Source organism: Novosphingobium rosa NBRC 15208 (genome assembly GCF_001598555.1).
Classification (GTDB): Bacteria; Pseudomonadota; Alphaproteobacteria; order Sphingomonadales; family Sphingomonadaceae; genus Novosphingobium; species Novosphingobium rosa.
The window spans coordinates 1-54,624 of the sequence record NZ_BCZE01000057.1 but is presented as its reverse complement, the minus strand read 5'-3'; the positions used below and the strand labels follow the sequence as shown (position 1 = coordinate 54,624).

Below are 54,624 nucleotides of genomic sequence, written 5' to 3'. Positions count from 1 at the left end.
GGCGGGCCGCCTGCCGCTGGCCGCTGCCCGGATGCCTCGGAAACCCTTGGTCCCCGCCATGCCGCGCCGCGCCTTCATGCGCGCCGCCGCCGTGGCTGGCGCGGTGGCGCTGGCCGGGGCCGGGGGCTTCGCCTCGCGCGCCTATGCCTGGAGCAGCGCCTCCACCGCGCTGGGCGAAAGCCGCAAAATCGCCCTGCCCGATGGCAGCACGGCGGCGCTCAACACCTTTTCGCGCCTGTCCTGGCGCTTTTCCGCCAGCGAACGCACCCTGTGGGTGGAGCAGGGCGAGGTGGCGCTCGATCTGGTGCCCGGCCCTGCCGCCGGGCTGCATGGCGAGGACCGGCTGGCGGATCTTTCCGCTGGCAGGTTCAACGCAAGGCTGCGCGGCGACACGCTGGATCTGATGGTGCTGCGCGGCAGCGCCCGGGCGCAAAGCGTTGGCGCTCAAGCGGTTGATGCTCGCAGTGGCCACAGCCTGCTGCTGTCGCGGCGCGATGCGGTGGTGCGCCCGGTCAGCGCCTTGCAGATGTCCACCGCCATGGCGTGGCAGCAGGGCGAGATCCTGTTTCAGGACGCCACGCTGGGCACGGCGGTGGAGGAATACAACCGCTATCTGGCGCGCAAGATCGTGATCGTGGATCCCGAACTGGCGGCCATTCCGGTGGGTGGGCGCTTCACCTCCTCTGACCCGAGCGCCTTTTTGCGCGCGGTCTCCATGGGGCTGGGGGTGCATGTCTCCACCTCGGATGGAGGTTATTTCCTCACGCATTAAAATTTTTTCGCGCAACTTGGCGGTGGGCCGGGGCGCAATCGTCTTGGAAAGCAAGGGCCGCTCGGTCGCCTGTCAACACCGCCTTAAAAAACTGGGGTCTCCTTCATGTCTGCGCGTTATGTCCAGAAGTCGCTTTGTGCGGCTCTCCTCGTTACGTCCGCTCTCCATGCCTTGCCCGCCTGCGCCGCCACGGCGCAGAGCTTCGACATTCCCGCCCAGTCGCTGTCCAAGGCGCTGACGCTTTATGGCCGTCAGGCCGGGGTGCAGATCTTCTTCCCCAGCGCGCGCATCGCCGGGATCACCTCGGTCGCGCTCAAGGGCAGCATGCCGCGTGAGGCCGCCCTGCGCCGCCTGATCGAGGGCAGCGGGCTGGAAATCAAGAGCGACGATGGCAAGACCGTGATCCTGGGCGCGCGCGATGGCGCTCCCGAAACCCCGGTGGCCGCCGCGGGGGACGACATCATCGTCACCGGCACGCGTGAGCAGGCGCAGACCACCTTCACCGCCCTGTCGCCCATCGACACCTTTTCGGCCAAGACGATCAATTCCACCGTCACCAGCCAGCTGCATGAAACGCTGGCGCAGCTGGTGCCGGGCTTTCAGGTCAAGAAGCAGCCTGCTTCCGACGGGCCCGAATTCATCCGTCCGGCTTCGCTCGACGGGCTTTCGGCGGATATGACGCTGGTGATGGTCAACGGCAAGCGCTTCCACCGTTCGGCCTTTCTCAACAATGGCACGGGCGCGCAGGCCGCCGATCTGGCGCAGATCCCCACCTTCGCCATCGACCGGCTGGAGGTGCTGCGCGATGGCGCTTCGGCGCAGTATGGCACCGATGCCATCGCGGGCGTCATCAACATCATCATGGACACCAAGCCGGGCTTTTCGGCCTATGCGCAAGCTTCGCAATATTACCATGGCGATGGCGCGGCGGCCCAGTTCGGCGGCCGCGCGGGCTTTGCGCTGAAGGGCGGCGGCCATGTGGTGGTGACGGCGGAATATGCCCATAATGACGCCACATCGCGCACCAACCAGCGCCCCGACGCCATCGCCTTTGCCGCCGCCAACCCGCAGCTGACCATTCCCAACCCGGTGCAGCGCTGGGGCAACCCCAGCCTGACCACGCTGAAAGTCGCGCTGGACGCCGCCAAGCCCATCACCGACAGCATCGAGGCTTATGCCTTCGGCACCTATGGCAACGGCCATGGCTGGTCGGACATCAACTGGCGCAATCCGTCGAGCAACAGCAATCTCTACAACACCAGCGCGGCCTATCCCGGCTTCAACCTCAACACCGTCTATCCCGCCGGTTTCACCCCCAGCGAGGGCGTGCGCTACACCGATCTGCAAACCGCGGGCGGCATCCGCAGCACCGGCAAGGGCAATTTCACCTGGGATCTGAGCGGCTCTTACGGCGTCAACAACACCAATTTCTATCTCAACAATTCGATCAACGCCTCGCTGGGAGCGGACAGCCCGCATAATTTCTATCTGGGCCGCCAGCTGCAGCAGGAGTTCAACCTGAACGCCGATGGCGTTTACCGCCTCAGCACGCCGCTCTTCGCCAAGCCGATCAACATTGCCTTTGGCGCCGAGCGCCGGGTGGAAACCTACAGCATCCGTCAGGGCGATTATGCCTCTTATGCGGTGGGTCCGGCGGCCTCCTACGGGCTGGCGGCGGGGGCCAGCGGCTTCCCCGGCTTCACACCCGGCCAGAGCGGCTCGTGGAGCCAGGAAAGCTATGCCGGCTATGTCGATGTGCAGGTGCCGCTGACCCGCAAATGGACCGCCGAAGTGGCGCTGCGCGATGAAAGCTATGCCAGCTTCGGCAACACCTTCAACTACAAGCTGGCCACGCGCTACGAGCTGACCCCCGCCATCGCCGTGCGCGGATCGTGGTCGACCGGCTTCAAGGCGCCGACCCCGGCCCAGCTCAATTCCACCAGCACCACGCAGGGCCTCGATACCACCACGCTGCTGCTTTACACCACCGGGCGCCTCTCGCCGACCAATGGCGTGGCGCAGTTCTTTGGTGGCAAGGCGCTGAAGCCCGAAACCTCCAAGACCGCCTCCTTCGGCACGATCTGGAAGACGCCTTTCGGTCTCTCCGGTTCGCTCGATGCCTATCAGATCGAGGTGGACAACCGTTTCAGCGTTTCGCCCACCTACACGATCACCTCGGCGATCCGCCAGCAGCTGCTGGCCAGCGGGGTGTCTCAGGCGGGGGATTACACCTCGATCACCTTCTTCACCAATGATTACAACACCCGCACGCGGGGCATCGATATGGTGCTGTCCTACAAGCATCGCGTCGGGCCCGGGCAGCTGGATGCCACCGCCGCCTACAGCTATACCCAGACCAAGGTGACGCGCGGCACGCTGGCCAGCAATGCCACGCAAAAGATCCTGTTCGAGCAGGGCCTGCCGCAGCACAACGCCACCGGATCGATCTCCTATACGCTGGGCAAGGTCTCGGTGATGGGCCGGGGCCGCTATTACGGCGCATGGACCGATTCCAGCGGCAATGCCACGGGCGACATCTTCCAGCGCTTTGGCGGGATCGCCCTGTTCGACGCCTCGGTGACCTATGCCTTCACCCCGAAGATCTCGCTGCGCGTCGGCGCGGAGAACATCTTCAACACCTATCCCGACAAGGCCGTCTTCCAGGCCAGCCGTGGTCTGGTCTATTCGCGCAACGCGCCTTATGACACCAATGGTGGCAACTTCTATGGCCGGGTGAATGTGAAATTCTGATGCAAGTCTCGCGTCGCAACAGCCTGTCCCTGATGGCCGGGAGCCTGCTGGCGCCCGGTCTGGCGGGGCCCGCGCTTTCCGCCCCTCAGCCTGAACACAGCGGCGCGGCCAAGGCCCGCCTCGGCGTCACCGAAAACCCTTTCGGGCCCAGCCCGGCGGCGCGGCGCGCCATCGTGGAATCGGTGGCCGAGGCGGCCTATTACCCGCATAGCGAGGCGCCGCTGCGCGACATCATCGCAAGGCAGGAAGGGCTGGCGCGCGACCATCTCACCCTGTCGAGCGGCTCGCTCGATGCGCTGACCCTGCTGACGGTGGCGATTGCCGCAGGAGGCCGGGTGGTGGCGCCTCAGCCGACCTATGCCACCCATCTCATTTATGCCGCGCGGCAGGGGATCGAGACCGATTGGGTGCCCCTGCGCGCCGATCATCATATCGATCTGGACGGCATGCTGGCGGCCATCGGGCCCCGGACCAAACTGGTCTATATCTGCAACCCCAACAACCCCACCGGCCTGCGCCCCGATCCTGACGCCTTGCGCGCCTTCTGCATCGCCGCCGCGGCCAAGGTGCCGGTGCTGGTGGACGAGGCCTATTTCGAACTCGCGCCCGATCCGCATCGTCAGTCGATGGCGGCGCTGGTGCGGGAAGGGCATGATGTGATCGTCACCCGCACCTTTTCCAAGGTTTACGGGCTGGCGGGGTTCCGCGTGGCCTATACGCTGGCGCGGCCCGAGCGGATTGCGCTGCTCAACAGCCGCATCACCACCTCACGCAATCAGGCGGGGCTGGCGGCGGCCACGGCATGTCTGGGTGACAGCGCCTATCTGGCGGGGGCCATCGCCTATCTGAAAGGCTGCCGCGAGCAGATTTACCGCATCTGTCAGGCCAATGGCCTGCGTTATCTGCCGTCTGACGGCACCTTCGTTTATGTCGATTGCGGCATGCCTGCGGCGGAGATGCAGAAGCGGCTGGCCGCGCTCAGCGTGGAGGTGCGGCTGTTCGAGGGCGAAGCCTATCGCAACTGGATGCGCGTGGGCACGGCGACGCCTGAAGAACTGGCCTATTTCGGCAAGGTGCTGCCCGCTGCGCTGAAGGGGTGATCCGTCAGGGCGCGGCCTCGTCGGGCAGGGCGAAGCCCACCGTGGCCTGCGCGACCAGACCGACGCGCTCCTGCGAGAGGCGCACCTCCGCGCTGGCCAGCCTGCGGCCCAGCTTGAGCAGATGGGCGTCGGCGATCAGCGGCGCGTGCCCATGGGCGGCACGCAGGAAGTTGATCGTCAGCGTGGTGGTCAGCGCCATGGTCACGGGCCCCAGATGGGCGGCGATCACCGCGAAGGCGCCCACATCGGCCAGCCCCATCAGCGTGGGGCCCGAGACGATGGCGCCCGGGCGCAGGCAGTCCTCCGGCGGCGTCAGGCTGAGGCGGACATGGCCGGGCTCCACCGAGACCACCGATCCGTAGCGCGCCCGCGCGCCGGGGTGGAACATGGTGTCGATCAGGGCGGAGAGGCTGGCCGGATCATAATGCAAAGGCAGGTCGGGCACGGTCAATGGCTCTCCTGAAGCGCGGATTCCATGATCTTGCGCATTTCGAACTTCTGGGCCTTGCCGGTCACCGTCATGGGGAAAGCCTCGACGATGCGGACATAGCGCGGCACCTTGTAGTGCGCGATGCTGCCCTTGCAGTGGGTGATGACCTCATCCTCGCGCAGGGCGTCCCCGCTCCGCACGATGACCCAGGCGCAGACCTCCTCCCCGAATTTTTCGTCGCTGACGCCGAAGACCTGCGCGTCGACAATCGCGGGATGCGAGAGCAGGAATTCCTCGATTTCCTTGGGATAGATGTTCTCGCCCCCACGGATGATCATGTCCTTGATGCGCCCGGTGATGCGCACGAAGCCGCGTTCATCCATCACCGCCAGATCGCCGGAATGCATCCAGCCTTCGGCGTCGATGGCCTCGGCGGTCTTGGCCGGATCGCCCCAATAGCCCTGCATGACGGCATAGCCGCGTGAGCAATATTCACCCTGCTGGCCGGCCTGCAGCGTCTGCCCATCCGGGCCGATCACCTTGGCCTGAGCATGGGCGTGCACGCGGCCCACCGTCGCCACGCGTTCCTCGATCCCTTCATCGGCCAGCGTCTGGGTGGTCAGGGGGCTGGTCTCGGTCATGCCGTAGCCGATGGTCACCTCGCGCATGTTGAGGCGGGTGATGATCCGCTCCATCATCGCGCGGGGGCACAGCGCGCCCGCCATGATCCCGGTGCGCAGGCTGGAGACATCGCTGCGGTCGAGATCGGGATGGTTGAGGATGGTGATCAGCATCGTGGGCACGCCATGCAGCGCGGTGCAGCGCTCCGCCGTCACGGCTTGCAGCACCAGCGCGGGATCATAGGCGGGGCCGGGATAGATCATCGCCGCCCCGCTGGTCAGCGCCGCAAGATTGCCCAGCACCATGCCGAAGCAATGATAGAGCGGCACGGGAATGCAGATCCGGTCCTGCGGGGTGAGCCGCATGTTGCGACCGGCGAAATAGCCGTTGTTGAGGATGTTGCGATGGGTGAGCGTCGCCCCCTTGGGGAAGCCGGTGGTGCCGCTGGTGAACTGGATGTTGATGGCATCGTGCCGGTCAAGCGTGGCGGCGATGTGCGCCAGCGCTTCGGCATCCACATCGGCGGCCAATTCGCCCCAAGGCAGAAAGCCATCATGCCTCTCCTCGCCCAGTGACACCAGCAGGCGCAGATCGGGCAGGGTGGCGCGGTCGATCTCGCGCAGCATGGCGATATAGTCGCTGGATTTGAAGGAGGGCGCGGTGACCAGCGCGCTGCAGCCCACCTTGCCCAGCGCATAGTGCGCCTCCCCGGTGCGATAGGCCGGATTGATGTTGACCAGAATGGCGCCGATCTTCGCGGTGGCGAACTGGATCACCGTCCATTCGGCGCAATTGGGCGACCAGATTCCCACCCGGTCGCCCTTGCCAATGCCTTGCGCCAGCAGCCCGCAAGCCACACGCTCGGCCTCATGGTTCAGCTCGGCCCAGCTCCAGCGGATGGCCTGATGGCGGGAGACGAGCGCCAGCCCGTCCCCCCACCGCTCCGCCGCCAGAGACAGCGCCTCGCCAATGGTGGTTTCCAGCAGCGGCACATCGGTTGGCCCTTGCGTGATCGACAGCATGTTCACCGCTTTACGTTGATGACCTGAAGTTGGGTGTATTCGGCAAGCCCCTCGCTCGCCTGCTCGACGCCGAGGCCGGAATTCTTGAAGCCAGCCATGGGGATATGCGGCCCGATGGCGATATGCTGGTTGACCCAGACCTGCCCGCTCTCGATCCGCGCGGCGATGCCCGAGGCTTTCTCCACATCAGCGGACCACACCGATCCGCCCAGCCCGTAATCGCTGGCATTGGCGCGGGCGATCACATCCTCCACATCGGAAAAGGGGATCACCGGCAGCACCGGACCGAACTGTTCCTCATCGACGATCTGATGCCCGTCGCGCACATCGCGCACGATGGTGGGGCGGATGAAATAGCCCGCGCGCTCCATCGCCGCGCCACCGGCGATGACCTTGCCATCGCGCCTGGCCGCTTCGAGGAAGCCTTGCACCTTCTCGAACTGCGCCTTGTTCTGGATGGGGCCGATCTGCGTACCCTGCTTGAGCCCATCGTCAACGATGGCCTCCTCGGCCAGACGCGCCAGTTCTGCGCACATGGCATCATAGATCGCCTCATGCACATAGGCGCGCTTGATGGCGAGGCAGACCTGCCCGGCGTTGAGAAAGGCCCCGTTGAAGATCGCCTGCGCCGTCTGCCGAATGTCGACATCCTCCAGCACGATGGCCGGATCGTTGCCGCCCAGCTCCAGCGTCACGCGTTTCAGCGTGTCCGCGCTGGTGGCGGCGATACGCTTGCCGGTGGCGGTCGAGCCGGTGAAGCCGATCTTGGCGACATCGGGATGGGCGGTGAGATGCGGCCCCAGATCATTGGCATCGGTGATGATGTTGACCACGCCTGCCGGGAAGATATCGCGGCACAAGGCCCCCAGCGCCAGAGCGGAGACAGGCGTGGTCGGCGCGGGTTTCAGCACGATGGCATTGCCCGCCAGCACCGCCGGGCCGATCTTCCAGCAGGCGACCAGCAGCGGGAAGTTCCAGGCGATGATGCCCACCACCACGCCCAGCGGCCTGTGTTTCACCGCGATATAGGCGCTGGCATCGTCCTGAATGACGCGGTCGGGCAGGTCCAGCGTGGCGTAATGGCGCAGATAGCCCTCGGCCCAGGCGACTTCGCCCTGCGCTTCGGCCAGCGGCTTGCCCTGTTCCTGCGTGAGGATGCGGGCGAGGCGGTCGGCATCCTGGGCGATGGCGTCGGCCAGACGCAGCAGATGCGCGCGGCGCGCCTCCAGCGGCGTGGCGGACCAGCCGGGGAAAGCCGCCTTGGCCGCGGCGATGGCGGCATCGGCCTGACGCTGCGAGGCGCGTGGCACGGTGACAAAGGCCTCGCCCAGCGCGGGGTTGATGACCTCCAGCGTGTCATCGCCTTCCAGCAGCTCTCCGCCGATCAGCAGTCTGTAGTCGGACATCGACTCTCTCCCCTCTTTTTTCAGAACTTATAACCGATTGTGCCGCCGAATGTGCGCGGATTCCCGATATGGTTGTAATCGAAGCCAAAACCCGCCAGCAGATCGACGCGCGAGGTGAAATAGAAGGTGTTGGCCAGGTTCTTGGCCCAGAGCGAGGCGGTCCAGCGCCCGTCCTTCGTTTCGTAATCGATATGGCCGCCGACCAGCGCATAGGGCTTCTGGCGCAGGCGGGGGATGTTGAGCACCTCGAAATACTGGTCCGACTGGTAAGCGATGTCGGGATGGAAGGAGAGCTTGCCCTTGTCTCCATCCAGCACCGTCAGATCGATCCCGGCGTTGAAGGTGAAGGAGGGCGCATTGGCCAGCCGCCGCCCCGCGACATTGGTGCCGCTGACCGTGCCTTCGAGGATTTTGGTCGAGAGCAGCCCCATGCCGGCGCGGAAGGAGAGGGCGCGGCTGGCGCGCACCGTCAGATCGGCCTCGCCACCGAAGATGCGCGACTTGGGGATGTTGAGCAAAGTCTGCGCGGCGCTGCTCGGATCGACGTTGATGAATTGCTGGTTGCGATAGTCGTAATAGAAGGAGGCAAGGTTCAGCGTGATCCGGCGGTTGGCGAACTGGTTCTTCAGCCCGATTTCATAGGAGGTGACCTTTTCGGGGCGGGCAACACTCAGCTCGGCGGGCGAGAAGAAGGCCTGAGCATTGAAGCTGGGCGCGCGATAGCCCTTGCTGAAGCTGGCATAGAACAGATGATCGGGAGCGATTTTGTAATCGAAACCGATCTTGCCCGACCAGTTGTCGTTAGAGTAATAGAGCGCCGAAAGCGGGATGAGATTGGCGACCAGCACATTGTCCACGCCGTAAGCATTGGACGAGAAACCGGTCTGCGATCCCGTATCATGGGTGAAGCGCAACCCGCCGCGCAGGGTGAAACTGTCCGAAATCTTGTATTTCAGATCGCTGTAGGCGGCATAGCTCTTTTTCACCTGATCGAACTGGTTGCGCACCTTGCAGGCCACGGGCAGGCCATCCGCGCAATCCTGATAGTTGATAACGCCATCGCCATTCACATCGACATCATTGCCGATTTCGAAGGTGGTCTGGTTGTAGACCTTCTCGCGGTTGAAATAGAGGCCGAAGATGAATTCGAAAGGCCCGCCGAAGTTGCTGGTCAGGCGCAAATCCTGCGCTACCTGCTCGGCGCGATCGACATAGGGGATTTCCAGCGTCTTGGCCGCGGTGCCGTCGGTGTCCTCATAGAAGGAGAGCGAACCCTTGTCCCATGAGGTGATGCTGGTCAGCGCCAGCGTGTCGGTGACATCGATGTTCGCCGTCAGCGAGACCGAGGTGGTGCGCGCATGCCTGCGCTGGGAAATGTCGGAAGCGATCTGGCGTTGCGAGAGGCCGGGGCGGTTCACCGCCTCGGGCTGGGCATAGATGCCGTAATTATGCGGGTTCTGATAGCTGGTGGAGGCGCGCAGGGTGAATTTCACGCCATCGCTGGGCTTGAACACTATGGTGCCGCGCAAGGCATATTCCCGCGTTTCGGCCAGATCGGGCATGCCGGGCACCACATTCTTGAACCAGCCATCGGCACGGGCGAAGGTGCCCGCCACGCGGACGGCCAGCTTGTCGCCCAGTGGCACATTGATCGCGCCGTTGAGGTCGATGCGGTTGTAATTGCCGTAACCAACACTGAAATCGCCGCTGGTCTCGCCCAGTTTGGCGGTCTTGGAGATGATATTCACCGCACCGCCGGTGGTGTTCTTGCCATACAGCGTACCCTGCGGCCCGCGCAACACTTCCACCCGTTCCAGATCATACATGGCCACGCCCAGCAGTGCGAAATTGCCCTTGTAGACTTCATCGTAATAGGTCGCGACGGGGCTCGCCTGATTGAGGCTGTAATCCGACATCGACACGCCGCGCAGCGAAAAGATCGGCGTGTTGTCCCCCACGATGGAGGTCAGCTGCAGATTGGCGACCTTGGTCACCAGACTGTCCACGCTGGTCACGCGCGCCTTGCTCAATGCATCGCCGCCAATCGCGGAAATCGAAATCGGCACCGCCTGCACATTTTCCGCGCGCTTGGCTGCTGTCACCACGATCTCGCCGGTTTCGGGTGCTTTCGCTGCGGCGGCATCCTGCGCCAGCGCAACGCCCGGCAGCGCCGCCATGGCGGCGGCAAAGGCGATGGCTGACAAGCCGGATGCGAAACGGACTCCCTTGGTCATAATACCACTCCCCCATCGATGGGATCGGCTAGTCGGCCGTCCCATTCATTTGTTTCAGAAGCTTGTCCCGTACCGCCAGCCGGTCGAGCCGTAGTGGCGTGGCGCGCAGTCTCCCGATTTCCTGCGCGGTATAGGGTTTGAAATCCTTCGGCAGATGGTCTGCATCGAAGCGATAGAGTGTCCAGTTCAGCAGCCGGGCCAGGCGCATGTCATCCAGATCGGTCGTGGCCACGCCCGGCACCTGCGCCAGAAATTCCCGCCCGCCCGGCACGGCCAGAAACCGCGCCACCTCTCCGGCCAATGGCGGGCTGGAGCGCAGATCGCCCGTGCCATCGGGCCGATGGCAGCCCTGGCATTTGAGCATGTAATCCACATGCGCGGCAGTTGCATCCGCGCCGGGCGTGTCCTGCGCTCCGCCCCGCCCCGCCGCGAGGAGGAGCAAGCCCGCCAGCGGAAGGATGAGGGCGCGCGCGATCATTGCCCGCCCGCCGCCTCATGCAGCCGGGCGACATCGGCGGCGCTCAGCTTCGCGCCGCCGGCCCGCGCCGCCGCGACCTCGGCGGGGGTAAAGCTTTTGAAAGCGGGGCCGCTGGTTGCGATCTTCGCGCCGACATGGTTCAGCACGGCCGCCGCCGAGGCATCGTCGAGCGGTTGCGCCGGCATGAAACCGCGATAGGGCTTGCCCTGCACGGTGATGGCGCCCGAAAGCCCCTTGATGACGGCCAGCGCGAGATAGCGCCGCCCTTCAGCCTTGGCCGCCAGAGTGCGGAAATCGCTCTGCAACGGCGGGAAGGCGCCCGGCACGCCCGCGCCCGTTGCCGTATGGCAGGCGGCGCAGCGGGTGAAGATCGCCGCGCCATCGGGCGCGGACTGCGCCATGGCCGGGGCGGCCAGTAGGGCGAGGGGCAGCAACAGCGCCGCCCTCATTTCTCACCTGCCGTGCCGATGATGACGGCGGTCGAGCAATTGTAGACGCTGCTCTGCGTGCCGAGGCACCAGTTGTAGTCATTGTTCGATTGCGGGCGCACCTGCGGGCGGTCGCCCTCATTGCGGTTGCACAGGCAGTGGCCGCAGGAGGTTGTGCCGCAGCAATCATTGTAGCTGATGACATAGGCGCGCCCGTCGCCCGGATTGGTGCAGGTGCCGATCCAGGTGATCGGCGACATCTCGGTCCCGGGCGGGCAGGTGCTGACCGAACCGCCGCAGCAGGAGCAGAGGAAGCCGTCGATCGCGCAATAGCGCCAGTAGTCGCAGCTCGCGCGATTGCCTGGATCATGGGCCAGCGCCGAGGGGATCGGCGGGCGGGCCTCTCCGGCGCCATGCGGCGCGGCGACGGCGCGCGATACGGGCAGGGCGGGAATGATGGCGGCCCCGGTGATCGCCGCGCCCAGCCGGGCCAGCGTGCCTCTGCGTGAGACACCCTGCGCCACCCGGCGCGCGGCTTTTTCGGTCCAACTGTCGAAGATCGGCATTATTTCGCTCCCCCCTGACGGCGTGCGAGAAAGTCCTGAATGGAGGCGACGCCGCGTTCCTTGGCCTCGAACAGGCTTTCGAGATGCTCGCGGTTGTTGATGAGGCCGAGCGAGGCGAGGCGGCCCTCCTCGTCGATCAGCACGGCATAAGGCAGTTTGGAAACGCCGAAGGCCCGGCCCAGCGCTTCGGACAGCACCAGCGGCACGCCCTCCAGCCCATGATCGGCGACAAGGCGGCGATAGGCACTGGCGCTGCCGTCCCCGGCCAGCACGATGTCCAGCCAGTCGCTTTCGGCCCGCGCGGCGGAACGCACGATCGGCAGCAGCACCTTGCACACCGGGCAATCGGGCGAGGCGAAGAAGACCAGCTGACTGCGAGCCCCGCCACCGCCCACCGTGATCCGCCCGCCATCGAGCGTATCGAGCGTCAGCGCGGTGGGCTTTTCACCCACGGAGACCTTCTGGTGCAACGTCAGCGCACCGGCAGGGGCGATCCGCTCATGCAGCACGCCCACCTGCCGCACCAGCGCCGCGACCAGCACGGCCAGCACGATGACCGCGATCCAGAGCAGAATTTGCGACACCATCAACATCATCGAGCCCTCGCAACAAGAGGAAGGGAAAGGAATTCGCCCGTGGCGAACCACAGCGCGGCAAAGCCGAGCGCGGCAAAGATCAGGTCCGGGCTGAAGGCGCCGGCGGGCAGCAGGGCGACCATCACGGCCAGCGCCGCCAGCACCACGGGACGCAGGATCATGCCGGTCGAGACCGGCTTGTCGCGGCGCATGATGTCGCAGCCGCAGTCGATCCGCTGGCCGCGCCGCCGCCGCAGGGCCGCCGCGTAAAGCGTCCAGAGCACAGCCCCGGCCCCCGCGCCGATGGGCGTGAGCCCCGGCACCAGCAAGGCGATCGCCGCCAGCGCTTCCCACAAGCCCGCGACCAGCAGCAGGAAGGGCGCCTCGCGCAGCCCCACGCCGGTCAGCGTGGCGGTGGCGGCGATCAGCCTGTTGCGCTCGGTCCCCTTGTGCAGACAGGCCGCACTCAGCACCAGCGCCAGGAAAATGCCGAGCGCCTGCATCATGGCACCGGCGTGATCAGCGTGGGATTGGCCGCCGTGGTCCGTCCCAGCGAATGGATCTTCTGGCCCGTCGCGGGGTCGAAGATGTCGATCAGCCCGTCGGCGCTGGCGGCCACCAGCCGGGGCTGGGCCTCATGCGTCATGGCGATGGAGGAAAAGACCCCGCCCAGCGCGATCCGGCTCAGCCGCTTGCCCGCCACGGGATCGACCACCCAGACCTCGGTGCCGCCGTCCTTGTGGCTGCCTTCCTTGCCGTTGGGGCTCATCAGCACATAGAGCAGGTTCTTGCCGTCCGAGGCGATCACCTGCCAGCCGCCGGGGCGCCATTCCGGCGCGCCACCCTCCGCCGTGCCGACACTGGCCAGCTTGGGCAAAGGCGCGGCGACCGGGCCCGACAGATCGAAACCCTTGATCTGCCCGTGATAGCTGACGAACCATGCCACCTTGCCGATCATCGCGGGGATCTGGAAATGGGGCTGGCGGTCGATATCCTGCACATGGGGCAGGGTTTTGGAGGACTGCACCTTGCCCGCGGCATCGAGCTGGATGCTGATCAGCGAGCCATCCTGACAGAAGGAGGTGAAGCCGCGCTCTCCGGTGGGATAGATATGGCTGCAACCGGGAAGATCGATCTCTCCCAGCAGCTTGCGCCCCGCCAGATCGACCACCGTGACCGATTGGGCCGGGGTGAAATTGGCCACCAACGCCCAGCTGTCATGGTTGATCAGCTGGAAGATGTTGCGATAGGTGACGGAAAGCTGGCGCTTGGCCCCGGGCAGCACGATCTCGCCCTTGGGCTGCAGCGTGGCCATATCCCAGATGGTGATGGCATCGGTGCGCTCGCCCCGCGTCAGGCGGGTGTAGAAGGTTTCCGCCGTATAGATCTCATGGTTGGCGGGCGATATCTGCGAGCTGGCGAATTGCGAGGCCCGCACCAGCCCTTTGAGCGGCTGCACCGTGTCATGCGTGTCGACGATGGCCAGTTTGCCGTCGAGGATCGAGGCGAAGTTCAGATCGTGGACCAGCAGCCAGCTTGCCGGCCAGTTTTGCGGCAAGGTGGTGACGGCGGGGATCGGCTCTTCGGCCAGGGGTTCCGGACCTGCCGCCGCATGGGCCGCTGCCGGAAGCACGCATGCCGCGCCCAGCAGCAGCGCGGCCATAAAAGACCCTCTGCGCATCATTCTCTCCCTGTCCGCCCAACCTCATGTTAGGTCGTGACAGGTGTGATTTGGGGTTATTTCTCAAAACTTGTCAATGGACATAATTTTGTCGAATGCCATATTTTTGAAGTTTGCGAGCTGAGGTTTTTCAAGTGACTGACAAGACAGGCAATCTTATCGCCTTCTCCGTCCCGGATCTGGTCCTTCCCGAGCGTGAGGGTGGCTACAGCAAGGGGCATGAGACGCGTGAAATGATTCTTCGCGCGGCGCTGGGCCTGCTGATCGAGGAAGGCTATCAGGCCATGAGCATGCGCCGCGTGGCCGCCGCCTGCGGGCTGAAGATGGGCAATCTGACCTATCACTTCACCACCAAGGAAGACCTTGTGCGCGATCTGCTGGACGGCGTGATCCGCGCCTATGAGATCGAGTTCGACAAGATCACGCACCGGCGCGGTACGCCGCCTGCCGAACGTCTGGCCGAAGTGTGCCAGATGGTGCTGGAAGACATCCGCACCAAGAAAACCACGCGGCTGTTCCCCGAACTCTGGGCGCTGTCCAACCATGACAGCTTCGTGCTGGAGCGGGTGCAGGAACTCTATGCCCGCGCCCGCGCGCCGCTCAACGATATCATCGAGGAAATGCGGCCCGATCTTTCGCCCGAACAGCGCTCGACCATCGCGTTGTTCATTTCGGCCTCGATGGAAGGGATGACCGTGTTCGCGGGCCATGAGAAGCCCTTCGAACAACGCATGCCGGAACTGGAGGGGGTGTCGATCGCGGCCTTTCTGGGCCTGATCCAGAGTTTCGGGGCTTAATCTGCGCCCCGACCACAAGGGCGCCACGCAGGCTGGCTGCGCATTGGCGCCCCTGAGGTCTCCATGGCTTAGGCCAGCTGGTTGAACAGCGTGCCCGCCTCGATGGTCGCCAGATATTGCGTGGCCGTGGCCTGAGCGGCGGCCTGGGCGGCGTTCTGCTGCTGGATCTGGCTCTGGTCGCCATAGTTCAGCACGTCCTCCGGGGTGGCCACGGTGGTGGTCGTTTCCTGGGTGCCGTCGCTGTAGAAGGTCACGGTGGTCATCACCCCGCCTTCGATGGTGACCGTCTGGGTCAGGACGGTTCGGGCTGCCGTGCCGTTCACGGTGGCGTTGTCAGCGCTGGCCTGAACCGCGCTGGCGTTGTTGTTGGTATTGCTCTGCTGGCTTGAGGTGGTGGCGCTGGTCTGGCTGGCCCCGCCGTCGATCTCGTCCAGCGTCAACCGGACGGCGGCGGCATCGCTGTCCGACAGGGTGCCGGACGCGACATCCTGCGCGATCCGCTGGTCGAGCGTGGCGCGCACCGTTGCCGCATCGACCGTATCGGAGGCCGAGGCGTCCAGATTGTTGCCATCGGCCGGGTTGGTCTGGGCATCCTGCGCGATCTGCGCGTTGACGGCTGCCAGATTGTTGGCCGCAAGATTGTTCGTGGCCCGCTGGGTCACGAGATAATCGTTGGGTGTCGAGGTCACGCTGCTGACGATCATGAGCCTTCTCCTGCGAGTCTGGCCGGAGCGCCTGTGGGGTCCGCAAAGCATCGGACACGCCGCTCCGGCACCGTGTTGTACCGTGTGTTCGCATGGCGCCGGATGGGGGCATCCGGCCTGGAGACTCAGGTGGACGGCAGATGAAGGCGGATTTTAAGGGTGGGGCGCGGAATTTATTGCGGGGGCGCCTCCGGCCTCCATCCGCCGCCCAGCGCCTCGAACAGGGCTGCTGTATCGGTGAGGCGGGCGGTCTGGGCCTGCACCAGCGCCTGCTCGGCCTGACGCAGGGTCTGCTCGGCGGCGAGCATGGTGGCGAAGGCGATCTGGCCCTGCTGAAGCTGGCGCCGGGCGATGGTCAGGCTGGCCTGGGCGCTGCGCTGGGCTTGCACGGCGGCATCGAGTGCGGCGGCGTCGGTCTGCAGCGCCTGAAGCACATCGGCGACATTCTGGAACGCGCTCAGCACCGCCGAGCGATATTGCGCATCGGCTTGCGCGTAGGCCGCCCGCGCCGCGCGCTGCTTGTGAAGCAGGCTGCCGCCCGCGAAGATCGGCTGGGTGATCCCGCTGCCCACCGTCCAGAAGGTGTTGGCCGCCGAGAGCAGGCTGGCCCAGCCTCCCGATTGCCCGCCGGCGCTGGCGCTCAGCGTCAGTTGCGGCAGGCGGTTGGCGATGGCCACGCCCACCCCCGCGCTGGCGGCATGGAGATTGGCCTCCGCCGCGCGCACGTCCGGACGCTGCCTCACCAGCGCCGAGGGCAGGGAGAGCGGCAGATCGCGGGGCAGGGTGACGGTGTCGAGATCGATCCCGGCGATGGGCCCATCCCCGGCGCTGCCGCCGGCCAGGTAGGCAAGCAGATCGCGGCTCTGCGCCAATGCGCGTTGCAGGGGCGGCAGAGCGGCGCGGCTCTGGGCCAGCAGCGCCTCCTGCGCCAGCACATCCGCGCCTGCCGCCTGACCCTGCGCCTGCTGGCGGCGGAGAATCTCCAGCGTCTCGCTCTGGATGGCGATCATCCGTGCCTGCGCCGCGATCTGGCTGCGCAGGGAAGCCTCCTGAAAGGCCGTGGCGGCCACGGTGTTGATGAGCGAGATGCGCGCGCCCTCGGTCTGGAAGCGCTGGGCGTCGAACTGGGCATGGGCCTGCTCCACCCCGCGCCGGTTGGCGCCCAAGAGGTCGAGCGTATAGCCCACCGTCACCTGAGCGGTCTGCAGGCTGTAGGTGTAGCTGTTATCCCCCGGCACCGCCGATAGGTATTGCGAGGACTTGTTGCGGCTGGCGTTGGCTCCGGCATCCACCGTGGGGAACAGCACCCCGCGCTGCGCCCGCCAGCTTTCCCGCGCCTGATCCAGCGCGGCCCGCGCGGCGGTCAGATCGCTGTTGGCGGCCAGAGCGCGATCCACCAGCGCATCGAGCTGCGGCGATCCGAACAGATGCCACCAATCCTGCGCAACCGCCTCATTATGCACCTGCTGCGTCCCCCCGGCGAGGCCTTCGGGCGCGACCATCGGTGCGATCGGCTCGGGCGTGTAGGCCTGTTGTCGGGGCGCGGCGGGCTGGTGGAAATCGGGCCCGACCGCGCAGCCGCCCAGCAGGATCAGCAGGCTTAACGAGGCGCGCTTCATGCCACATCCTCCTGATGCCGGGCCGGATGCGGCTGGCGCTTGGAGAAGAGGTCGATCATCACCGGCAGCACGATCAAGATCAGCACCGGGGCCAGCAGAATGCCGCCCACCACCACCAGCGCCAGCGGCTTCTGCACCTGAGAGCCGATGCCGGTGGCGACGGCGGCGGGCAGCAGGCCCACGCAGGCCGCGATGCAGGTCATCATCACCGGGCGGAAGCGGGTGCGCGCGGCATGCAGCACCGCTTCACTGCGTGCCATGCCACTGCCCAGCAACTGGTTGAAATAGGCCAGCACCAGAATGCCCTCCATCACCGAAATTCCGAAGAGGCCGATAAAGCCGATCGCCGCCGAGACGCTGAAAGCCGTACCGGTGAAGGCCAGAATCAGCACACCGCCCACCAGCGCCATGGGCATCACGCTGGCCGCCAGCGCCATATCGGTGAGCGAACCGAAGTTGAGGAACAGCAGCAGCATGATGAGCGCGAGGCTGATCGGCACCACCACCTCAAGGCGCGCCATGGCGGCCTGAAGGTCGCCGAACTCGCCCACCCATTCCAGACGGCTGCCGGGTGGCAGGCTGACCTGCCTGTCGATCTTCTGCTGCGCTTCCAGCACCGCGCCGCCCAGATCGCGACCACGCACGCTGAACTTGATCGGTATGTAGCGCGACTGGTTCTCGCGATAGATAAAGGAATAGCCCGAAACGAGGTTCACATCGGCCACGGTGGAGAGCGGCACCTGCGCCACACCACCTGTGGAATTAGGCACGGCCACAGGAATGGCGCGAATGGCATCGAGCCGGTCACGGAATTGCGGGGCCAGACGGATCATGATCGGGAAGTTGCGGTCCGAGCCATATTCGTAAAGATTGCCCGCCGCCTGACCGCCGATCGCTGCCTGCACCACGGCGTTGATATCGCCGGGGGCGAGGCCGTAATGCGCGGCCTTGTCGCGGTTGATCTTGATGTTGACGGTCGGCTGGCCCAGCGCATCGAAGACCGACAGATCGGTGATGCCGCGCACCCCGGCCATGATGCTCTTGATCTGGTATGCTGTCTTTTCCAGCGATTCCAGATCGTTGCCATAGAGCTTCACCGAATTGGCGCCCTTCACGCCGCTGGCGGCTTCCTCGACATTGTCCTCGATGTTTTGCGAGAAGTTGAACTCCACACCGGGGAAGGGCGCGGCCAGTTCCTCATTGACCTGCCTGGTCAGCTTCTCCTTGGTCATGCCGCTGGGCCACTGGCTGCTGGGCTTCAAGGGCACGTAAAATTCGGCGTTGAAGAAGCCGGTGGTGTCGGTGCCGTCATCGGGGCGGCCCAGTTGCGAGATCACCGTCTTCACCTCGGGATATTTCATCAGCATATGGCGCATGCGGTTCACATGGGTCTGCGCTTCCTCAAGGCTGATCGAGGGGGGCAGCGTGGCGCGGATCCAGAAATTGCCCTCCTCCAGCTTGGGCAGGAATTCCAGACCCAGACCGCCCACCGCGATCCCCGCCGCCAGCAGCAGCGCGCCCATCCCGCCCAGCGCGACGATGCGGTTGGCCAGCGCGAAACGGATCGCCGGATCATAGACGCGGCGCATGGCGCGCACGATCAGCGTTTCCTTCTCCTCCTCATGCTCGCGCAGCAGCAGGGCCGACAGCACCGGCGCCACGGTGAAGGTGGCGATCAGCCCGCCGACGATGGCATAGGCATAGGTCTTGGCCATGGGCCCGAAGATATGCCCCTCCACGCCTGACAGGGTGAAGAGCGGCAGAAACCCGGCGATGATGATCGCGGCGGCGAAGAAGATCGCCCGGTTCACCTCTGTGGCGGACAGCTCGATGATGCCCAGCTTGCCAAAGAAGCTCTGAATGCCGCCCTGATGGTCGAGCGCGCCGGTGGCGGCGAAGCGCTGTTTGGGGGGCTGGGCCAGATGGCGGAAGATGTTCTCCACCATGATGACGGTGGCATCCACGATTAGCCCGAAATCGATGGCTCCCACCGAGAGCAGATTGGCGGATTCCCCGCGCAGCACCATGATGATGATGGCGAAGGCGAGAGCGAAAGGAATGGTCGCGGCCACGATCACCGCGCTGCGCAAGGTGCCCAGAAACACCCATTGCACCAGGAAAATCAGCACCACGCCGAAGACCATGTTCTCCAGCACGGTATGGGTCGTCACATCGATCAGATCGGTGCGGTCATAGATCTTTTCCAAATGGACGCCGGGGGGTAGGATGCCCTCATTGTTGACCTTGTCGATCTCGGCTTCCACGGCTTTGAGCGTCGGCAGGCTGGCCTCGCCCCGGCGCATCAGGATGATGCCCTGAACGATGTCGTCATCCTCATCCTGACCCACAATGCCCAGACGCGGCTCATTCCCCACAGAGACCGTGGCGATGTCCTTCACCTGCACCGGGCGCCCCCCGGCGGGCGTGGCCACCAAAGTATCGCGGATATCGTCCATCGTGTGGATCAGGCCCACGCCGCGCACCACGGCGGCCTGCGGACCCAGCTGGATCGTCTGCCCGCCGACATTGCCATTGGCGTTGTTGATGGCGGTCAGCACCTGCGCCAGCGAGAGGCCATAGCTCACCAGCTTGCGCTGATCGACGGTGACTTCGTAGGTCTTGCTCTTGCCTGCCCAGCCGTTGACATCGATCACGCCGGGCACCGCCTTGAAGCGGCGCTGCAAGATCCAGTCCTGAATGGTTTTCAGATCGGTGACCGAATAGCCCTTGGGGCCCCGGATGCGATAGCGATAGATCTCGCCGATGGGGCTGGTGGGCGAGATGCCCGGCTGCGCCCCATTGGGCATCGGCGGCAGCTGCGATAGGGCATTGATGACCTGCTGCTTGGCCTGCTCGTAATCGTAATCGAAGGTGAACTGCACGCGCACGTCCGACAGGCCGAAGAGCGAAATCGTCTCCACCTTTTTGACGTTCTTGATGCCCGCCAGCTGGATCTCGACCGGAATGGTGATCGAACGCTCGATCTCGCTGGCCGATTGCCCGCTGTTTTGCGTGACGATCTCCACCATGGGGGGCACGGGATCGGGATAGGCCTCGATGTTGAGCAGCCGGAAGGCGACAGCGCCCCCGGCCAGAAACACGCCCAACACGATCAGCACCATGATGCGCTGCCGCAGGGCAAAGGCGACGATGGGGTTCATATCCGCGCTACCCCTCAATCGGCCTTGGCGCCGCGGTCGATAAACAGGCTGCCCGCGGTGACGACGGTGTCGCCATCCTTCAGCCCGCCGGTGATCTCCACGCGGCCATCCACCGTGGCGCCGGTGGTGACGGGGCGCAGGCCGAGCCGATGCGTGCGCGGCAAAGCGATCCACACGCGGGCGGTGTTGCCCTCATAAATCACCGCCTCCTGATCGACGGAGAGCGATTGCCGCTCGCCGCCCGTCAGCAGGGAGAAGGTGGCGAAGGTTTCCGGCTTCAACCGGCCATCGGGGTTGGCGATTTCGGCGCGCACCAGCAGGCGGCGGGTGGCAGGATCGATGGTGGGCGCGACATAGGTGACGCGCGCCTGCAAGGGCTGCCCGACATAGGGCCGCACCTGCACCATCTGGCCGATATGGGCGCGCGGGGCATCCTCCTCACGCAGATTGCCCACCAGCCAGACCTTGCGGAAGTCCGAGATGGTGAAGGCCTGCGTGGCATTGCCACCGCCCGAGACGCTGCCGATGTTCTGCCCCAGCCCGATCAGCCGCTGGGTGACGATGCCATCGACCGGCGCGCGCACGATGGCCTCGCCATGGGCGCTGCCAGCGCCATCGGCGCCCAGAATGCGCAGGCGGTTTTGCACCGCCGCCAGCCCGGCCTGCGCATTGCGGCGCGCGGCGTCGGCGCTGGCCAGATCGGTCTGGCTCTGCTGCCAGTCTTTCAGCGCCGCGCCCTTGTGGTCATAGAGGTCGTGCTGACGCGCTTCGGCGTCGTGGCTCTGGCGGTATTGCGCCTCGGCGGCGGTGATTGCCCCGCGCGCGGTCACCAGATCGCTTTGCGCCTGCACGAATTCGCTGGCGACCACAGCGAACAAAGGTTGCCCCGCATGCACCAGATCGCCCGCCTTGGCCATGATCCGCGTGACCCGCCCGGTGTAGGGCGAGAAGACCGGCGTGGTCAGATCGTCATCCACCGCGATCTTGCCGTCGCTGGTAGCAGCATCGCTGAAGCTGCTGGCGTGGACCGTTTCGAAACGCAGGGTCGCCCATTCGCGGTCGGTGGCGGCGAAGGTGCCGTCCTGCGGCGCGGCGGGCGGCGGGGGAGGCGGCGGCATGATCGCGTGCCACAGCAGCGGCACCAGCCAGAACAGCGCGACCACCAGCGCTAGCAGACCGCCCGTGATCCACCATTGCCGCTGCCGGCCCAGTACGGGCACCGGCGTGTCCTGTCCATCCGTGGCGATATGATCCATGCCCTGCGACCCCGATTGCAAGTGATCGGGCCGGGCTAGGCGGGCTTGCTTACATGAACCTTACGGGGTTCAGGCTGGCGGCAAATGCAGGGTAAAACAGGCCCCGCCCAGCGGTGAAGCGCCGGTTTCCAGCCGCCCGCGATGCACCTCGACAATGCGTTGCACGATGGAGAGGCCCAGCCCCGCGCCATCGCTGCGGCGGTGGTCGGCGCGCCAGAAGCGGCGGGCCAGCTTGCCGTGATCGTCCTGGGCGATACCCAGGCCGTCATCGGCCACGCTGATGGCGCCGGAGGGCGTCAGCGCCACCTCGATCACCGTGCCGCCCGGCGTGTGGAGCAGGGCATTCTCGATCAGATTGGTCAGGGCCATGGTCAGCAGGCCGGCATTGCCGGTGACCATCACCGGCGCTTCCGCGCCGAGCACGGCGATGCTGCGCCCCTCGGCCAGCACGCGCGGGGTGAGGTCGGCCACGGTGGCGATGGCCAGTTCGCCCAGATCGAGCGGGGCGAGCGAGGCCTTGGCGGCATTCTCCATGCTGGCCAGATCACGCAATTGCGCCAGAACATGCGACATGCGGGCGATCTCGGCCTCCAGAGCGGCGCGCTGAGGCGCATCGCCCAGCGTGGCGACCTGAAGCTGCAGCGTGGCCAGCGGGGTGCGCAATTCATGCGCCACATTGCCCGCGAATTCCTCCACCTGATGCAGTGCGGCGGAGAGGCGCTCGATCAGATCGTTGGTGGCATGGACCAGCACGCGCGCCTCGGCGGGCAGGCCGTCTTCCTCGATGCGCGCGCCCGGGGTGCGGGGGTGGATGGCGGCGGCGCTGCGGGCGGCGCGGCGCAGGCCCCGCAGCGATCCCCACAGGATGATGCCATTGACCAGCGGCATCAGCGCCAGCAGCCCCACCAGCACCACCCAATAGCTACCGAGGAACTTGCGCACCACATCGTCGACAACGGCGCCGGGCTGGGTCTGGTCCTGCGTGACCACCACCCAGAGCGGCTGGCCGCCCTGCCGCACGGGCAGGCTCAGACCGACCAGCGGTCCGATTTCGAAACGATGCGGGGTTGGTCCGCGCAGATCGGCGGGCCAGCTGGCGGGCAGGGCAAAGCGGCTGGCGGCCAGCGTATGGCCCTGCGCGTCCAGCACGGCATAAGCGCGCCCGTCATAGCCCGAAGCGTAGATCGGCTGCTCGGCGGCGGGCAGGGCCACGCGCCATGCGCCATTCGGCGCAGGCCGCATCGCCGAGGCCAGGGTCTGCGCTTGTTGGCGCAGCATGTCCTTCTCGATGGCGGCCACCGAGCTGCGCATCACCGATTGCGCCAGCAGCGGCAGCAGCACGCAGGCGGCCAGAATGGTGATCGTCTCGACCAGCAGGATGCGTGTCAGCAGAGCGCCGGAGAGGTGGCGCAGGCGGGCGATCATTGGCGCGCCCGCATCAGATAGCCCACGCCGCGCACGGTGACGATCTCCGCCCCGCTGCCCGCCTGGTCCAGCTTCTGGCGCAGGCGGTGCATATAGACCTCGATGGCGTTGGAGCCCAGCGTGTCGCCCGCGCCGAAGAGCTGATCCTCGGCGAGGCGTTTCGTCACCACCAGCCCGGCGCGGCGCATCAGCAGGGCCAGCAGCGCGCCTTCACGCTGCGAGAGAGCCACGGTCTGGCCATCGATGTGCAGCACCTGATTGTCGATATCGAAGCAGAGGTTGGCGCAGGCCACCTCGCGCCCCTGAAAGCTGCCGTTGCGGCGCAAAACCGCGCGCAGCCGGGCCATCAGCTCATCGGGCGAGAAGGGTTTGGCGAGGTAATCGTCCGCGCCCTTGTCCAGCCCGCTGATCCGCGCGTCCAGCGTGCCACGCGCCGTCAGCACGATCACCGGCATGGTGCTGCCCCGCGCGCGCAGATCCTGCAGCAGTTCCAGCCCATCACCATCGGGCAGGCCCCGGTCGAGGATCAGCGCGGCATAATGGCCCGCGCGCAGCATCAGTTCGGCATCCTCCCGGGCCTGTGCATGGTCCACGGCGAAACCGGCCTTGTCGAACACGCCGGTCAGCGCGGCGGCCAGAGCGGCATCGTCCTCAACCAGCAGGATGCGCATGAAGAGCTTTCCCGATCAATTTGTGGTGCTGACGGTCCAGGTGGCGCTGATGATCGCGGCATGGCGGGCGATATGGCTGGTGATGGCATCCAGCTCCGCCGGGTTGGCGGTGGTGGGCAACAGGATCGCGGCCAGTTCAACCTGATTGTCGCCATCGCTCAGCGTTTCGATCTCGCGGATCGGGTAGTGGTGGATCTCCAGCTCTTCAAAGAGCAGGTCGCGGGCATCGGTGACATGATCGTCGCTGCAGGTGACATGGACGCGGTACATCGCCTCGGTGTCCTCCGCGGTGATCGGGCGACGGTTCACGAAATCGACCAGCGGGCGCAGCAGGGTGTTGCCCGCCAGCACGAAGATCGTCACCAGCACCGCTTCGGCAGGCTTGCGCGCGCCGGCAAAACTGCCCACCGCCGCCGAGGCCCAGAGCGTGGCCGCCGTGTTGAGCCCGCGCACATGCGTGCCCTCTTTCATGATGACGCCCGCGCCCAGAAAGCCTATCCCTGAGACGACATAGGAAATCACCCGGACCCCGCCATCGGCGCCGGCCGTGCGCAAGCCCAGATCGACAAAGGCCGCGGCGCCCACCGCGACGAGCACATTGGTGCGCAGCCCCGCCGTGCGCTGGCGCCATTGCCGCTCCAGCCCGATCAGCGTGCCCAGCGCAAAGGCCGTCAGCAGGCAGATTCCGCTGGCCAGCAGCGAGAGCAGATCGACATCGAACAGTTCGGCCAGAGCCTGAGCGCCGGTGGTGATATGCGGCATCGCGGGGCACTCTTTCGCCAGCGGTGGAGACGGGCGCTCCTGTATCAGGCGATGGGCGGGTAGGAAACGGGATTCATGGGGTTACCCGTGATTTGGCGTCTCCGCAGGCGCGGCAGTGGCAGAGCGTTTCGATCATGCCGGTGGAGGGCGTGAAGCGATAGGCGGCGCTGACCTCCGAAACGCAGGCTTGCAGCCGGGGTGCCTCGATAAAGCTCACATCGCGGCAGATCGTGCAGATCAGGCAGAGATGCCCGGACAGCGGACGCGTCAGATAGGCATTGAGCATCTCGATCCGCAGCACGCGGCGCTGCTCGATCAGCCGCTCCAGCGTGCGATAGACCTGCCCCGGCACGATCGCGCCGCCCGCATGGCTGGCGACCCGGGCGATGTCATAGGCGCTGAGCGGGCCATTGGCCTGCATCAGCACCTGCATGATCAGGGCCTCATTCTGTTGGGGGCTGCGCCTTGTTCCTGGCCTTACAACGCCCATCATCGCCCTTCCGCAGCCTGCTTTCAGGGCGCCGGATCGAGCGCCAGCAGCAGGCGCGTCTCGCCCGCTGCCGCAATGGGGGGCGAGCGGTGGAGGATCGTGGGGTTTTCCTTCCACAGCCGCCCTTTGAAGATGCCGACATCACCCGGCGTCATCTGCTGGATGTCGGTTTGCGCAGAGGTATAGATCCATTGCGTGCCTTGCCCCGAAAAGGTGGTCAGCAGGCGGGCGGTCACATGATCGGCGTGGAATTTGCGGCAGGCGTCGGTCTCCACCACCTCCAGCCGGAGGCGCAAGGATGCGCTGCCCGTCAGATCGGCAAACCAGGCGGCAAGGCTGATGATCTCGCCGGCCAGCGCCGAGCCCTGTTCGCCAGCGGGATAGCCGGCCTCCCGCATCAGATCGATAACGTCGCCATGCAGGTCATCCTGTGGAACGATGGCGTCGATATCGTCGATCCGGTCCGGGTCATGGTGATCCAGCCATGCCAGATCGGCGGGCCTTTCGCGTTGCCAGATCGCCAGCTCCACGCCTTGGTCGAGGATATCCTCCAGCACTTCGATCCTCCCGGAGACGGAGACGAGACGTTTGGTCCGGGTGAGGATCATGCGGCGGCCTCGGCGACGGGCACGTCCCATGAGGGGAAGGGATCGCTCAGCCGCGTCCAGACATCGGGGGTGAACTCATCCACCGGCAGCAGGCAGGCATCGAGTGCGCGCCGGATCGCAGCTTCATCCATATCGATGCCGATAAAGACCAGCTCCTGCCGCCGGTCTCCCCACATGTCGTGCCAATGGCGGGCGACGAAGCTTTCGAAGCGGCCATCATCGGGCCACTGGTTTTTGGGGATGCTGCTCCACCAGCGGCCCATGCGCGAGGTCGCGGTCTGGGCGCCCGCCAGCGCCAGCTCGCCCACCAGATCGGGGCGGGTGGCCAGCCAGAAATGGCCTTTGGCGCGCACCACGCGGTCCAGCCCGTCGCTGGTGAGGAAGGCGTTCAGCAGCGCGGGATCGAAGGGCTGGCGGGCGCGATAGACGAAGCTCTCGATCCCATATTCCTCGGTCTCTGGCTGATGGTTCGCATAACCATAGAGTTCCTTGGCCCAGAGCGGATGCTGAGCGGCTTTGTCCTCATCGAAGAGACCGGTATTGAGGATCGCATCCAGAGCCACCGCGCCATGATCGCAGCTGATGATCCGGGCATCCGCATTCAGGCTGGCCACCAGCTTTTTGACCACGGACAGCTGTTCGGGCAAGACCGACCCGGCCTTGTTGACGATGACCACATCGGCAAATTCGATCTGTTCGACCAGCAGCCCGACCAGACTGCGCGTATCGTCCTCGCCCAGCGACTCTCCGCGATCGGCAAGGAAATCCTGGCTCGAATAATCCTTGAGCAGGTTCAACGCATCGACGACCGTGACCATCGTGTCCAGCCGGGCGACATCGCCGAGCGACACGCCGGCCTCATCGCGAAACGAAAAGGTGCTGGCGACAGGCAGCGGTTCGGAAATGCCCGTGCTCTCGATCACCAGATAGTCGAAGCGACCAGCCTCGGCCAGCTTGCGCACCTCTTCGAGAAGGTCGTCGCGCAGGGTGCAGCAGATGCAGCCATTGGTCATTTCGACCAGCGTCTCCTGAGAGCGGGCCAATGTGGCATCGCCCCCGCGCACCAGATCGGCGTCGATGTTGACCTCGGACATGTCATTGACGATGACCGCGATCCGTTTGCCTTCGCGGTTGGCGAGGATGTGGTTGAGCAAGGTGGTTTTGCCCGCGCCCAGGAAGCCGGACAGCACCGTGACCGGCAATTTTTCCATGGGGCCCTGGGGTGGCGTTGCAGACACGATGCGCGCTCCGGATTAAAATATGATATGGTGTAACATATCACATAGAGGTGACGCTCAGGCAACAGGTTTTTGCAGGAGCGCGCCGTGGCAGGCGGAGCGGCGCCCCGATGCCGGCCTGGCCTTCAAAGGCAGGGCCGGCATCGGGTTTCCCGGCAAAGAATCAAGATAGGATGTCGCGCCAACACCGATCAGGAGACGATCATGGCGCCGAAAGAATGATCTTAAATCGATCCCCGCTTGACGGAGAAGCGTTGATCGATGGCCGGATTGGTTGCCCTGCCCGTGACCCGATCCGCGATATAGTCGCCTAGCAGGGGCCCGAACTTGAAGCCATGACTGCCGCCGCCGCTGGCGATCCATACATTGTCATAATCAGGGTGGCGGTCGATGATGAAATCTTCCTTCGGCGCGATTTCCCACTGGCAGACGCGGGTTTCCACGATGGGGGCGTCCCGCATGCCGGGGAAGCGCTTGTTGACATAAAGGCGGCCTTTTTCGATCAGATAAGGCGTTGGCAGGCGCTCGGCATTGTCCGGGTCGTGATAGACCTCGCCATTGTCGTCGGGCGAGTATTTGAGGCCGCGTTCGATGCTGCCGAAGCCATAGCCGCCATCGATATGGTCATGCCATGCGGGCTGATGCGGCCATGAAAAGCGATCGTCCCCGGCAGGCACGCCCCAATAGTAATACTCGCTTCGCACGATATGGATCAGCGGCTTCATGATCGTCGGCAATGTCTTGGGTGACCATGGCCCGCAGGAAAACACGAACTGCCCGGCGCTGACCGCGGAGCCGTCATTCAGCTTCAACGTCAGCAATGTGCGCCCCCTGGCTTCGCCCGGCACCGCGCGCGCGATTTGGAAGCGACCGCCCTTGTCCTGAAAGACCTCGGAGGCGCGGATCATCGCCTCGCGCGCCTTGATGACGGCGGCGGTTTTGGCGGTTTCGACGAAGCCGAACTCGACATCGTCGAAATTCATCTGCGGATAGCGCTTGCGCAAGGCCTCGCGGTCGAGCAGCTCATAGGGCAGCTTCAGCCGGTCGAAGGTCGCGCGCTGGCTGAGCAGCGCCGGGTTCCACACCTGCGCCATCTCCAGCCGCTCGTTGGGATAGAGGATGGTGCGCTTGAACTCGGCCTGACGCCTTTCCCACAGCGGCATGGCCTGCGCTGCCCATTCGGAATAGAAGGCCATCGCGCCATAGCCCGAGCGGATCGAGCGCGTTTCCCCCGCCGACGAGGCGCGCGGGTTGGAAGGGCCATATTCGTCGAGCGACAGCACCGACAGCCCCCGCTCGCGCAGGCAAAGCGCCGCCCAGCCGCCGAAGGCCCCCGCGCCCACCACCGCGATGTCGGGCGCGCCACCCGCAGCCTGAACGGCGGCCGCGGCCGGGCGGGCCAGCAGATTGGCGCTCCCGGCCGCCGCCGAGAGGGCAAGAAAATCGCGACGATCCATATCCAGTCTCCCCAGGCGCCTGGTCACCAGCCGAAGCCGCTCAGTAGAATTCGACGTTATCGATCTGCCACCACAGCGTTTCATCGGGTTTGGTGCTGCCCGTCACCTCGACCGAGGTCAGATCCTTGCCCGACCATGTCGAGCCGGGCGCATTGGCCTTGCCGGTGAAGGAGAGGGCGCTGAACGGCACCTCGATCTTCTGCCACTCGGCCCCGGCCTTGACCGGCGCGGCCCAGCTGCCCTCCAGACTGTTGAGCACCAGCTTGTAGGCCCCCGCGCCGCCCCGGATCTCGAAGCGCACGCCATGATAAGCGGTGATGTCGCCGGGCTGGATCGAGCCGCGCGTCAGGGGCAGGATCACGCCGGACTGGGGATCGTCGGTGTAGGACATCTTGGCGGCCACATTCAGCGCATGGTTGCCCGGCGCGCGGTCGATCAGCGTCATCACCTGCGTGGTGCGCTCGCGGCCCCGCTCCACATCGTTGACGCGCAGCGTGTCGAGCAGGGTCCGCCCGTTGGCGGCCTCGAAATCGTCGATCTTCGCGGCGATTTTCACCGGCGCCAGCGAGGTCGCCAGATTGGCCGCCGGCAGCGCCACGCCGGGGCCGAAGACCTGCCTGCCATCGACAAAGGTGCGGTCCGTCTTGTGAACATCCGCGATGGTGGTCCAGGGCGTGCCCTTGATCAGCACCAGATCGGCGCGCTTGCCCTTTTCGATGGTGCCGCGATCCTCGATCAGGCCGATGGCCTTCGCGCTGTTGGCGGTGCCCGCCATCAGGGCCTCGGTCGGGGTCAGCCCGGCCCTCACCATCAGCTCCATCTCATGCAGCGTGGCAAAGCCATGCGGCGTGCCCGGCATGCCCGCATCGGTGCCCAGCGCCACCAGCACGCCGGCATCCTGCATGCGCTTCACATTGTGGAGCGCATGATCGAAGCGGGCGATGCTCGAACGCAGGCCGGTGTCGTCCCGGCGCGGCGGCTGGCCCGGCTTCTGCGGCTCATAGACGGCCAGCGTGGGCGCATAGGCGGTGCCGTGGGCCTTGAACAGGTCGATGGTCTTCTGGGTGATCTCGGCGTCCTGCAGGCTGTGCGCCACCACATCGACCCCGGCGCGCGCCGCTTCCTCGCCGCGCACCACCGTCACCGTATGGGTCAGCACCTTCTTGTGGAACTTGTGCGCCTCGGACACCAGACCGGCCAGCGTCGTCTCGTCGATGGTGTTGTTGTCCGCGCCCGAGCCATAGCGCCAGCCATCGTGGAAGCCCTTCACCATATCGGGCTGATAGGCCATCACCTCATCCATCGCCATGCGGGCGCCCTGCGCGGTGCCGAACATCTTGATGGTGTTCTCGTCGGCCCAGTCGGCGCCATGGCCGCCGGGCATGCCCATGCGCGCGGTCATGTTGACATGCGGCGAGGCCAGGGTGGAGATCCACGCCCGGCGCGGCGCCCAGGATTCCGGCGCGGCGTTGAAATCATTGGTGGTGGTCACGCCGGCGGAAATATAGGCGGTGGCGATCTGCGGCGTGGTGGCGGGCTGGCCGACCCAATGGGTGTGGACGTCGAAGAAGCCGGGCAGCAGCGCCTCGCCCTTGGCCTGAATGAGTTTCGCGCCCTTGGGGATTTTCACATCAGGCCCCACATCGGCGATGCGGCCATCGGCGATCACCACGGTGGCGGCATGAGGTGGCGCGCCCGTGCCATCAAAGACAGTGGCCCCCACGATGGCGATGGTGCCGCTGGCGGGCGCGGCCATGGCATGGGGCGCGGCAGCAAGCGCGAGGGCGAGGGCAAGCTGTGCGGTCGTCTGGCGATAGGCAGAGGTCAGTGGTCGCATGGTGATGGATCCCGAAATGTGTCGATGGAGCGTGGTCTGGAAAAAGGGTCACATGGCTGGCGTGATGCCGGTCTCGCAGAACCAGCAGGGCTCGCCGATGGGCGCGCCGGGCGGCAGGGCGGGGGCCTGTGCGCGGTCGGCGGCGAGGCGGGCGAGTTTGGCGCTGTCGCGGCCCGTCAGCATGGCGGCGAGGGACTGGGTCTGCACCATCTCCTCGGCATCGCCATGGAAGGCCTGCAGCTGGGCGCCAAAACCGGTGAGCGCGGCCTGCAATTCGGCCGCGGCGGTGGGGGAGAGCGCCTTGTCGCCCATCGCCCCGGCCATATCGGCCACCAGCTTCAGGCGCACCCGCCGCCGGATTTCGGCGTAGCGCCCCTCATTCCCGGCCACCGGCGCGACGGCGCCCAGCAGCGTGGTGACCATCCGGCTCACCCCCATCTGGCGGGGATCGCGGCGGTGCTGCTCGACCATGCGGTTGAGCCGCTCGGGATCGAGCAGGGCGGACAGCGTCATGTCGGCGGCGGTGGTCGCCACGCCGGGCAGATCGAACACCGGCCCGCCCATCGAGGGGAAGACCTCGATGTCGAAGCCGCGCTCCGCCGTGGCGGCCTGCCCGTCGGAGAGCAGGTCGATCAGCGTGTCGGGCAGATCGAGCTGCTCGGGCGCCAGCGTTTTCACCAGCGCGTCGAGCGCCTGTTGCTGGATGGCCGGGGCGATGGGCAGGGCGGGCTCATGTCCGTCGCCATTGACGGCATAGGAATAATCCACCCCGCCCAGCAGCTTGACGACACCGGCCACCTGATAGCGGTGGAAGAGATAGATCGGCACGAAGACCCGGCGCAGATCGGCCACCGGCGCACCCTGCGCGATGTTGCGCAGGCCGAAATGGGCGAGGGCGACGCGCCGCACCTCCATGATATGGTCCAGCTCCTTCACCGGATCGCTGCCATTGTCCCATTGCGTGCTGTAGGGATGGTCGGTCTCGGCGATGAAGCGCATGCCCTTGTCCTGCGCATCCTTCGCCCAGGCCGAGAGCTGGTCGCGGCCCTTGGCGCCTGCAGGAACGGTCGCATAGAGCCACTTCACGCTGAACTTGTCCCATGCCCCGGCGCGGGTGGCATAGACATCCTCGAAGGTCAGATGGTCACCCTTCACCTGAACGAGCGGGGCGGGATAATCCAGCGTGGAGGCGCGGTTGTCGAAAGTGCTGCCCGCGAAATTATGCGACAGGCCCAGCGCATGGCCGGTTTCATGCATGCCCAGCTGGCGGATGCGCGCCAGCGCCAGCCGCACCGGATCCTCGGGTCCGCCCTTGCCGGTCTTGTCGGCGCCGACCAGCCCCTCGAAGATCATCTTGTCCTGCCGCAGCCGCAGCGAGCCCAGCTGCACCACGCCGCGAATGATCTCGCCCGTGCGCGGATCGACGATGGTCTGGCCGGTGGACCAGCCGCGCGTCTGCTCATGCACCCAGTTGATGACATTGTAGCGCGCATCCATCGGGTTGACGCCCTCGGGCAGCACCTCGACCTTGAAGGCGTCGATATAGCCGGCCGCGTCGAAGGCCTGGCCCCACATGCTGGCGCCCTGCACCAGCGCCGAGCGCACCGGTTCGGGCGCGGCGCGGTCGACATAAAACACGATCGGCTTTTTGACATGCGAGCGCGCCGCGTTCGGCTCGGTCTTTTCCAGCCGGAAGCGGCGCACCAGCCGGTAGACATCGGCGGAATCGAGCGGCGCGGCGAAATTCTGCACCAGCACCTGCACCGATGTGCCGACGCGCGGATCATAGAGGCGCGGTTCGAAACCGGGTTCGGGCAGCTTCACGAAGCTGTGGTGCACCGTCATGGTGATCGCGCGCGCATCGGGGGCGACGCCGCGGATGTCGGGGCCGGGCTCGTCGGTGGTGAAGGTCTGGGCCACCTCGATGTCGATGTTGTCGGGGAAGGCGCCAAGGCTGGCGGTGTCGATGTAGGAGAGGGCTGGAGCCTGCCGGTAGAGGCCCTGCTTGCGCGCCTTCAGCTTGGCGGCGATGTCGAGCGCGTCGCGGGTCAGGAAGCTGGAGATGTCCACCAGTGTGCCGCCGCCCGGCGCATCGGCCTCGACCTCGCCCGACCAGATGTTCGAGACCGCGAAGCTGTCATGCACCGCGCGCTGTTCGTCGGCCCCGGCGCCATCGGCGCGCATGCCATAGTTTTCGGCCTGAAGGATCACCCGGCGGCCGATGCGGTGGAAGGCCAGCACCTGCGCGCGGCCCATCTCCGCCCGGTCCAGCCCGATGGGGGTGGAGCCAAGACCGGTGGCGAGGATCGTCTGGTGAATGAAGCGGCCCGAGATGCCGTCCTTGTCGGGCGGGGGCAGCTGAATCAGCACCCGGCCATTGGCCTTGTCGACGAAGACGGGAAACAGGCCCTGCTGCCGCACCAGAGCGCCGGTGCGGCGGGCGAAGGTGTCGGCTGCTGGCGCGGGCGCCTGCGCCATGGTCTGCATCGGCATGGCCAACAGCGGCAGGGAAAGAGCGGCGATCAGGCGGCGGTCAGGCAAGAACATCGGCAAGTTCCCGGGCGGAAGGCAACGAAAGGGCAGGTTGAACAGTCAGCGAAGGCTTGTCACGCTTCGCCATGATGGGAGCGGGACAAGCCCGCTCCCGCGCCTCGGATCAGAACTTGTGGCGGACGCTGGCATACCAGTAGCGGGCATAGGGCGCGTAAAGCGTGCCCATATAGCCCGCCGAGGACAGCGGCGGCTGCTCATTGGTCAGGTTGCGCACGCCGAAGCGCAGGCTGGTGCCCTTGAGAGTGCCCTCGCCCAGACGGTAATCGGCATAGAGGTTGCCGGTGATCTGGCTCTGCACCACCCAGGCATTGCCCACCGAATCCAGCAGGCTGGTGTCATCCACGCTGCCGATGAACTGGGTGAAGCCGCCGATCGTCAGATTGCCCAGCGACCAGGTGAGCGCCGCCGACCATTTCCAAGCAGGCTTGCCGTTCTGCCGCAGCAGGTCGCCGCCGCCGGTGATGGTGGTGCCGGCGTTGATCTGCCCCGCCGCGCGTGCCGCCAGCAACTGGGAGATACCCGGCGAGGGATCCTGATAATAGCGGAAGAGATGCGACAGGTTGAACGTGGCGTTGAAGCTGCCGATGCTGGTGCGCGGCGTGGTGTAGCTCAGGTTGAAATCCATGCCGCGCACGGTCTGCGGCAGCAGGTTCACATACTGGTCCTTCACATAAAGCACCTGACCGGCCGGAGTCAGCCCGGTTCCGGCAAAGGCGGCGATGTCGTCGGCGGTGGGGGCGGCACGCACCACATTGGGGTTGGAGCTGCCGCTCTGGCGCAGCAGATAGTCCTGAATCAGCGCATTGCCTTCACCGAAGACGCCGACCAGACCCTTCTGCTTGACCTGCCAATAGTCGCCGGTCAGCGTCAGATGACCGATGCTGGGCGGCAGCGGCGGCTCGATCACGGCGCCCATCGACAGGGTGGTGTCCCGCTCGGGCTGCAGGTTGGGGTTGCCGGCGCGCTGCGCGGTCACCGAGTTGGAGCGGGTGCACTGCGAGAAGGCCGAGATGCGCCCGGCACGCAGATCCGCTTCGCAGAAGGCATAATCGGTGCGGGTGTTGGTGCGGGTGACCAGCGAGGCGTTGGTCTGCTCCAGATTGGGCGCGCGGAAGGATTTCGCCCAGGATGCGCGCAGGCGGATGCCCTTCACGATGTCCCATGCGCCCGCGAATTTGGGCACCGCGACGGGGCCGAAATCGCTGTAGCTTTCGAATCGGCCCGCCGCCTGGAATTCCAGATTGCGGATCAGCGGCACATGCATGTCGGGCGAGATCGCGGGAATGGCGAATTCGCCGTAGAGCGAGAAGACCTCGCGCGTGCCATGCGTGTCGGGGTTGAGGCTGTTGGGCACGAAGTTGCTGGCCACCACGCCAGTGACCGGATCGGTGAAATTGACCGTGCCGTCGATGCCGGAATCGCGGTCGTCGAGCTGGCTTTCCCGCCGTGCTTCCATGCCCGCCGCAATGCCGACATTGCCCGCCGGCAGCTTGATGAGATCGCGGCGCGAAACGCGGAAATCATAGGTGGCCAGCGTGGTCTTGTCGTAGCGGGTCAGCTTCTCGCGGATCGAATCGATGGTCGCCTGGCTGTTGGGCGTGCCGTCACCCACCGAAGGATTGCTCAGCGTGCCGCCGTTGAAAACATTGTAGGCGTCAGGCGTGGAAAGCGCGAGGGCAGCCTGCAGCTTGGTGCGCGAGATGTTGTCGCTGACGTCGCGCACGGTCGCTTCCGAATAGCTGAGCGCGCTTTCCCAGTTCCAGCTGTCCCAGCTGCCGCGCAGGCCGAAGAGCAGACGGTATTGCTTGTTGGTGACATCGATGTTGATGTTGCCAAGATCCGCGAAGGAATAGCCGGTGATGGTCACCGGCAGGCCTGCCGCCGGAACATTGGTGCCCGCGATGCGGTTGGGATTGACCGTGCCATTGGCGAACACCGCCGCGCCATAGGGGTTGTAATAGTTGCTGGCGGGAACGGTGATGGGGATCGAGGAGAGCGTCGAGATCGGGCTCTGCGTGGCGTGAGTCTTGGCCCAGTAGAAGCCGCCTTCGAAGAAAGCGGTGACATTGTCGTCGATGTCGTAATGGCCGCTGCTGAACAGATTGACGCGGTCGACCGAGGGCAGCACCGAAATGCCGGTGGCCGCGCTGTCGTAACGCAGATTGCGGTTGACGCCCGAGGTCGCCAGCGCGCCGGTGGCGTCGCACAGGCCGTTGCCGATGGCGATGGCGCAGCCGCTGCTGGTGGTGGGCTGGATGTGGAAGGCGCCCGAGCCGCTGGTCAGCGCGGTGGTGCCCTGCCGGATCGTGCCAAAGCTTGAAGGCGTCGCCGCCGAGAGCCAGGGCGTGGTGGTGCTGCGCCCGTCGAGCGAGGTGGCCGTGGCGAAGGCCGTGCCCGCGAACAGCGGCGTCTTGTTCGAGGAGGCGGTGTAGGCCTGATCGGTGGAGAGAATGCCGGTGCCCCGGTCATAGGTGGCGTTCAGGGTGATGTTGCCACGCCCCTCGGCGAAATTCTTGCCGAACAGCCCGCTGACGTTCAACTCGCGCAAATGGGTGTGTTCGGCGCCGCCATATTGCACCGACATGTCGGCGCCGCTGAAATTGGTCTTGAGCACGGTGTTGACCACGCCCGCCACCGCATCGGCGCCATAGATGGCCGCCGCGCCGTCGCGCAGCACTTCCAGCCGCTCCAGCCCGTTCACCGGGATGGCGTTGCTGTTGTAGCCCAGCACCGGCACCAGCTGGTCATTGGCCTGGCTGGTGGGATGGGTGACGACGCGGCGGCCGTTGAGCAGCACCAGCGTGTTGCCCACGCCAAGGTTGCGCAGGTTGATCGAGTTGACGTCGCCGCGCGCCGAGTTGCTGCTGCCCGCGGTGTATTGCGCGTTGAAGGTGACGTCGCCCATCTGCGGGATCGAGCGGAACAGGTCGGCGCCGTTCACCGCGCCGGTCGCGGCGATCATGGTCTGGTCGACCACCGTCACCGGCAGAGCGGCGTTCACCTTGGCGCCCTTGATCTGCGAACCGACGACGGTGATGTCGTTCACCGGTTCCGCAGCGGGGGCGGCCACGGGTTCGGGCGCGGCGGGTGCGGGCGCGGATGCGGTGGGCTGCGCGGCGGCGGTGTAGCTTGCCGCGTGAAGGCTGGCGGTGGGCAGGCTGGCGGAGGTGCTCAGCTTGCGGTCGCGCAGGACGATGGTGCGGCCATTGTCCGAGGCGATGACGAGATCCGTGCCCTGGATGATCTGCCGCAGCGCGGCGCGCACGTCATAGACCCCGGTCAGCGCGGGGGTGCGGACACCGGCAAGCCGGTCGCTCGGCGCGATGATCTGCAGCCCGCTCTGGATGGCGAAGCTGGGCAGCGTGTCCACCGCCTTGCCCGCCGGCAGATCCAGCGATCGCTGCTGCGCATGCGCGGTGCCAACCATCATGGCAAGCGAGCTGATCCCGGCCAGAGCGACCGCGACCTGTCTGATATGTTTCATCTACGTCCCCTGTTTGTGTCCTGCGTGAAAGGCGTCATGCGCCCCTCAGCCCCTGTCCCACGCAGGCATCGTCCCCCTCTTGCGCATGTCCATGTTCCCTTGCCCCGGGTGCATGAAAGCTGGGCTGCGTGAGCCTTGGAAAGCTCTTGTTGTTGCCAGCTGCTGCAACGAAGACATTTCGCAACCGACTTTCCGCCAGTCAATTTTGGAATATTCATATGGTTTGGGGTGGGTAAATGACCACTTGTGTGCCCATTGCTTGTCGGGCCTGCTCGAAGATGTGAGCGCTTCCCTCCTCGACAGGGCCCAGTGGTTGGCCAGGGCCGTTTGCCCGCATGAGCCCGCGCTCCGTCGCTGGCTGGCGCAACGCACGCTGGCGGTCGATCTGGATGATATCGTGCAGGAAGCCTATGCGCGCCTCGCCCTGTTGCCCTCGGTCGAGCATATCCGGAATCCCCGCGCCTATTTCTTCCGCACCGCTCTGGCCATTCTCGTCAATGAGGTGCGCCGGGCGCGGATCGTCCCCATCGAAGCCGTCGCCGAACTCGACCGGCTCGAGGTCGAGAGTCTGGCCGCCACCCCTGACCGGGAGGCCGAGGGCCGTCAGGAGTTGCGCCTGCTGGCCGAGGCCATCGCGCAATTGCCGCGGCGCTGTCGCGAGGTCTTCGTGGCGCGGCGGGTTCACGGCATGTCGCAACGCGAAACGGCGCAGCATCTGGGGATTGCCGAAAGCACGGTCGAAAAGCATATCGCCGCAGCGCTGCGCCATCTGGCCGCTTTGATGAATGGGCAGGAACCGGGGACTGGCGGAAACGCCCCCGCTCGATTGTCTATGCAGCAGACCCATGAAACAGAGACCTATGACGCCACGCGAAACGAGCGCTGAGATCGAGGAGGCCGCCAGTCTCTGGGTGGCCCGGATCGACCGCGCACCGCTGTGCGAGGAGGATGCGGCAGCGCTGGACAGCTGGCTGGCGGGTGACATCCGCCGCCTTGGTGCCATGGCCCGCATGCAGGCCACCATGATAAGAACACAGGCCGCCTGCGCGCTGGGCCCGGGCTTCGATCCGCAGGTCTTTCTGGACACGCCGTCTCCGCGCCCCGCCATAAGCCGCAGGCGCATTCTGGGCTTTGGCGCCAGCGCGCTGGCCACGGCGGGCGCCGCGGCGGCCGGGCTGGTTCTTTGGGCGCCCGGTCAGGCAAGCTACACCTCCCCCATCGGCGAGATGAAGCGGATCAGGCTGAGCGATGGCAGCTTTGTCAGCCTCAACACCGCCAGCGTCATCAAGGTCAGCTTTACCGATCGGGTGCGGCAGGTGACGCTGGTGGCGGGAGAAGCCCTGTTCGAGGTGGCCCGCGATGTGGCTGGCCAAAGCGTGCTGAGGCCTTTTGTCGTGGTTGTCGGCAAAACCACGCTGGAAGCGCTCGACACCGCCTTTTCGGTGCGCCGGCAAATGGGCGCCGCCGTGCGGGTGATGGTGAAGCGCGGCAGGCTGGAGATGCGGCGGGGCGATGCGGCGGCCATGATGCTGAATGCGGGCATGCTGGCGCAGGTGGATGAAGATCCGGCGGTGCCCCTGCGCGTCGACAGCGTGGATCAGGTCGATATGGAAAGCGGCCTCTCATGGTTGCAGGGCAATTTGAGTTTCCGCAGCGTGCGTCTCGATGCCGCCGCGCAGGAGTTCGCGCGTTACGATGCCGATACGCTGATCGCTGTCGATCCGTCCCTGCGTGAGCACCGGATCACCGGGGCTTTCGCGGCGCGCGATCCGCAAGGCTTCGCGCAGGCCGTGGCGATCAGCTATGGTTTGCGGGTCGAGCATGAGGGTAACACCATTCGGCTGGTCCCGCCGCGATAGACCGGCCCAAAGACAAGGGTGTTCTGATTTTTGCGATGATATGTGAGAATGATTGCGTTTGATCGCACGGGGCCAGGCGGTCATGGTCACCCCACCCACTCAAGAGTTTCTGATCATGGCCACATCTTCCCTCTCTGTCCTCGCTCCGCCAGAGCCCGAATTGCCCCGCAACTGCACCTTCGATGGCGACGACTGGGCCATTCTTGCCCAGCACTGGTACCCCATCGCCCTGGCGCGTGAGGTTGTCGACAAGCCGCTGTCCACCAAATTGCTGGACGAGCCGCTGGTGATCTACCGCGCCGGGTCGGAGCTGGTCGTGGCGCGCGATATCTGCCCGCATCGCGGCGTGCCGCTCAGCATGGGCACGCAGGTCGAGGGCGGGGTCACCTGCGCCTATCACGGCTTGCGCTTTGGCGCGGGCGGGCGCTGCAACCATGTGCCCGCCCATCCCGACCGCGATATTCCCGCGCGCCTCAACCTCAAATCCTATCCCCATGTCGAGCGTTACGGCCTGATCTGGACCTGCCTGCTCCACGATGGCGGTGAGCCTGTCATCCCCGACATGCCGCATTGGGACGAGGCGGACTTCCAGCAGATCACCTGCCCCCATATCGACATTTTCGGCTTTGCCGGGCGCCAGATGGAAGGCTTTCTGGACGTCGCCCATTTCGCCTTCGTCCACACCGACACCTTTGGCGACGCCAACAATGCCGTGGTGCCGCCCTATCGCCCGGTCACCACCGAACATGGCTTCGAGGTGGAATATCGCAGTTCGGTCGGTAATTACCCCATCGGCGTGACCGACCGGGGCAAGCCGGGCTTCGAATGGCTGCGCCATTTCCGCACCCATCTGCCCTTCACCGCCACGCTGGAAATCCATTTCCCCGATGAAGCGCGGCTGGTCATCATGAATGCCGCCTCGCCGGTTTCGGCCAAGGTGACGCGTCTTTTCGCGCCGATCGCCCGCAATTTCGACAAGGATCTGCCGGTTCAGGACGTCTATGATTTCAACCGCCGCGTCTTCGAGGAAGACAAGGCCATCGTGGAAGCGCAGATGCCCGAATGCCTGCCGCTCGATCCGGTGATGGAGGCGCATATTCCCGCCGACATGAGTTCGATGGCCTATCGGCGGGGCCTGCGCGATATGGGGCTGAGCCGTTTCTTCACGGCCTGATGGAGAGTGCGTTTTTTGAACCTTGCAATATCGATGACCGCTCCAGCATGACCGAGGACTTTCACCCCACCGGCTGGAGCGAACAGCACATCCGCGACGAGGCCCGGCGACAGGGCCTCACATTGCCCGATGCCTGCCTGCCCGGCGTCAAGGCCAATCTGGCGCTGCTGGAAGACCGCTGGGCCACGGTGGAAGCCGCCTTGGCCAGCATCGGTGATGCGCCGTGAGCGAGACCCTCACCGCGCTGTCTTCCGCTGCGGCCATCGCCAGCGCCGTGCGCGAGGGGCGGGTCCGGGCGGTGGCGATCACGCGCGCCGTGCTGGACAGCCTTGCCGCGCGGGACAAGCTGGTCAACGCCGTCAACACCGTGCTGGCCGACCGCGCTCTGAAAACCGCCGCCGCTGTGGATGCTGCCGTGGCGCGCGGGGACGATCCGGGTCCGCTGGCAGGCGTGCCGATTGGCCTCAAGGCCCTGTTTGATATCGCCGGCCTGCCCACCACCGCAGGCGCCGCGATGCGTATCGACGCCGCTCCGGCCTCTCGCGACGCGGCCTTGCTGCAGCGGCTGACCGCTGCCGGGGCTGTGCCCGTCGCCGTGCTGAACATGGACGAATATGCCTATGGCTTCGTCACGGTGAACGCCCATTTCGGCACCACGCGCAACCCGCGCGACACCGCAAGGCTGGCAGGCGGCTCCAGCGGCGGATCGGCGGCGGCGGTGGCGGCGGGGATGCTGCCGCTGGCCTGGGGATCGGACACCAACGGGTCGATCCGCGTGCCCGCGTCGCTGTGCGGCGTCTGGGGCTTCCGCCCGGCGCATGGCGGCGTGCCGGAGGAGGGCAGCTTTCCCTTCGTGCCCATGCTCGACACGCTGGGGCCCTTCACCAACACGCTGGAGGATTTGCGTCTGGCGATGGAGGTGGCGCAGGGCCAGCCCATCGCACCGATGAAAGCGCGCCGCGTGGCCCGTCTGGGCGGCTGGTTCGTGGACCACGCCATCGCCGATGTCGACAAGGCCTTCGCCGGGATCGAGGCTCTGCTGGGCGTGTTGCCCATGGCGGAGCTGCCGCAGGTGGAGGCCGCCCGCGCCGCGGCCTTCCTGATCACGGCGCATGATGGTGGGCGCCTGCACCGGGCAGAGCTGGCCAAACGCCCGCTGGCTTTCGATCCCGAAACCCGGGACCGTCTGCTGGCCGGCAATCTGGTGCCGACGCCCTTGCGTGATCGTGCCGCCCAATTCGGTGACTGGTTCCGCAAGCAGGCGCTCACGCTGCTGCAGCGCTATGAGGTGTTGATTGCTCCGGCCACGCCCGATGTCGCGCCGCTTATCGCTGATCCGGTGATCCATACCGGCTTTGGCCCGGCGCCCGCCCGCGCCAATCTGGGAATGCTGGCGCAGCCGATCAGTCTGGCGGGGTTGCCGGTGCTGTCGGCGCCTTTGAAGCGGTCGGGGCAACTGCCTTTGGGGCTGCAATTGATCGGGGCGCCGGGGCGGGAGGGCCTGTTGTTCGATCTGGCGGCGCGGTTGGAGATGGCCGGGGTGCTGGGAGTTCAGGCGGCATGGACATGAAGGGGTGAATGCGAGGGTGTTGCACCCTCGCGCTCCCTTTAATGTCCGCGTTGCGCTTCGGGTCCGGCCTTGGGTGCATCCCGGTCATGGGCGAGGTTGCCCGCGATATAGGTGCGGGCGATAAAGCGGTCATCCCCCAGAATTTGCATGGCGAACAGGCGTTCGGCCAGGGGCAGATGCGCACAGCGGCGGGCGGCGAGGGGTGTGGCGGCGTGGTCGAGAAGCAGGAAATCGGCCTCCTGCCCCTCCATCAGCGCGCCGACTTGCGAGCCCATGCTCAGCATATTCGCGCCCCCCTGCGTGGCCAGATAAAGCGCGCGGAACGGGTTGAGCGGATGGCCCTGCAACTGGCAGACCTTATAAGCCTCACCCATGGTGGCAAGCATGGACAGGCTGGTGCCCGCGCCGACATCGGTGCCAAGGCCCAGCGCCACACCATGCGCGTCCAGCCGTGCCAGATCGAACAGGCCGGAACCGAGGAACAGGTTGGAGGTGGGGCACAGCGCCACCCCCGCGCCGCTGTCATGCAAGCGGCAGCATTCGCGGTCAGACACATGGATGCCATGCGCGAAGATGGAGCGCGGCCCCACCAGCCCGAAGCGATCGTAGACATCGAGGTAATCGCTGGCGTCCGGAAAGCGGCCCAGCACGGCGGCGATCTCGTCGCGGTTTTCGGAGATATGGGTGTGGAGCAGGGTTTCGGGGTGGGCTGTCAGCAGATCGCCCGCCACGGCCAGCTGCGCGTTGGATGAGGTGAGGGCGAAGCGCGGCGTCACCGCATAGCTCAGCCGCCCTTTGCCTTGCCAGCGGGCGATCAGGGCCTCGCTCTCTGAGCGGGCGGTTTCGGGTGTGTCGCGCAGGCCCTCGGGCCCCAGATCCATCAGCACCTTGCCCGAGGCGATGCGCATATTGCGCTCCACCGCCGCCGCGAACAGCGCATCGACCGAACCCTCATGCACCGTGGCGAAGACCAGCGCGCTGGTGGTGCCATGGCGCAGCAATTCGTCGAGGAAGAAGGCGGAGACATCGCTTGCATGGGCCGGATCGGCGAAGGCGCGCTCGGCGGGGAAGATATGCTGCTCCAGCCAGCCGAGCAGTTGCAACCCATGGGCGGCAATGCGCTCGGTCTGGGGATAATGGATATGGGTGTCGACGAAGCCGGGCACCAGCAGGCGGCCACGGTGGTCCTCGATCGCCAGGCCTGGGAAGCGCGGCGCCAGCGTGGCATGATCGCCGCGCGCGATGACGATGCCATCCTCCACCACCAGCAGGCCATCGGGCTCATGGCGCAGCGCCTGATCGCCGGCGACGCGTGGATCATGCGGCAGGCTGAGAAGTTCGGCCCGGAAACCCTTTAACACGTGGGATATCTCCAGTCTGGCTCAACTGCCGCGATAGGTCGAGAAGGCAAAGGGCGAGACCAGCAGCGGCACATGATAGTGGCCCTCGTCGCCCGCGCCGAAATGGATCGGCACCACATCGAGGAAGGGGGGATCGGCCAGCGGCGCGCCTTGCGTGCGGAAGTAATCGCCCACATGGAAGGTCAGCACATAGGCGCCCGCAGACAGCGCCGGGAAGCCGCGAAAGCGCCCATCGGCATCGGTCGCGCCCTCGGCCAGCCAGGTCTCGCCCTGCGTCAGCACCACGCGGATGCCGGGGGCGGGGCGACCGTTGACGGTGTCGAGAACATGGGTGGACAGGCTGCTCATGCTTTAACCTCCTCGACGCCGGAGCGGGGCCACTGGCCGAGAAATTCCTCATCGTCATAGGTGAGGAAGGCGGCCAGATTGCGGTCCTTGTCATCGAGAAACAGTTGATCCGCAATCCCCCCGGCCAGCTTCGGCAAGGCCTGCTCCAGCCCGGACAGCGCCGAAGCCGACAGCCCCATGCTGAGCAGCGCGGCATAGTTGAAGGCAAACAGCCCATGCACCTGCGCGGCCTTGTCCGGCGCCTTGGGCAGGATGTCGAAGGAGGGCCCCAGATAGGGATGCGCCGCGATCAGATCGGCGATGGAGGGCGAGACGTCGCAGCCTTCGGGCACCGGCACGCGCTCGCCCCAGCGGGCGATGTGGTCCGCCACCAGACGCAGTTCGGGGCGCAGCGCATGGTCGCTGATCAGGCCGGTGGAGAGGACCACGAAATCGAAAAGGTGTTCGCCATGGGGCGTGGTGACCTTGACCTGCGCACCATCGTTGACGGCCTCTGCCGACAGCCACGGGCTGCCCAGATGCAGATCGAAGCCGGGCAGGGCGGCGGCGCGCTCGAAGGTGTCGTTGGTCGGTGGCTGATTGTGGCTCAGGAAGCAGGCCATGGCGCGGTATTTGTCGGCATCGGACAGTGCGCGATAGCGGGCCGCGAGCCCGACACGCTCCATAAAGCGGATGGGGTTGATGCGCGGCAGCACCTTGCGGCGGATAAAGACCTCCGCCGCGCCCACGCCTGCGTTCAGGGCGAATTGGGCATTGTCGAAAGCGCTGGCGCCGCCGCCCAGAATGCCGATGCGCTTGCCCTTCATCGCGGCGTAATCGACGGCCTCGCTGGTGTGGGCGTAGAGGTGGCGGGGCAGAGTGTCGCGGATCATCGCGGGGGTATGCCATTCGCCGCCGCCCTGGATGCCGGTGGCCAGCACCACCTTGCGGGCCAGAACGGGTGTGCCATTCGCGATATGGATGCGGAACAGGCCATCGCCCAAGGGCTCGATCAGGTCCACCTTGGCGCCATTGCGAACAGGCAGATCCAGCACCCGGCGATACCAGCGCAGATAATCCATCCAGTCGCCGCGCGGGATCTTGTCGAGCTTATCCCAGCCTTCAGCACCATGCTGCGCCTCCCACCAGGCGCGATAGGTCAGGGAAGGGATGCCGAAATCCACCGGCGTCAGATGCTTGGGCGTGCGCAGCGTGACCATGCGGGCATAGGTGACCCATGGCCCTTCCTGGCCGGCAGGATTTTCATCCAGCACCAGCACATTGTTCACCCGCTCGCGCCTCAGGCCAAACGCGGCGGAAAGCCCGCTCTGCCCGCCGCCGACGATCACCACATCATAGACATGGTTCCCCTCATGCTGGCGCGGATGCGTCCAGTCCGGCCCGCCCAGCGCGATCTGCGCCAGATCATGCGCCAGCCGGGCTTCCAGAGCGGGGAGGCCGTCCGCGATCATGCCATATCCTCCAGCCGCAGCTTTACGATCTTGCCGATTTCGCCCAGTGACGTGGCCACTTCGGTGGCCGTATCGTTGGCGGCGCGGGCCTCCATCGCGGCGAGGATGCCCGCCTTGTCGGTCAGCCTTACGCAGATGATGAAAGGCATATCATGGGCCGCGCGATAGGCGGCATTGAGCGCATGAAACCGCGCGAATTCCTCGGGCGTCAGCCGGTCCAGACCGGCGCTGGCCTGTTCGGCGGTGCTGGCCTCGGTGAGCGTCTTGTCGATCGCCGCCTTGCCCGCCAGCTCGGGGTGAGCGCGGATCAGCGCCAGCTTTTCCTCTGCCGAAGCCGCCTCCAGCGCCTGCATCAATCCTGTATGCAGATTGGCAAAGGGGCGCAGAGCCGCCGCGCGCTCAACCACCCAGGGCGAATGCTCGAACAGCGCGCCATAGCGGGCGACAAAATCCTGCGCGGGCAGGGCGTTGACCTCGTCCAGCGTCAATGGGTGTTCCCCTCCAGGCTGACATGGGCGGAGACCACCTTCCAGCCATCGGGAAATTTCACCCAGCTCTGCGTCTGGCGTCCGCGACGGTCCGAGTTTTCGCGGAAGAACTCGGCGTCAGCGGTGGCGAAATTGTCGCCATAGACAGTGATCGCCACCCGACCGAGTTTGCGCTGCGGCGAACCGCCGCGACCTTTCCGGAACTCGCGGATCTCCTCGATGCCGTAAAGCACCTCGCCCACGCCATAGCGGTTGGTGGTGGGGGCTTCGTGGAACAGCTTGTCCATCGCCGGGATATCGTCCTCCATCAGCGCGCGCTCATACTCGTTGAAGGCGGCGGTGACTTCGGCCAGCAGGGCGGGGTTGTCGATCATCATGCGGGGTGCTGCTCCATCCAGTGGCGGGCGATATCGATGCGGCGGGCCACCCAGACATCCTTGTAGCCCGCGATATGATCCAGAAAACGCGCCAGAGCCCGCGCCCGCGCCGGCTTGCCGACCACGCGGCCATGCAAGCCCACGCTCATCATGCGGCCACCCTCGGCATAAAGCTGGTCGAAGGTATCGCGCAGATAGTGGAAGAACTGATCGCCCTCGGTAAAGCCATTGAGCGCCACGAATTTCATATCGTTGACGTCCAGCGTGTAGGGCACGATCAGCTGCTTGCCCTGCCAGTAGGGCACATCGTCGGCATAGCTGTCGGCATCGTAGAGGAAGCCGCCTTCCTCGGCCACCAGACGCGCGGTGTTGGGGCTGGTGCGTCCCTGATACCAGCCCAGCGGACGGCTGCCGGTCACCTTCTCATGCAGGGCGATGGCCTGAGCGATATGCTCGCGCTCCATATCCTCGGGCACATATTGGTAGTCGATCCAGCGCAGCCCGTGGCTGGCGATTTCCCAATCGGCCTCCAGCATGGCGGCCACGGCTTCCGGGTTGCTTTCCAGCGCCTTGGCCACGCCGAACACCGTCACCGGCAACCCGCGCTGCGTAAACAGCCGGTGCAGTCGCCAGAACCCGGCCCGGCTGCCATATTCATAGAGGCTTTCCATCGCCATGGCGCGATCGGGGTGACGCGCCGCGCCCACCATCTCGGAGAGAAACCCCTCGGACAGCTCATCGCCATTGAGGACGGTGTTTTCCGCGCCCTCCTCGTAATTGATGACGAATTGCACGGCGATCCGCGCGCCGTTCGGCCAGTTGGCCGCTGGCGGCGTGGCGCCATAGCCTACCAGATCGCGGCTCATGCGCCGGCCTCCCATGCGGCCATGGCGGCAGGCACGGCGGCGCCCAGCGGCAGGCTGAACCCTTCAGCTTTCAGGCAAGCCTCCAGCGCGGAGAGCGTGATCAGCACCTTATGCTTCATCGCATTGTAACCCATCGCCCCCAGCCGCCAGATGCGCCCCTGCAAAGGCCCGAACGCCGTGCCGATCTCGATCTGGAACGCCTCGCGCATCATGGTGCGCACCGCCTCGCCATCGACGCCCTCGGGAATCCACACGCCGGTCACATTGGTCATGCGATGCGCATCGTCGCCGAACACCTTCAGCCCCATGGCGCGCGCCCCCGCCGTCATCGCACGCCCGGCAGCGGCATGGCGGGCAAAGCGCGCTGGCAAACCTTCCGCCAGCACCACGCGGGCGCATTCGCGCGCGCCATAGAGCATGGTGGTCGCCTCGGTATGGTGATTGAGCCGTTTCGGCCCCCAGTAATCCATCACCATCGCCAGATCGAAATAGTTCGAGCCGATCATCGCGCCGATACCATCCTCGATATCGTCGCGCGCGATGCCTTTCTCGACATGGCGGCGATGCAGGATATGCGCGGCGGCCGCCTCCGAAATGGTGATCGGCGAGGAGCCCGAAGGCCCGCCAAGGCACTTCTGCAAGCCGCCCGTCACCACATCGGCGCCCCAGCGGTCGCTGGCGATTTCCATCCCGCCGATGGTGGCCGTGGCATCGACATAGACTAGCGCGCTGACTTCCTTGGCAATCGCCCCGATCCCATCGAGCGGCTGCGCCATGGTGGTGGAAGTATCGCCATGCACCGCGCAGATCAGCTTCGGCTGCACGCGCCGGGCGGCTTCGGCGATGGCCTCCATCGGCACGACTTCGCCCCATGGCGCATCGACGGTTTCATACTTCGCGCCGATGCGCTGCAAAATTTCCTGCAACAGCAGCCCGAAGCGCCCGAAATTGACCACCAGCGCCATTTCGCCCGGCGCGATCAGGCTGACCAGCGCCGCCTCGATCCCCGCGCGCGCGGTGCCGTCCACCAGCATGGTCCAGTGGTTCTGCGTGCCGAACACCGGGCGATAGAGCGCCATCACCTGGTTCATATAACCGGTCATTTCGGGGTCGAACTGGCCCAGCATGTCGGCGCTCATCGCGCGCAGCACGCGGGGATGGGCGTTGACCGGCCCCGGCCCCATCAGCAGGCGCTGGGGCGGATCGATCTGCCCGAAAAGATCCTGCGGCAACTCAGCCATATTTGGCTCCCAGATTTTCGATAAAATGAATCATAGCCGCAAAAGCCGCTTCGACATCGGGCACTTCGACATGTTCTGCCGGATTGTGGCTGATCCCGCCCCGGCAGCGGATAAACAGCATGGCGGTGGGGCAGATCGCCTCCAGCACCATGGCATCATGCCCCGCGCCCGAGACCAGACGGAACGGTTCCTGCCCGGTTGCGGCGATTCCCGCATCCATCAGATCCATCAGATCCGGCGCGCAGGGGCTGGCGGGCAGATTGTGGATCTTTTCAATGCCCACGCCCAGCCCGCGCGCCTTGGCCAGATCGCGGATGCGGGCCAGAATGGCCCCCGCCGCGCGATCACGACGGGCTTCGTCGCCCGAGCGCACATCCAGTGTGAAGACGGTCTCTCCGGGGATCACATTGGCCGCGCCCGGCAGCACCGCCATGCGCCCCACCGTGGCGACCAGATCGCTGGCATCGGCGCGCGCGATCTCTTCCACCGCCAGCACCATTTCGGCAGCGGCGGTCAGGGCATCCTGACGCAGCCCCATGGCACAGGTGCCCGCATGGCCCGCCTTGCCCAGCACGGTGATCTGATAGCGCAGTTGCGCGGCAATGCCGGTGACGGTGCCCAGCGCCAGACCCTGCGCCTCCAGCACAGGGCCCTGTTCGATATGGGCTTCCATATAGGCGAGGGGCGTGCGGGCCAGCTTCGCCTCCCGCCAGCGCGCGATATCCAGCCCGAACTCCGCCATTGCCTCGGCCAAAGTCACGCCGCGCGCATCGGCCATCTCCAGCGCGGCCTCATCCAGCGTGCCGGCCATGGCGCGGCTGGTCAGCATGGCGGCGGGGAAGCGGCTGCCTTCCTCATCGCCGAAAGCCACCACCTCGATGGGAAAGGGCAGGCGGCGCCCGGCCTGATGCAGCGCGGCGACGCATTCCACCCCCAGCATCACGCCGAGCGGTCCATCATAGAAACCGGCATCGCGCACGCTGTCGATATGGCTGGCGATCATCAGCGGGGGCAGATCGGCCTGCGAGCCCTCATAGCGGCCCACCAGATTGCCCATGGGGTCCATGCGCACCGCCATGCCGGCGTCCGCCATCCAGCCGCGCAGCGTTTCCAGCGCGGCCTTGTGCGCGGGCGTCAGCCAGGCGCGGTAGAGGCCGTTCTCCATGTCGGAATAGGGCGCCCGGCCCAGCACATCGCAGCGCTCCACGGCGCGGGCGCCATGGGACAAGGCTGGGGGCAAGGCTGTGGACAGGCTGTTCATAGGCCCGCCGCCCTCCCGTCGCAGCGCGGGTCGCTGGCGCCCTCGAACCAGCCCTTTCCAGAACCATCGCAGCCCATCACAATGGCGCCGGCATGGCCCATCATGCTGTTGTTGCCGCTAACTTTTTCCACCACATGGCCCGCTTTGCCGAGGCCCGCATAAAGGGCTTCATCGAACCCTTCCTCGATCTTGAGCGAGGTGCTGTTCTCGCCCCATGTCCGCCCCAGCAGCCAGCGCGGCGCGGCGATGGCCTGCGCCAGACCGGTGCCCTGCCAGCCATAGCGGCTGAACACGGCGGCCTGCGTCTGCGGCTGACCCTCGCCGCCCATCGTGCCATAAGCCATCACGCGGCCATCCTCGAAATGAGCCAGTGCGGGGTTGAGCGTATGGAAGGGTTTTCGCCCCGGTTTCAGCGCGTTCCAGCCGCTTTCCGCCAAGCGGAATGAAGCCCCCCGGTTCTGCCAGGTGATCCCCGTCCTGGGCAGCACCAGCCCCGATCCGAACTCGAAATAGGTGCTCTGGATCATGGAGACGACCATGCCATCCTTGTCCGCCGCGCCGAACCACACCGTATCGCCCTGCTGGCTGGGCTGGTGCCAGGGCAGGGCGCGAGCGGGATCGATCTTGCCAGCCATGGTATTCAGAGCGAGGCTACCTGCCAGCAGAGCGCGCGGATCGGCCTCCATAAACTCCGGATCGCCGCAATGGGCATCGCGCCAGAGGAAGGCCTGTTTGGTCGCCTCGACCAGACCATGCACATGGGCAAAGCTGCTGTCCGCCCCCAGATCGAGCCGGTCGGCCAGCGCGAGGATCAGCAGGCTGGCGATGCCCTGCGTGGGCGGCTGATGGTTGAACAGCGTGGCGCCCTTGACCGATACGCTCAGCGGCTCGGTCTGCTCGGCGCGGTGCGCGGAGAGGTCATGCGCGGAGACCGGGCTGCCCAAAGCGGCCAGATCGCTGGCCAGATCCAGTGCCAGCTCGCCGCGATAGAAGCTGTCCAGACCATCCTGCGCCAGCCGTTCCAGTGTGCGGGCCAGCGCGGGCTGGCGCAGGCGGTCGCCTTCGACCAGAGGCTTGCCCTCAGGCTCGAAAATCTGCGTATAGGCGCCGGGCAGATCCCGCAGTTCAGCGCTTTTGGCCGCTGCCAGCGCCGCGCCCCCGGCGGTGACGCTCACCCCGTCACGCGCATAGGCAATGGCCTCGGCCAGCAGGCGCGAGAGGGGCAGCTGCCCCGGCGCGATCTCCCGCGCCTTGGCCCAGCCCGAAATCGCGCCTGCCACCGTGTTGGCCGCCAGAGGCCCGCGCCATGGCACGCTTGCCAGCCCGTTATACAGCGCCAGATCGGCCTTGGCCGCCGCGCGTCCGCAAGCATCGATCGCCACCACAGGCTCCCCCGGGCGGTGGATCAGCCAGAAGCCATCCCCGCCGATCGAGTTCATATGCGGATAAACCACCGCGATGGTCGCGGCGACGGCGATGGCCGCCTCCACCGCATTGCCGCCCTCGGCCAGCACGGCCCGCCCCGCTTCGGCGGCGGCGAAATGAGGGGCGACGACCATGCCCTGGGTGGTGCGCGATGACAGCATGGAAACTCCCTCAGGCAGCGGCGATATAGGCGAAGCGCAGGATGAAGAGGACGGCCAGCACCAGCAGCAGCCAGTCGCTTCTGGTGACCTCGCGCTTCATGATCTTGATCGCGGCATGGGCGGTGATGCCGAAGGCGAGGCCATTGGCGATGGAGAAGGTCAGCGGGATCATTACCAGCGTCAGGAAGGCGGGCACGGCCTGCTCGGCGCGCTCCCAGCTCACTTCCTGAAGCGGCGCCATCATCAGCGCGCCCACCAGCACCAGCGCCGGGGCGGTGGCAGCCAGCGGCACGGCGGCGGCATAGGGCGCGAAGGGCAGGGCGATCAGGAACATCAACCCGCAGACGATGGCCGTCAGGCCCGTGCGTCCGCCCGCCTCCACGCCGCTGGTGCTTTCCACATAGGAGGTGACGGTGGAGGTGCCGATCATCGATCCCGCCATGGTGGCGATGGCATCGGCATAGAGCATGCGGTTCAGATCGCGGATCGAGCCATCGGGATTGATGAGGCCCGCGCGCTTCGTCACGGCGCAAAGCGTGCCGATGTTGTCGAACAGATCGACGAAGAGGAAGACGAAGACCACCTCCAGCAGCCCCAACCCATAGGCCTTGCCGTCCAGATGCAGCGCTCCGTTGAGGTCCAGCGCCATGATCGTCTGGCCGATGCCGGCGGTGTCCACCTTGGCGGGGGCGAAGGGCACCAGATGCGTGACCCAGCCGATCAGCGTGGTGGCGACGATGCCGATCAGGATCGCGGCGCGCACGTTCATGATGGAAAGACCGGCCATGATCGCCAGACCGATCAGCGCCAGCAGAGGCCCACCCTTGTGCAGATCGCCCAGCGCCACCACCGTGGCCGGGCTGGCCACGACCAGATCGGCATTCTTGAGCCCGATAAAGGCGATGAACAGCCCGATGCCGCCCGCCACAGCGGCGAGCAGATGCGGCGGAATAGCGGCCACGATCATCTGGCGGATGCCCGCCGCCGTCAGCAGCAGGAACGCCACGCCCGAGATGAACACGCAGCCCAGCGCCACCTGCCATGGCACATGCATCGCCTGCACCACGGTGAAGCTGAAATAGGCGTTGAGCCCCATGCCCGGCGCCAGACCCAGCGGCGCATTGGCCAGCACGCCCATCAGCATGCAGGCCAGCGCCGCGGAGAGGCAGGTCGCCGCCGCCACCGCCGCCACCGGCATGCCCGCCAGCCCCAGAATGCCGGGATTGACCACGATGATATAGGCCATGGTGAAAAAGCTGGTGAGCCCGGCCACCACCTCGGTCCGCACGCTCGATCCGCGCTGGGCCAGGGCGAAATGGCGCTGCGCCAGCGTCGCCAGCGGCGAGGGGGCGGAGGCCGAGGACGAGGTGGGGGCGGCTTGCGTCATGGGGAAGGACTGTCCTTGATCATCGTGGAGCGGATGAGCCGATCTGTCACCTGGACTCATCGGCTGTCTTGCCCCTTTTCCCGAAAAGACCGGCGCCGCGAAAGGGGAGAGCGGCGCCGGTCACAGGATCAACCAGCCGGGCTCCACATTTCGGGCTGGCTGATCGATGGGTCGTGTCTGCAAGGCGATGATCGGGTCATGCTGTCATCCTGCCGGGCGCCGGAGCGCTTGATGATCGGAAAAGGGCTCCAAACCCGCTTTCGTCTGATACAGATCTCTGTCTATCGGCGGGGGCTGTTCAAATCCATTAGAATTGATTTGCAATTTTGCGATAATTTTTAGAACACTTGGTGCTCCTGCCTCTGTGGAGCCACCAAAGCCCATGTTTTCGCGCTTTGCCGTCTATTTCGATGAGGTCGTGCGCTGCGGCTCGATCCGCAAGGCGTCGGAACGCCTGCATATCTCGCCCTCGGCCATCGACCGCCATATGCTGCTGATGGAGGAAAAGCTGGGCGTGCGGCTGTTCGAGCGCATGCCTCAGGGCCTGCGCCTGACCGCCGCCGGAGAGGTGCTGATCACCTATGTCCGCCGCTGGCGCCGCGAGCTGGGCCACGCCATGGCGCAGATCGACGATCTGACCGGGCTCCGCAGGGGCGAGGTGACCATGGCCATCGCGGAAGGCGCCATCGATTTCGTCGCCGCCGCCCTGACCCGGTTCCGCGAGGACTATCCCGGCATCGACCTCAATGTGGTGGTGGCGGGCGCTCAGGCCGTGGGCGACAGCGTGACCGAGGGGCAGGTGGAGCTGGCGCTCACCTTCAACCCGCCCGAGGGCCATGGCTTCCGTGTCGAGCGCACCATGGTCTATCAGCTGGGCGCGGTGGTGGCCAAGGGCCATCCTCTGGCGCAGCAGGCCGAGGTGGGCTTTGCCGAATGCGCCGAACACGGGCTGGTGCTGCCCGATGAATCGCTCTCCTACCGGCAGGTGATCGACAATCTGTGGTCGCGCACCGTGGGCGGGCGCACCCGCGCGGCGATCAATGCCAATTCCATCGGCCTGCTCAAGGCGCTGGTGCAGGGCGGGCGCGGGGTGGGGCTGCTCACCAAGCTGGACGTCACCGCCGAACTGGCCGAGGGCAAGCTGGTCTTCGTGCCGCTGGCCGAGAGCAACGTTCCGCTTTCGGTGCTGTCGCTGATCAGCGCTTCGGGGCGCACGTTGTCGGTGCCCGCCTCGCTGCTGCTCAACCATCTGGCGCAGGTGATGCGTGAGAGCGGCGTGGGCGGGGTGGGGTAGTCCTGCGCGCCGCTTGCGGCTAAGGGGCGCGGCATGAGTTCTCCCTGGCCCCGTATCGTTACTCTTTGGCTGCTTGGCGTGCTGGCGGCGGCGCAATTTGCGAAAATGTCCGTCATTGCCCCGCTGATGCAGGAGCAAGGGCATCTGACCCTCTCGCAGCTGGGCTGGCTGATCTCGCTGCTGGAGGTGGGTGGCGGGCTGTTCGGCTTTGTGGCCGGGCTGGCTCTGGCGCGCAGCGGGGCGAGGCTCTTTTTGCTGGCGGGTCTGGCCATTTTGGCCGCCACCGGCCTGATGGAAACGTTGACGGGGGACATCACCCTGCTCTTCGCGGCCCGCGCTGTCGAAGGGCTGGGCTATCTGCTGGTGGTGATCGCCGCGCCCACGGCGATCTCGGCCATCGCGCATGACGATACGCGCCCGCGCGCTCTGGCCCTGTGGAGCACCTTCGTGCCGGTGGGGATCGCGCTGGGCGCGGCGGTGACGGGGGCGGTTTTGCCATTCTTGGGCGTGCGCGGGATCATGGGGCTGTGGACGGCGCTGATCGTGCTGGGCGGCTTTGGCATGGCCCGCATGCCGATCGGGGCCGCGCCGCGCCATCGCCTCAAGCTGCCCGAGGTGTCGGCATGGTGTTCCACCTTCGGCTTCGGGCTCTACACGGTGTTCATCAGCGCCCTGACCATGCTGCTGCCCAGCTTCCTGATCGAGCGCAGCGGGGCAAGCCTGTCAGCCGCCGCGCTGATCGCGGCGCTGGCCTCGCTGGCCTCCCTGCCCGGAGCGGGCGCGGCCATCTGGTCGATGCGTGACGGCGTGATGCCCGCACGGCGCAGCGCGATCCTTGCCGTGGTGGCCCTGTTGGCGACGGTGCCGCTGATCCTTGCGCTCTATCATGGCGCGGGCATGGCGCTGGCGCTGCGGGGCGCTCTGGCGGTTGTGGCGGTGATGGTCAGCGGGCTGCTGCCGCCGGTGATGTTCGCGCGGCTGCCTCAGCAGGCTGGAGCCGCTTCGCCGGACGATCCAAGGATCGCCACGGCCAACGGTCTCGTCACGCAATTCGGGGCCGGAGGCGCGCTGATCGGTCCGCCGCTGGGGGGATGGATCGTGGCGGGCTGGGGCTGGGAGGCTCTCGGCATCGGGGCGAGCGGCACGCTGCTGGCGATGCTCGCCATGATCCTGCTGGCCGAAAGCCTTGCCGGTCGGCGTGAGCAGGCCGGATCGGTGGCGCTGGGCTGATAACCCGCCGCCCGCGCTGACACGCGGGCGGGAGCGGGAGCAGCCTGTCAGTTGCCCGCCACCATCAGCAGGGCCAGCGTCAACACCTCCATGCCGGTGCGGATGCTGGGCTGGGGATCGGGCGCGAAGAAGGGCGAGTGGTTGACCGGCACCGGCTTGCCCTCGGCCTTGTACTTCGCCAGCACGGCCGGATCATAGCCGCCCACGCTGAAGAAGGTGGTCTGCGCCACGCCCGCGGCGGTGTATTCGGAGAAATCCTCGCTGGCGGTCCAGCCCGGTTCGCTGGTGGGCACCAGCGCGACATGCTCCTTGCCGAGCGCCTGCTCCAGCATGCCTGCCGCCTTGGCCGCCAGCGCCGGATCGTTGATCACCGGCGCCGTGCCATGGATGCGCACCACATCGGGCGCGGGGGCATGCGACATCTGCGCCACCGCCCGCGCCGTATCGCCCACGCCATCGAGCAGCAGCTTGCGCACGCCCGGCTCATAGGAGCGCAGCGACAGCGCCAGTTGCGCCGTATCGGGGATGATGTTGCCCACCGTTCCGGCATGGAACGAACCCACCGTCACCACGCCGAATTTCTGCGGATCTTTCTGGCGGCTGATGACGGTCTGCACATCCTCCACGAAGCGCGCGCCCATCACGATGGGGTCGATGCTCTTGTCGGGCATCGAGCCGTGCGCGCCCTGCCCGTGGAAGGTGATGACGATGGAATCGCTGGCCGAGGTGGTGGCCCCCTGCTTCACCGACACCTGCCCCGTGGGGGAGGAACCGACATGGGCGCCAAAGGCGAAATCGGGCTTGGGAAATCTGGTGTAGAGCCCGTCGTCCAGCATGGCTTTCGCGCCGGAGACGACCTCTTCGGCAGGCTGGTCGACCATCACCAGCGTGCCATGCCATTGCGCCTTCATCGTCACCAGCGCCTTGGCCGTGCCGATCCACCAGGCCATATGGCTGTCATGCCCGCAGGCGTGATCAACGAAGGTCAGCTTGCCATCCACCGTC

Annotated in this window: 46 protein-coding genes; 11 read left to right on the top strand and 35 right to left on the bottom strand. The window is 66.1% G+C overall.

Going from position 1 to position 54,624, the window contains the following annotated elements; translation table 11 throughout:
• The 3 genes from SR3_RS20525 to SR3_RS20515 form a co-directional block, all read left to right on the top strand.
• The coding region (locus tag SR3_RS20525; protein ID WP_218018860.1) for a FecR family protein at positions 1-772 on the top strand (772 nt) is incomplete at its 5' end.
• A 105-nt stretch (positions 773-877) separates the two neighbouring features.
• Positions 878-3,523 (top strand): TonB-dependent receptor, encoded by a 2,646-nt coding sequence (locus SR3_RS20520; RefSeq protein ID WP_084455766.1) that lies wholly within the window; start codon positions 878-880, stop codon positions 3,521-3,523.
• Positions 3,523-4,623 (top strand): pyridoxal phosphate-dependent aminotransferase, encoded by a 1,101-nt coding sequence (locus tag SR3_RS20515; protein WP_068090195.1) that lies wholly within the window; start codon positions 3,523-3,525, stop codon positions 4,621-4,623. The genes SR3_RS20520 and SR3_RS20515 overlap by 1 nt, the downstream gene beginning before the upstream one ends.
• Positions 4,624-4,627: 4 nt before the next feature.
• On the opposite strand, the gene SR3_RS20510 is transcribed toward SR3_RS20515, so the two are convergent.
• Genes SR3_RS20510 through SR3_RS20465 form a run of 10 tightly spaced genes read right to left on the bottom strand, consistent with a single transcriptional unit; the run spans position 4,628 to position 14,064 of the window.
• Positions 4,628-5,068, bottom strand: coding sequence for a PaaI family thioesterase (locus SR3_RS20510; RefSeq protein ID WP_245654022.1), 441 nt, complete (start codon positions 5,066-5,068; stop codon positions 4,628-4,630).
• A 2-nt stretch (positions 5,069-5,070) separates the two neighbouring features.
• On the bottom strand, positions 5,071-6,696 hold the full coding sequence (locus SR3_RS20505; RefSeq protein WP_068090192.1) for an AMP-binding protein: 1,626 nt from the start codon (positions 6,694-6,696) through the stop codon (positions 5,071-5,073).
• Positions 6,697-6,698: 2 nt separating this feature from the next.
• Entirely contained in the window at positions 6,699-8,102 is a 1,404-nt protein-coding gene (locus SR3_RS20500; RefSeq protein WP_068090190.1) for an aldehyde dehydrogenase family protein, read from the bottom strand.
• A 20-nt stretch (positions 8,103-8,122) separates the two neighbouring features.
• Positions 8,123-10,336, bottom strand: a complete 2,214-nt coding sequence (locus SR3_RS20495; RefSeq protein ID WP_068090188.1) for a TonB-dependent receptor — start codon at positions 10,334-10,336, stop codon at positions 8,123-8,125.
• Positions 10,337-10,364: 28 nt separating this feature from the next.
• Positions 10,365-10,814 carry a cytochrome c family protein gene (locus SR3_RS20490; RefSeq protein WP_068090186.1) on the bottom strand — a complete coding sequence of 150 codons (450 nt, stop codon included), beginning with the start codon at positions 10,812-10,814 and terminating at the stop codon, positions 10,365-10,367.
• Positions 10,811-11,248 carry a c-type cytochrome gene (locus SR3_RS20485; RefSeq protein ID WP_245654021.1) on the bottom strand — a complete coding sequence of 146 codons (438 nt, stop codon included), beginning with the start codon at positions 11,246-11,248 and terminating at the stop codon, positions 10,811-10,813. Before SR3_RS20485 ends, SR3_RS20490 begins: the two co-directional genes overlap by 4 nt.
• An 11-nt stretch (positions 11,249-11,259) precedes the next feature.
• On the bottom strand, positions 11,260-11,808 hold the full coding sequence (locus SR3_RS20480; RefSeq protein ID WP_068090182.1) for a methylamine dehydrogenase light chain: 549 nt from the start codon (positions 11,806-11,808) through the stop codon (positions 11,260-11,262).
• A complete protein-coding gene (locus SR3_RS20475; RefSeq protein ID WP_245654020.1) occupies positions 11,808-12,404 on the bottom strand; it encodes a thioredoxin domain-containing protein in 597 nt (198 codons plus the stop codon). The genes SR3_RS20480 and SR3_RS20475 overlap by 1 nt, the downstream gene beginning before the upstream one ends.
• Positions 12,401-12,889 (bottom strand): MauE/DoxX family redox-associated membrane protein, encoded by a 489-nt coding sequence (locus SR3_RS20470; RefSeq protein ID WP_068090179.1) that lies wholly within the window; start codon positions 12,887-12,889, stop codon positions 12,401-12,403. The genes SR3_RS20475 and SR3_RS20470 overlap by 4 nt, the downstream gene beginning before the upstream one ends.
• Positions 12,886-14,064 (bottom strand): amine dehydrogenase large subunit, encoded by a 1,179-nt coding sequence (locus tag SR3_RS20465; RefSeq protein WP_068090202.1) that lies wholly within the window; start codon positions 14,062-14,064, stop codon positions 12,886-12,888. Before SR3_RS20465 ends, SR3_RS20470 begins: the two co-directional genes overlap by 4 nt.
• Positions 14,065-14,198: 134 nt before the next feature.
• Here SR3_RS20465 and SR3_RS20460 point away from each other — a divergent pair, with 134 nt between their 5' ends.
• The gene (locus SR3_RS20460; RefSeq protein WP_245654019.1) at positions 14,199-14,861 is read left to right on the top strand and encodes a TetR/AcrR family transcriptional regulator; all 663 of its coding nucleotides are present in this window, start codon (positions 14,199-14,201) and stop codon (positions 14,859-14,861) included.
• Between the two features lie 68 nt (positions 14,862-14,929).
• On the opposite strand, the gene SR3_RS20455 is transcribed toward SR3_RS20460, so the two are convergent.
• The 14 genes from SR3_RS20455 to SR3_RS20390 all read right to left on the bottom strand — a co-directional run bounded on the left by SR3_RS20455 (position 14,930) and on the right by SR3_RS20390 (position 36,126).
• Positions 14,930-15,565 (bottom strand): hypothetical protein, encoded by a 636-nt coding sequence (locus SR3_RS20455; protein WP_068090177.1) that lies wholly within the window; start codon positions 15,563-15,565, stop codon positions 14,930-14,932.
• Positions 15,566-15,738: 173 nt separating this feature from the next.
• Positions 15,739-17,184, bottom strand: a complete 1,446-nt coding sequence (locus SR3_RS20450; RefSeq protein ID WP_068090175.1) for an efflux transporter outer membrane subunit — start codon at positions 17,182-17,184, stop codon at positions 15,739-15,741.
• Complete coding sequence (locus tag SR3_RS20445; protein ID WP_068090173.1) at positions 17,181-20,345, bottom strand: efflux RND transporter permease subunit; 3,165 nt, start codon at positions 20,343-20,345, stop codon at positions 17,181-17,183. The genes SR3_RS20450 and SR3_RS20445 overlap by 4 nt, the downstream gene beginning before the upstream one ends.
• 14 nt (positions 20,346-20,359) lie before the next feature.
• Entirely contained in the window at positions 20,360-21,601 is a 1,242-nt protein-coding gene (locus SR3_RS20440) for an efflux RND transporter periplasmic adaptor subunit (protein WP_068090171.1), read from the bottom strand.
• A gap of 69 nt (positions 21,602-21,670) precedes the next feature.
• Entirely contained in the window at positions 21,671-23,026 is a 1,356-nt protein-coding gene (locus SR3_RS20435; protein ID WP_068090169.1) for a sensor histidine kinase, read from the bottom strand.
• Positions 23,023-23,697 (bottom strand): response regulator, encoded by a 675-nt coding sequence (locus SR3_RS20430; protein ID WP_068090168.1) that lies wholly within the window; start codon positions 23,695-23,697, stop codon positions 23,023-23,025. Before SR3_RS20430 ends, SR3_RS20435 begins: the two co-directional genes overlap by 4 nt.
• Positions 23,698-23,712: 15 nt before the next feature.
• Entirely contained in the window at positions 23,713-24,459 is a 747-nt protein-coding gene (locus SR3_RS20425; protein WP_084455765.1) for an MgtC/SapB family protein, read from the bottom strand.
• A gap of 73 nt (positions 24,460-24,532) precedes the next feature.
• The gene (locus tag SR3_RS20420) at positions 24,533-24,892 is read right to left on the bottom strand and encodes a Fur family transcriptional regulator (protein WP_068090166.1); all 360 of its coding nucleotides are present in this window, start codon (positions 24,890-24,892) and stop codon (positions 24,533-24,535) included.
• Between the two features lie 80 nt (positions 24,893-24,972).
• Entirely contained in the window at positions 24,973-25,557 is a 585-nt protein-coding gene (locus tag SR3_RS20415) for a DUF1826 domain-containing protein (protein ID WP_068090164.1), read from the bottom strand.
• Positions 25,554-26,768: a GTP-binding protein gene (locus SR3_RS20410; RefSeq protein ID WP_068090161.1), complete on the bottom strand. Its 1,215-nt coding sequence runs from the start codon at positions 26,766-26,768 to the stop codon at positions 25,554-25,556. The genes SR3_RS20415 and SR3_RS20410 overlap by 4 nt, the downstream gene beginning before the upstream one ends.
• Before the next feature lie 251 nt (positions 26,769-27,019).
• Positions 27,020-28,252 carry an FAD-dependent oxidoreductase gene (locus tag SR3_RS20405; protein WP_068090160.1) on the bottom strand — a complete coding sequence of 411 codons (1,233 nt, stop codon included), beginning with the start codon at positions 28,250-28,252 and terminating at the stop codon, positions 27,020-27,022.
• Between the two features lie 40 nt (positions 28,253-28,292).
• Positions 28,293-30,089 (bottom strand): amidohydrolase family protein, encoded by a 1,797-nt coding sequence (locus SR3_RS20400; RefSeq protein ID WP_068090158.1) that lies wholly within the window; start codon positions 30,087-30,089, stop codon positions 28,293-28,295.
• 48 nt (positions 30,090-30,137) lie between these two features.
• A complete protein-coding gene (locus SR3_RS20395) occupies positions 30,138-32,636 on the bottom strand; it encodes a zinc-dependent metalloprotease (RefSeq protein ID WP_068090156.1) in 2,499 nt (832 codons plus the stop codon).
• Between the two features lie 109 nt (positions 32,637-32,745).
• Complete coding sequence (locus SR3_RS20390; RefSeq protein ID WP_068090154.1) at positions 32,746-36,126, bottom strand: TonB-dependent receptor; 3,381 nt, start codon at positions 36,124-36,126, stop codon at positions 32,746-32,748.
• Between the two features lie 280 nt (positions 36,127-36,406).
• On the opposite strand from SR3_RS20390, the gene SR3_RS20385 reads away from it, so the two are divergent.
• From SR3_RS20385 to SR3_RS20365, 5 genes are all read left to right on the top strand, one after another.
• On the top strand, positions 36,407-37,012 hold the full coding sequence (locus SR3_RS20385; RefSeq protein WP_169805677.1) for an RNA polymerase sigma factor: 606 nt from the start codon (positions 36,407-36,409) through the stop codon (positions 37,010-37,012).
• Positions 36,972-37,985 (top strand): FecR family protein, encoded by a 1,014-nt coding sequence (locus tag SR3_RS20380; protein ID WP_169805676.1) that lies wholly within the window; start codon positions 36,972-36,974, stop codon positions 37,983-37,985. The genes SR3_RS20385 and SR3_RS20380 overlap by 41 nt, the downstream gene beginning before the upstream one ends.
• 115 nt (positions 37,986-38,100) lie before the next feature.
• Entirely contained in the window at positions 38,101-39,159 is a 1,059-nt protein-coding gene (locus tag SR3_RS20375) for an aromatic ring-hydroxylating oxygenase subunit alpha (protein WP_068090148.1), read from the top strand.
• Between the two features lie 47 nt (positions 39,160-39,206).
• Positions 39,207-39,386 (top strand): hypothetical protein, encoded by a 180-nt coding sequence (locus SR3_RS20370; RefSeq protein ID WP_157098997.1) that lies wholly within the window; start codon positions 39,207-39,209, stop codon positions 39,384-39,386.
• Positions 39,383-40,729 carry an AtzE family amidohydrolase gene (locus SR3_RS20365; RefSeq protein ID WP_068090144.1) on the top strand — a complete coding sequence of 449 codons (1,347 nt, stop codon included), beginning with the start codon at positions 39,383-39,385 and terminating at the stop codon, positions 40,727-40,729. Before SR3_RS20370 ends, SR3_RS20365 begins: the two co-directional genes overlap by 4 nt.
• A gap of 38 nt (positions 40,730-40,767) precedes the next feature.
• On the opposite strand, the gene guaD is transcribed toward SR3_RS20365, so the two are convergent.
• From guaD to SR3_RS20315, 10 genes are read right to left on the bottom strand one after another with little or no spacing between them, the layout of a single operon-like run.
• Positions 40,768-42,090, bottom strand: coding sequence for a guanine deaminase (gene guaD, locus SR3_RS20360; RefSeq protein WP_084455761.1), 1,323 nt, complete (start codon positions 42,088-42,090; stop codon positions 40,768-40,770).
• Positions 42,091-42,111: 21 nt separating this feature from the next.
• Entirely contained in the window at positions 42,112-42,438 is a 327-nt protein-coding gene (uraH, locus tag SR3_RS20355) for a hydroxyisourate hydrolase (RefSeq protein ID WP_068090140.1), read from the bottom strand.
• Positions 42,435-43,889: an FAD/NAD(P)-binding protein gene (locus SR3_RS20350; RefSeq protein WP_068090138.1), complete on the bottom strand. Its 1,455-nt coding sequence runs from the start codon at positions 43,887-43,889 to the stop codon at positions 42,435-42,437. The genes uraH and SR3_RS20350 overlap by 4 nt, the downstream gene beginning before the upstream one ends.
• Complete coding sequence (gene uraD, locus SR3_RS20345) at positions 43,886-44,377, bottom strand: 2-oxo-4-hydroxy-4-carboxy-5-ureidoimidazoline decarboxylase (protein ID WP_068090136.1); 492 nt, start codon at positions 44,375-44,377, stop codon at positions 43,886-43,888. Before uraD ends, SR3_RS20350 begins: the two co-directional genes overlap by 4 nt.
• On the bottom strand, positions 44,374-44,754 hold the full coding sequence (hpxZ, locus tag SR3_RS20340; RefSeq protein WP_068090134.1) for an oxalurate catabolism protein HpxZ: 381 nt from the start codon (positions 44,752-44,754) through the stop codon (positions 44,374-44,376). Before hpxZ ends, uraD begins: the two co-directional genes overlap by 4 nt.
• Positions 44,751-45,620, bottom strand: coding sequence for an allantoinase PuuE (puuE, locus tag SR3_RS20335; RefSeq protein WP_068090133.1), 870 nt, complete (start codon positions 45,618-45,620; stop codon positions 44,751-44,753). The genes hpxZ and puuE overlap by 4 nt, the downstream gene beginning before the upstream one ends.
• Positions 45,617-46,861 carry a pyridoxal-phosphate-dependent aminotransferase family protein gene (locus tag SR3_RS20330; RefSeq protein ID WP_068090132.1) on the bottom strand — a complete coding sequence of 415 codons (1,245 nt, stop codon included), beginning with the start codon at positions 46,859-46,861 and terminating at the stop codon, positions 45,617-45,619. The genes puuE and SR3_RS20330 overlap by 4 nt, the downstream gene beginning before the upstream one ends.
• Positions 46,854-48,122 carry an allantoate amidohydrolase gene (locus SR3_RS20325; protein ID WP_068090131.1) on the bottom strand — a complete coding sequence of 423 codons (1,269 nt, stop codon included), beginning with the start codon at positions 48,120-48,122 and terminating at the stop codon, positions 46,854-46,856. The genes SR3_RS20330 and SR3_RS20325 overlap by 8 nt, the downstream gene beginning before the upstream one ends.
• Positions 48,119-49,708 carry a gamma-glutamyltransferase family protein gene (locus tag SR3_RS20320; RefSeq protein WP_068090130.1) on the bottom strand — a complete coding sequence of 530 codons (1,590 nt, stop codon included), beginning with the start codon at positions 49,706-49,708 and terminating at the stop codon, positions 48,119-48,121. Before SR3_RS20320 ends, SR3_RS20325 begins: the two co-directional genes overlap by 4 nt.
• A gap of 10 nt (positions 49,709-49,718) precedes the next feature.
• A complete protein-coding gene (locus SR3_RS20315) occupies positions 49,719-51,095 on the bottom strand; it encodes an NCS2 family permease (protein ID WP_068090129.1) in 1,377 nt (458 codons plus the stop codon).
• A gap of 382 nt (positions 51,096-51,477) precedes the next feature.
• Here SR3_RS20315 and SR3_RS20310 point away from each other — a divergent pair, with 382 nt between their 5' ends.
• Positions 51,478-52,389 (top strand): LysR family transcriptional regulator, encoded by a 912-nt coding sequence (locus SR3_RS20310; RefSeq protein ID WP_068090128.1) that lies wholly within the window; start codon positions 51,478-51,480, stop codon positions 52,387-52,389.
• A 33-nt stretch (positions 52,390-52,422) separates the two neighbouring features.
• Complete coding sequence (locus SR3_RS20305) at positions 52,423-53,619, top strand: MFS transporter (RefSeq protein WP_068090127.1); 1,197 nt, start codon at positions 52,423-52,425, stop codon at positions 53,617-53,619.
• Positions 53,620-53,666: 47 nt separating this feature from the next.
• Here the strand turns inward: SR3_RS20305 and SR3_RS20300 are convergent.
• On the bottom strand, positions 53,667-54,624 hold a 958-nt coding region (locus tag SR3_RS20300), incomplete at its 5' end, for an amidohydrolase (protein WP_068090126.1).

What these genes read in the sequence shown, in the direction of transcription:
- SR3_RS20520 (WP_084455766.1), top strand. Translation starts at nt 878, where the DNA reads ATGTCTGCGCGTTATGTCCAGAAGTCGCTTTGTGCGGCTCTCCTCGTT.
- SR3_RS20515 (WP_068090195.1), top strand. Translation starts at nt 3,523, where the DNA reads ATGCAAGTCTCGCGTCGCAACAGCCTGTCCCTGATGGCCGGGAGCCTG.
- SR3_RS20505 (WP_068090192.1), bottom strand. Translation starts at nt 6,696, where the DNA reads ATGCTGTCGATCACGCAAGGGCCAACCGATGTGCCGCTGCTGGAAACC.
- SR3_RS20500 (WP_068090190.1), bottom strand. Translation starts at nt 8,102, where the DNA reads ATGTCCGACTACAGACTGCTGATCGGCGGAGAGCTGCTGGAAGGCGAT.
- SR3_RS20495 (WP_068090188.1), bottom strand. Translation starts at nt 10,336, where the DNA reads ATGACCAAGGGAGTCCGTTTCGCATCCGGCTTGTCAGCCATCGCCTTT.
- SR3_RS20490 (WP_068090186.1), bottom strand. Translation starts at nt 10,814, where the DNA reads ATGATCGCGCGCGCCCTCATCCTTCCGCTGGCGGGCTTGCTCCTCCTC.
- SR3_RS20480 (WP_068090182.1), bottom strand. Translation starts at nt 11,808, where the DNA reads ATGCCGATCTTCGACAGTTGGACCGAAAAAGCCGCGCGCCGGGTGGCG.
- SR3_RS20475 (WP_245654020.1), bottom strand. Translation starts at nt 12,404, where the DNA reads ATGATGTTGATGGTGTCGCAAATTCTGCTCTGGATCGCGGTCATCGTG.
- SR3_RS20470 (WP_068090179.1), bottom strand. Translation starts at nt 12,889, where the DNA reads ATGATGCAGGCGCTCGGCATTTTCCTGGCGCTGGTGCTGAGTGCGGCC.
- SR3_RS20465 (WP_068090202.1), bottom strand. Translation starts at nt 14,064, where the DNA reads ATGCGCAGAGGGTCTTTTATGGCCGCGCTGCTGCTGGGCGCGGCATGC.
- SR3_RS20455 (WP_068090177.1), bottom strand. Translation starts at nt 15,565, where the DNA reads ATGATCGTCAGCAGCGTGACCTCGACACCCAACGATTATCTCGTGACC.
- SR3_RS20450 (WP_068090175.1), bottom strand. Translation starts at nt 17,184, where the DNA reads ATGAAGCGCGCCTCGTTAAGCCTGCTGATCCTGCTGGGCGGCTGCGCG.
- SR3_RS20445 (WP_068090173.1), bottom strand. Translation starts at nt 20,345, where the DNA reads ATGAACCCCATCGTCGCCTTTGCCCTGCGGCAGCGCATCATGGTGCTG.
- SR3_RS20440 (WP_068090171.1), bottom strand. Translation starts at nt 21,601, where the DNA reads ATGGATCATATCGCCACGGATGGACAGGACACGCCGGTGCCCGTACTG.
- SR3_RS20435 (WP_068090169.1), bottom strand. Translation starts at nt 23,026, where the DNA reads ATGATCGCCCGCCTGCGCCACCTCTCCGGCGCTCTGCTGACACGCATC.
- SR3_RS20430 (WP_068090168.1), bottom strand. Translation starts at nt 23,697, where the DNA reads ATGCGCATCCTGCTGGTTGAGGACGATGCCGCTCTGGCCGCCGCGCTG.
- SR3_RS20425 (WP_084455765.1), bottom strand. Translation starts at nt 24,459, where the DNA reads ATGCCGCATATCACCACCGGCGCTCAGGCTCTGGCCGAACTGTTCGAT.
- SR3_RS20420 (WP_068090166.1), bottom strand. Translation starts at nt 24,892, where the DNA reads ATGCAGGTGCTGATGCAGGCCAATGGCCCGCTCAGCGCCTATGACATC.
- SR3_RS20415 (WP_068090164.1), bottom strand. Translation starts at nt 25,557, where the DNA reads ATGATCCTCACCCGGACCAAACGTCTCGTCTCCGTCTCCGGGAGGATC.
- SR3_RS20410 (WP_068090161.1), bottom strand. Translation starts at nt 26,768, where the DNA reads ATGGAAAAATTGCCGGTCACGGTGCTGTCCGGCTTCCTGGGCGCGGGC.
- SR3_RS20405 (WP_068090160.1), bottom strand. Translation starts at nt 28,252, where the DNA reads ATGGATCGTCGCGATTTTCTTGCCCTCTCGGCGGCGGCCGGGAGCGCC.
- SR3_RS20400 (WP_068090158.1), bottom strand. Translation starts at nt 30,089, where the DNA reads ATGCGACCACTGACCTCTGCCTATCGCCAGACGACCGCACAGCTTGCC.
- SR3_RS20395 (WP_068090156.1), bottom strand. Translation starts at nt 32,636, where the DNA reads ATGTTCTTGCCTGACCGCCGCCTGATCGCCGCTCTTTCCCTGCCGCTG.
- SR3_RS20390 (WP_068090154.1), bottom strand. Translation starts at nt 36,126, where the DNA reads ATGAAACATATCAGACAGGTCGCGGTCGCTCTGGCCGGGATCAGCTCG.
- SR3_RS20380 (WP_169805676.1), top strand. Translation starts at nt 36,972, where the DNA reads ATGAAACAGAGACCTATGACGCCACGCGAAACGAGCGCTGAGATCGAG.
- SR3_RS20375 (WP_068090148.1), top strand. Translation starts at nt 38,101, where the DNA reads ATGGCCACATCTTCCCTCTCTGTCCTCGCTCCGCCAGAGCCCGAATTG.
- SR3_RS20370 (WP_157098997.1), top strand. Translation starts at nt 39,207, where the DNA reads ATGACCGAGGACTTTCACCCCACCGGCTGGAGCGAACAGCACATCCGC.
- uraH (WP_068090140.1), bottom strand. Translation starts at nt 42,438, where the DNA reads ATGAGCAGCCTGTCCACCCATGTTCTCGACACCGTCAACGGTCGCCCC.
- SR3_RS20350 (WP_068090138.1), bottom strand. Translation starts at nt 43,889, where the DNA reads ATGATCGCGGACGGCCTCCCCGCTCTGGAAGCCCGGCTGGCGCATGAT.
- hpxZ (WP_068090134.1), bottom strand. Translation starts at nt 44,754, where the DNA reads ATGATGATCGACAACCCCGCCCTGCTGGCCGAAGTCACCGCCGCCTTC.
- puuE (WP_068090133.1), bottom strand. Translation starts at nt 45,620, where the DNA reads ATGAGCCGCGATCTGGTAGGCTATGGCGCCACGCCGCCAGCGGCCAAC.
- SR3_RS20330 (WP_068090132.1), bottom strand. Translation starts at nt 46,861, where the DNA reads ATGGCTGAGTTGCCGCAGGATCTTTTCGGGCAGATCGATCCGCCCCAG.
- SR3_RS20325 (WP_068090131.1), bottom strand. Translation starts at nt 48,122, where the DNA reads ATGAACAGCCTGTCCACAGCCTTGCCCCCAGCCTTGTCCCATGGCGCC.
- SR3_RS20320 (WP_068090130.1), bottom strand. Translation starts at nt 49,708, where the DNA reads ATGCTGTCATCGCGCACCACCCAGGGCATGGTCGTCGCCCCTCATTTC.
- SR3_RS20315 (WP_068090129.1), bottom strand. Translation starts at nt 51,095, where the DNA reads ATGACGCAAGCCGCCCCCACCTCGTCCTCGGCCTCCGCCCCCTCGCCG.
- SR3_RS20310 (WP_068090128.1), top strand. Translation starts at nt 51,478, where the DNA reads ATGTTTTCGCGCTTTGCCGTCTATTTCGATGAGGTCGTGCGCTGCGGC.
- SR3_RS20305 (WP_068090127.1), top strand. Translation starts at nt 52,423, where the DNA reads ATGAGTTCTCCCTGGCCCCGTATCGTTACTCTTTGGCTGCTTGGCGTG.